Raw genomic sequence first — 55,763 nt, forward strand, 5'->3', positions numbered from 1 at the left:
CTTCGGCAGTGGTGCGCACGGGCACCCCGACCACCGGAGCATCCCCCGTGACATCCCCTGAGCAGTCCCCCTCCCGGAGCGACATCAAGCGCTGGCGCCAGTACCTCGCCGACGAGCGCGGCGAGGCTGCCACCTACCGCGACCTCGCCCGCCGCAGGACGGGTGAGGAGCGCGAGATCCTCCTCGGCCTGGCCGAGGCGGAAGGCCGCCACGAGGCGCACTGGCTCGCACTGCTCGGCAACGACGTCGGACGCCCCCTGAGGCCCTCCCTCCGCAACCGGATCCTCGGCGTGCTCGCCCGCCGCTTCGGGTCCGTCTTCGTCCTGGCCCTCGCGCAGCGCGCCGAAGGACGGTCCCCGTACGCGACCGACCCCTCCGCCACGAGCGCCATGGTGGCCGATGAGCAGATCCACGAGGAGGTGGTGCGCGGCCTCGCCACCCGCGGCCGCAACCGGCTGTCCGGGAACTTCCGGGCCGCGGTCTTCGGCGCGAACGACGGACTCGTCAGCAATCTCGCACTGGTCATGGGCATCGGTGCCACTGGCGTCTCTCCATCGTTCATCCTGTTCAGCGGGCTGGCAGGACTGCTGGCCGGCGCCCTGTCCATGGGCGCCGGTGAGTACGTGTCCGTCCGGTCCCAGCGCGAGCTGCTGTCGGCGACGCGCCCCACGCAGATCACCCTCACGGCGGCGAAGGAACTCGACATCGCGGCGAACGAGCTGGTGCTCGTCTACCGTGCGAGGGGAATGACGCCGGCCGCTGCCGAACATCGCGCCGCGGAGCGTCTCGGCCTGTACAGCTGCGACTGCGACCCGAGCTTCTCCCTCCAGCCCGAGGAGGACGACGCCGTCGACGAGCACGAGGCGGTCGGCACCGGCCTGGGCGCCGCGGCCTCGAGCTTCTGCTTCTTCGCCTCCGGCGCCATCATCCCCGTGCTCCCGTACCTGCTGGGGCTCAGCGGCGTGACGGCCGTCGTCGTCGCGTGCGTCCTGGTGGGACTGGCGCTGCTGGCCACGGGTGCGGTCGTCGCCCTGCTGTCGGGCGCCTCACCCCTGAGGCTGGCGCTCCGGCAGCTGGCGATCGGTCTCGGCGCGGCCGCCGTGACCTACCTGCTCGGCCTGCTCTTCGGCACCTCCGTGGCCTGAGCCGGCTCCCCCGGGCGACGCCGTGCGCCCTGCGCGAACGTCGTTACCCGGCGACCGCCGGAGTGCTGGAATGGTGCGCATGGACGAGCAGGAGGCGCTCGACGCGTACTCGGCGGCGATCGTGCGTATCGCCGAATCCACGCTGCCCTCGGTGGCGGCGGTGGCAGTGCACACCGCCCGCGGCTCCGGCAGCGCATCCGTGATCTCGACCGATGGGCACCTGCTGACGAGCGCACACGTCGTCGCCGGAGCGCAGCGTATCGAGGTCGCGTTCGGCGACGGATCGGTGCTGCCCGCCCATGTGGTGGGCAGCGACCCGCTCTCGGACCTCGCCGTCCTCGAGGCGGACGGCCGCACTCCCCCGCCGGTGCCGTGGGGGGACGCCTCGAGGCTCCGGGTCGGACAGCTCGTGGTGGCGCTCGGCAACCCGCTCGGCATGGCAGGCAGTGTCACCGCGGGAATCGTGTCCGCACTCGGCCGGTCCCGACGGTGTCCGGACGCGTGGTGGACGAAGTCATCCAGACCGACGCGACCCTGAATCCGGGCAGCAGCGGGGGCGTGCTCGCCGACAGTGCGGGACGCATGGTGGGCGTCAATACTGCCGTCGCCGGTATCGGACTCGGCCTGGCCGTCCCATCAACACGACGACGCGGGAGATCATCGACGCGCTCACCACCAGGGGGCGCGTGCGCCGTGCGTGGCTGGGCGTCGTCGGAGCCCGGATCCCGCTCATCCCCGAGATCGCGGCCCGCGTCGGTTCGCCCACGGGGATGCAGGTGGCATCCGTCGTCACCGGCAGCCCCGCCGCCGGCGCCGGAGCCCGCGCCGGGACGTGGTCATCTCGCTGGACCGACTACCTGTCCGTAGTGCCACGGGCATCCAGCGGCTGATGGTCGAGACCGCGATCGGCCGCCGGATGGAGATGACGGTGTGGCGCAACGGCGCCCTGGTGGACATCGTCGTGCAGCCCGAGGAACTGCGCGTCGCAGGACCGATGCCGCCGCCCTGAGCGACGGGCCGCAAGCACCTATGCGGCGTCCCGCTCCCGCAGCACGTGGTCCTCGAGCTTGCCGAGCGTCGCCTCGATGCTGGCCGGATGGCGGCGCGTGAAGCCGGTGAGCCGGAAGACGAACCTCCAGGGCACCGCCCGGCCGTCCCACTCCTCGCGCACCAGGGTGGCGTCGCCGCGGGGCTCGAGGGTGTAGCGCCAGACGTGCGCCGAGAAGTGCCGCCATGCGATGCGGCGGCCCTCCTCAAACTCGACCACGTGGTTGAGGATCCTGTACCGGCCACCCAGCTTCATCTCCATGCCGAACTTCGCGCCCGGCGACAGGCGCGACGGACCGTTGGGCTGCTCGCCCCGCACGGTCCCCGATCCGTCGATCACGCTGTGCAGGGCGGGCGTCGCGAGGACCTCGAAGATGCGGGCCGGCGGTGCGTCGATGAGCCGCTCGCGGGAGATGAGGTAGGCGGAGTCAGGACCGGGTGGAGTTGTCATGGCTTGAGCAGCACCTTGATGGCGCGCCGCTCATCCATTGCCCGGTACGCCTCGGCGACCTCCTCGAGGGGCATCTCGACGTCGAACACCCGGCCCGGGTTGATCGTCCCGTCCAGGACGTCCTCCAGCAGTTCGGGGATGTACGTGTGGGCGGGGGCCATGCCGCCGCCCACGGTGATGTTCTTCGCGAAGAGGAGGCTGACCGGCAGTTCGGGCCCGCCCGCGGGGACCCCGACGAAGCCGAGGTGCCCGCCCGGACGCGTGCTGCGCAGCGCCTGGTCCATGGACTCCTTGGTCCCCACGCACTCGAGGACCGAGTCCGCGAGGACTCCCCCGAGCAGTTCGCGCACCTTCGCCACGCCCTCGTCGCCGCGCTCCGCGACGATGTCGGTGGCCCCGAACTCGCGGGCGAGTGCCTGGCGGTCCTCGTGGCGGGACATCGCGATGATGCGTTCCGCGCCGAGGCGCTTCGCGGCGAGGACTCCGCACAGGCCCACCGCTCCGTCGCCCACGACGACGACGGTGCTGCCCGGTCCCACGTTCGCCGACACGGCGGCGTGGTGGCCGGTCGACATGACGTCGGAGAGGGTCAGGAGGCTGGCGGTGAGGGCCGCGTCGGGCTCGGTCACGCCCTCGACCCTGCGGAGCGTGCCGTCCGCCTGGGGGACGCGTACGGCCTCGCCCTGGCCGCCCTGCAGGAAATCGCCGTGCTCGTCGGTACTGCCCCAGCCCGCGAGGTGGTCGCAGGCGACGGTGACGCCGTTCAGGCACTGCGGGCACTTGCCGCAACTGTCGACGAAGGGGGCGATCACGAAGTCGCCGACCGCCAGGTCCCGGACGTCGTCGCCCACGGATTCCACGACGCCGACGAACTCGTGGCCGATCGCCTTGGGCTCCTTGGTGGGCCGGACGCCGCGGTAGGGCCACAGGTCGGATCCGCAGACGCACGAGGCCGTGACCCGTACGACGGCGTCCGTGGGACGGATGACCGTGGGATAGTCGCGGTCCTCGACGCGGATGTCGCCGGGTCCGTGGATGATGGTGGCGCGCATGAAAATCTCCTAGAAGCTTGCCTGACGCAATCGATGGTTCCCCTGTCGCCACCTTACAAGCAGCGAAGGTCCCGCCCTACCGCCCGGGGTCGTCCGCTGATTCCTTGCTCCGGCTCCGGGAGGGCCTTCCCGCCGGATGACGACCCACCCGACCGGGCCTCTGAACACGACAGCCTCCCCCGCACGGGCGCGGGGGAGGCTGTCGGGATGGGGCGTGGATCAGAGCGTCGCGTAGACCTCGCGGAGGAGCTTGGCGGTCTCGGAGGGCGTCTTGCCGACCTTGACACCGGCGGCCTCGAGGGCCTCCTTCTTGGCCTGCGCGGTTCCTGCCGAGCCGGAGACGATGGCACCGGCGTGGCCCATGGTCTTGCCTTCGGGAGCAGTGAAGCCGGCCACGTAGCCGACGACCGGCTTGGTGACGTTCGCCCTGATGAACTCGGCGGCACGCTCCTCGGCGTCGCCGCCGATCTCGCCGATCATCACGATCGCCTTGGTCTCGGGGTCTGCTTCGAAGGCTGCCAGGGCGTCGATGTGGGTGGTCCCGATGACCGGGTCGCCGCCGATGCCGATGGCCGTGGAGAAGCCGAGGTCGCGCAGTTCGAACATCATCTGGTAGGTCAGCGTGCCCGACTTCGAGACGAGGCCCACACCGCCCTTGCCGGTGATGTTCGCCGGGGTGATGCCCACGAGGGACTCGCCGGGGGTGATGATGCCCGGGCAGTTGGGGCCGATGATCCGGGTGACCTGCCGGCCGTCGGCGTCGACCTTCGACTGGGCGAGGGCCCAGAACTCGGCCGAGTCCTGCACGGGGACGCCCTCGGTGATGACGACCACGAGGCCGATCCCGGCCTCGATGGCCTCGACGACGGCGTCCTTGGTGAAGGCCGGCGGCACGAAGACGATCGACACGTCGGCGCCGGTCTCACGAATGGCTTCCTCGACGGTGCCGTAGACGGGGAGGGTGACGTCGTCGTGGGTGACGGTGGTGCCGGCCTTGCGGGCGTTGACGCCGCCGACGACCTGGGTTCCGGCCTTCAGCATGAGGGCGGTGTGCTTGGTGCCCTCGCCGCCCGTGATGCCCTGGACGATGACCTTCGAGTCCTTGTTGAGGTAGATAGACATGTGGGGAACCCTTTACTTTCCGTAGGCCAGCGCGGCGGCCTTGTCGGCGCCTTCGTCCATGGTGTCGGCGATGGTCACCAGCGGGTGGTTGGCCTCGGCGAGGATGCGGCGGCCCTCTTCGACGTTGTTGCCGTCCAGTCGCACCACGAGGGGCTTGTTGGCCTCGTCGCCGAGGATCTCGAGGGCGCTGACGATGCCGTTGGCCACGGCGTCGCACGCGGTGATGCCGCCGAAGACGTTCACGAACACGCTCTTGACCTGGCTGTCGTTGAGGATGACGTCCAGTCCGGCGGCCATGACCTCGGCGGACGCTCCACCTCCGATGTCCAGGAAGTTGGCGGGCTTCACGTTGCCGTGGGCCTCGCCGGCGTAGGCGACGACGTCGAGGGTCGACATGACCAGCCCGGCCCCGTTGCCGATGATGCCGACCTCACCGTCGAGCTTGACGTAGTTGAGGTCGTTCTCCTTGGCCTTGGCCTCGAGGGGGTCCGCGGCGTCCTTGTCCTCGAGGGCGGCGTGGTCCGCGTGGCGGAACCCGGCGTTCTCGTCGATGGTGACCTTGCCGTCGAGGGCGACGATGTCACCGGCGCCGGTCTTGACGAGCGGGTTGACCTCGACGAGCGTGGCGTCCTCCTTCACGAAGACGTCCCACAGCTTGAGGATGGTGGAGACGACGCCCTTCCGCAGCTCGGGGTCGAAGCCTGCGGCGTCGACGATCTCCTCGGCCTTGGCCTGGTCGATGCCGGTGCCGGCGTCCACCGAGATACGCGCCAGCGCCTCGGGACGCTCGACGGCGAGCTGCTCGATCTCCATGCCGCCCTCGACCGAGCACATGGCCAGGTAGTTGCGGTTGGACCGGTCGAGCAGGACGGAGAAGTAGTATTCCTCGGCGATGTCCGCGCCCTGTGCGATCATCACCGTGTGGACCGTGTGCCCCTTGATGTCCATCCCGAGGATGTCCGAAGCGTAGGAATAGGCCTCGTCGGGGGTCTTGGCGACCTTCACGCCGCCGGCCTTGCCGCGACCGCCCACCTTGACCTGTGCCTTGACGACGACGACGCCGCCGATCTTCTCGGCTGCTGCCTTTGCTTCTTCTGGGGTGTGCGCCACGATGCCGGCGAGCACGGGAACTCCGTGTGCCTCAAAGAGATCGCGCGCCTGATATTCAAACAGGTCCACGGGCTAGAGTCCTTCTACGTCGAAGTAGGTTTACAAGAGGGAACTTTAGCCCCTCGGCCCTGAGGCCTTCCCCAGAGTACCGGTTTAGTGAGTAAGGCCACACTTCTATCTTTTGTAGAAGAAATGCCCGGAATTGGCCGGTTTTCTGCCCCCGGGACCCGCGCCGGAGGCAGCTGCGGAACCGGTGTCAGGCGACCTTGGTCAGCGGTGCGTAGCGCAGCAGCAGCCGCTTCTCCCCGACGTCGAACCGCACCTTCGCCACGGTCTTGTCGCCGGCCCCCTCGACGGAAAGGACAGTGCCGTTCCCGAAACTGGCGTGGTTGACCCGGTCCCCGACGGCGACCGAGACGACCTCCTTCTGGGGCTGCACGCGTCCCACGCTCTTCGACGGGGCCGGGGCACCGCCGTTGAAGCCGCCACCACTGGCACCCCAGTAGGACCCGCTGAACCGCGGCCCGCTGATGCTCCCCCCGGAGGTCCAGGCCGGCTTCGCCGCGCCCTCGCGCTTCCAGGAGATGAGCTCCTCGGGGATCTCGCTGACGAACTGGCTGGCCGGGTTGTACTGGCTCTGGCCCCACATGCTGCGCACCTCGGACCGGGTGATGTAGAGGCGCTGGCGGGCCCGGGTCAGGCCCACGTATGCCAGGCGGCGTTCCTCCGCGAGCTCCTTCGGATCGGTCGCGGACCGCTGGTGCGGGAAGATCCCCTGCTCCATGCCCGTCAGGAACACCACGGGGAACTCCAGTCCCTTGGCGGTGTGCAGCGTCATGAGGGTCACGACCCCCTGCCTGCGGGCCTCCTCGACGGCGCGCTGCACGTCGGCTGCGGAACCGTCGGGGGCGTCGGGGATCGAGTCGGCGTCGGCCACGAGGGACACCTGCTCGAGGAAGTCGCCCAGCGTCCCCTCCGGGTTGTCCCGCTCGAATTCGCGCACGACGGCGACGAGCTCGGCCAGGTTCTCCACCCGGGATTCGTCCTGCGGATCGTTGCTGGTCCGCAGCTGTTCGAGGTAGCCGGTCTGCTCGAGGACGGCCTCGAGGGCGGCCGAGGCGCCCGATCCGCTGGCGACCTCCGCGAGGTCGTCGATCAGCTTCACGAAGCCGGTCACGGAGTTCACCGAGCGCGTGGCCATCCCGGGTGCCTGGTCCGCGCGCCGGAGGGCCTCCATGAAGCTGATCCGCTCGCGCTCGCCGAGCGCCGCGATGGCGTACTCGGCACGGTCGCCGATGCCGCGCTTGGGCTCGTTGAGGATACGGCGCAGGTTGACGACGTCGTCGGAGTTCACGAGGACCCGCAGGTAGGCGAGCGCGTCCTTGATCTCCTTGCGCTCGTAGAACCGGGTGCCGCCGACCACCTTGTAGGGCAGGCCGACGCGCAGCAGGATCTCCTCGATGGACCGCGACTGGGCGTTGGTCCGGTAGAACACGGCGACGTCCCCGGGGCGGAGGTTCTCCTCGTCCTGCAGCCGGTCGATTTCCTCGGCGATGAAGCGGGCCTCCTCGTGCTCGTTCTCGCCCACGTAGCCGACGATCTTCTCGCCGCTGCCCTCGGCGGTCCACAGCCGCTTCTCCGGCCGGTTCGGGTTGCGGGAGATGACCGCGTTGGCCGCGCTGAGGATGTTCTGGGTGGAACGGTAGTTCTGCTCGAGCAGGATGGTGCGGGCGCTCGGGTAGTCGTTCTCGAATTCGACGATGTTGCGGACGTCGGCGCCCCGGAAGGCGTAGATGGACTGGTCGGAGTCGCCGACGACGGTCAGCTCCGCCGGGTCCTCGGAGGACTCCCCCGGGACGCCGACGATCTCGCGGACCAGGGCGTACTGCGCGTGGTTGGTGTCCTGGTACTCGTCGACGAGGACGTGGCGGAACCGCCGCCGGTAGTAGTCGGCGACGCCGGGGAACGCCCGGAACATGAAGACCGTCTGCGCGATCAGGTCGTCGAAGTCCATGGCGTTGGCCTGGCGCATGCGCTGGGCGTAGCCGGTGTAGACCTCGGCCACGGCCATCTCGAAGGGATCGGACGGGTCGGCGTCGGACGCGAAGGTCTCCTCGTCGATCAGTTCGTTCTTCAGTGCGGAGATCTTGTGCTGGATCGCCTTGGGCGCGAACTTCTTCGGGTCGAGGTCCAGCCCCTTGGCGACCAGCGTGATGAGGCGCAGCGTGTCCGCGGAGTCGTAGATGGAGAAGTTCGAGTTCAGGCCGACGGATGCGGCCTCCCGGCGGAGGATGCGGACGCAGGAGGAGTGGAAGGTGGAGATCCACATGCGCTTGGCGACGTCGCCGATGAGGCCCTCGATGCGCTCGCGCATCTCCGCTGCGGCCTTGTTGGTGAAGGTGATGGCCAGGATCTGCCCGGGGTGGGAACGGCCGGTCGCCAGGAGGTAGGCGATCCGGTGGCTCAGCACGCGCGTCTTGCCGGAGCCCGCACCGGCGACGATCAGCAGCGGACTCCCGCCGTGCTTCACCGCCTCCTCCTGCTGGGGGTTCAGGCCCTGGAGGAGCTCGTGCGCACGGTGCTCGTCGACGCCGACCCGCGAGGGGAGGTGCCCGGCCGCGGGATCCGCGGACTCGGCCGATGCCGCCATCGCCGCCTCGCGTGCACGCTTCTTCTCGGCGGGCGTGGGCGGGGAGACGTAGGGATCGAAAAGCATGTCCATGGTCCTCCAATTCTAGGCGGTGCCCCCGACACTTCCTCCCGGCCCCGGAGACGCGACTGCCCCCGCCGGGCGTGTCGACGGGGGCAGCTGCAGGACGTGTAGGTGGAGGTGCCGCTACTTCTCGGTCCGGAGTTCGTCCTTCTCGATGCCTAGTTCGAGCAGCTTGCCGCTCTTGCGGTCAGCAAGGTAGTCCTTCATCTCCCGCTTGATGACCGGTAGCAGGAAGTAGACGCCGAGCAGGTTCACGAACGCGCAGACGAACAGGGCCGCGTCGGCGAAGCTGATGACCTGGGTGAAGGTCAACACGCACCCGGCGACGGTGAAGAACAGGAAGATGATCTTGTAGATCAGTTCTGCTGTCTTCCCGCGACCGAAGAGGAATTCCCAGGCTTTGAGCCCGTAGTAGGACCAGGTGATCAGCGTCGAGTACGCGAACAGGATCACTGCGATGGCGAGCACGATCGGGAACCACGGCAGGACTGTCGCGAACGCATCCGACGTCAGAGTCACGCCGTCAGGGGTGGGCCCGCCGCCCTGCACCTGGTCGATGCCTGCCTGCAGGCTCGGCGCACCTGCGATGATGATCGCCAGCGCCGTCATGGTGCAGATCAGCACGGTGTCGACGAGTGGTTCGTACAGGGCGACGAACCCCTCGCTGACCGGGCGCCGGGTCTTCACGGCGGAGTGGGCGATCGCAGCGGATCCGATGCCGGCTTCGTTCGAGAAGGACGCACGCTGGAATCCCACGATCATGACCCCGAGGATTCCTCCTGCGATCCCCTGCGGGTTGAATGCCCCTCCGATGATGGAAGCGAAGGCCGCGGGCACCTGCTCGATGTTCGCGATGATGACGAACAGGCACGCCAGGACGTAGATACCGCCCATGGCGGGCACGAGCCGGGAGGTGGTCGCCCCGATCGACTTGATGCCGCCCAGGATCACGATCGCTACCAGGAAGGCGAGGATGACGCCGAATATCAGTGCTGCGCCGGCACTGCCGAGGAAGCCGTCCTCGCCGCCGGTTACGTTCTGCACCTGGGCGAAGGTCTGGTTGGCCTGGAACATGTTGCCGCCGGCCAGGCCGAAGATGAGGATCGCGACGGCGAAGATCCCTGTCAGGATTTTCGCGGGGATGCGGCCCAGTTTCTTGAAGGCGATGGGGAGGTACTTGAAGGGACCGCCGCTGACCGTCCCGTCCGGGTGCACTTCGCGGTACTTCACGCCGAGCGTGCACTCCGCAAATTTCGACGCCATGCCGATGAGCCCCGCACAGATCATCCAGAAGGTGGCGCCGGGGCCGCCGAGCGCCATCGCGGCACCGACACCGGCGATGTTGCCGAGACCGACGGTACCGGAGAGCGCCGAGGTGAGGGCTTGGAAGTGGGGGACCTCGCCTGGATCGTCCTTGGACGAGTAGCGCCCACGGACCACTTCGTAGCCGACCTTCAGGCCGCGCAGCTGGGGCACCCCGAAATAGATCGTGAAGACCACGCCGGCAATGATGAGCCACGCGACGACAGCGGGGAAACTCACGTCGCCGATGGTGATGGGGAAGAACACGATGGTCGAGAAGATCTCGGTCGGTTTGGCGAATGCGGTGTTGATCGCCTCGTCGACGGCCGCCAGCCATCCGACGTCCTCCACGACTGCCATGGGTAGTGCTGAGGAAAGATTCATTTCACTAATGAACCCTGCTTTCGGTGTTGAGGCAATCACAAACCGGACCGACTGCGCAGATGACAGCGTCGGCAGCGCGATTCACGCACCGCCGGCACGGCAACGGGACAGGTCACCGGCGTCGCCCATACTGGGAGGGTGGCGAAGACGAGGGCGCAGATCAACCGCAAGCACGCAGCCGGCGCAACGGCGGCCGTACCCTCCACCCCGCCTCCCGAGGGCCGGGCGGAGCGGAAGGACAACGGCAGCCTGATCCTCATCGCGGCAGCCGTCGCGTCCCTGTTCCTCTTCTGGTACTTCCACCTGCTCACGCTGGGCCAGATGACGCAGCTCTCCGATGGCCTCGCCATGCCGGACATGAGGCTCGGCGGGTACGACGTCGGCTCCGTGGAGCGCCTGCGCGGGACGATGGACGACGACGCCCGCGGCCAGTTGAGCTATCTCCACAAGACGGCGGGCACGCTCTTCCCCCTGATCTTCGCGTTCGCCTGGCTCCTGCTCGTCCAGCTCCACGTGGGATGTCGCCGGCTGCGCTGGCTGCTGTGGTCCCCCGTGATCCTGTTCGTCGTCGTCGACCTGTGGGAGAACATTGCGATCGACGCCATGCTCGCGCAGGCACCCGATGCGGGCGCCGTGGCACTCGCCTCGACGCTGACCGTCCTGCGGTGGGTGCTGCTCGCCGGGAGCCTGGCAGCAGGCGCCCTGTCGGTCTTCCTGCCGCGGCGCGTGCGGCATCCGCGGACCGGCGCGGAAAGCAGGGCGAAGAACGGGTAAGCTGGGACCGCCGGATCGCATATCAGCGGATCCGCGCCTCTGTAGCTCAGTAGGATAGAGCGTCCCTCTCCTAAAGGGAAGGTCGTCGGTTCGATTCCGGCCAGGGGCACAGGTATCCCGGGACGACCGAGAACGACGTCGCCGGGACGAGGAGGATGGGCACCCGCGCCCATCCTCCTTCCCTTTAACCACCAGGAGCAACCGCCAGGAGGCCGGACCGATGACCGACGTCCCGACGATCACCGTCACCGCGCTGTGCCTGCTCGACGACCGCCGCCTGCTGCTCGTGCGCAAGCGCGGAACGACGATGTTCATGCAGCCGGGAGGGAAACCGGAGCGGGGCGAGACGCCGGCGGAGACCGGCGTGCGTGAACTGTTCGAGGAACTGGGCCTCGTCGTCACGCCCGGGGACCTCACCCTGGTCGGCTCGTGGGAAGGCCCGGCCGCCAACGAGGCCGACACCCGGCTGGTGGCCACCGTCTTCCTGTGCCCGCTGGCCGCGGAGCCCCTGCCGGCCGCCGAGATCGAGGAACTCGACTGGCTGGACGTGGACTCCGAGCAGCACCGGCAGGACCTCGCACCGCTGCTCACGGACTTCGTCCTCCCGGCGCTGCGCGGCGGAATCCTCCCCCGGGCATCCTCCTAGACGCCGCTGAGGGCTTCGGGCTCCTCGTCCATCGCCACGTTCTTCTGCACGGCGAACTGCGTGCGGTGCAGTTCCTCGTACCGCCCGCCGAGGGCCAGCAGCTCGTCGTGCGATCCCCGTTCGACGATGGTTCCACCCTCGACCACGAGGATCACGTCCGCACTGCGGATGGTCGAGAGGCGGTGCGCGATGACCATCGCGGTACGACCCTCGAGCGCCTCGCTGAGCGCCGCCTGCACGGCCGCTTCCGACGTCGAGTCCAGTGCCGCCGTCGCCTCGTCGAGGATGACGACGCGCGGCTGGGCGAGGAGGAGGCGCGCGATGGTCATCCGTTGGCGCTCACCGCCCGAGAGGCGGTAGCCGCGCTCGCCCACCATCGTGTCGAGCTGGTCCGGCAGCGACCGGACGAGGGACTCCAGCCGGGCACGGCGGACGGCGTCCCACACCTCGTCCTCGGTGGCGTCCGGCCGGGCGAGCCGGAGGTTCGAGAGGATCGTCTCGTGGAACAGGTGGCCGTCCTGGGTCACCATGCCGAGCGTGTGCCGCATGGACGCGAAGGTCAGGTCCCGGACGTCGGTGCCGGAGAGACGCACCGCGCCGCTGTCGACGTCGTACAGGCGTGCGAGGAGCTGGGCGATGGTCGACTTGCCCGCACCCGAGGTGCCCACCAGGGCCACGGTCTGCCCGGGCTCGATCCGGAAGGACACCCCGTGGAGCACCTCCTCGCCGCCGCGCGTGTCCAGCGTCGAGACCTCCTCGAGCGAGGCGAGCGAGACCTTGTCCGCGGACGGGTAGGCGAAGCGGACGTCGTCGAACTCGACCGAGACCGGTCCGGCAGGGACGACGACGGCGCCCGGCTTCTCCCGAATGAGCGGTTCGAGGTCCAGGATCTCGAAGACCCGCTCGAAGCTGACGATCGCGCTCATGATCTCCACGCGCGCGTTGGCCAGGCTCGTGAGGGGCGCGTAGAGGCGTGTGAGGAGGAGTGCGAGCGTGACGACCTCGCCGGTGTCGAGCTGTCCGGCGAGGGCCAGGAAACCGCCCAGCCCGTACACCAGGGCGAGCGCCAGCGCGGAGACGAGCATCAGGGCCGTGAAGAACACGAACTGCAGCATGGCCGTGCGGACGCCGATGTCGCGCACGCGTGCGGCGCGCACCCGGAACTCCTCGGCTTCCTCGTCGGGTCGGCCGAAGAGCTTCACCAGGGTGGCGCCCGGGGCGGAGAAGCGCTCGGTCATCTGCGTGCTCATCGCCGAGTTATGGTCGGCGGCCTCGCGGCGGAGGGCTGCGAGGCGGCTCCCCATCCGGCGGGCCGGTACCAGGAAGATGGGCAGCATGACGACGGCGAGCACCGTGACCAGCCACGAGGTGCTCAGCATGACGGCCAGGGTGAGGACGAGGGCCACGGTGTTGGTGACGACGCCGGAGAGCGTGCCGCTGAACGCCTGCTGGGCGCCGATCACGTCGTTGTTGAGGCGGCTCACCAGGGCGCCCGTGCGGGTACGCGTGAAGAAGGCGATCGGCATCTTCTGGACGTGGTTGAAGACGGCGGTGCGCAGGTCGAGGATGACGCCCTCGCCGATGCGCGCCGAGTACCACCGCGTCACCAGGGACACCGCGGCATCGGCCACTGCCACCAGCGCGATGACGAGGGCGAGCCACACCACCGTGCGGACCTCCCCGCGGGCGACGATCACGTCCACGACCTGACCGGCGAGCACCGGTGTCGCCACCGCGAGAAACGCGCCGACCACGGACAGCAGGATGAAGAGCACCAGCTTCGCCCGGTAGGGCACGGCGAACGTGAGGATCCTCCGCACGGACTCGCGGGAGAACCCGTGCGTGCCGTTCTTCGCCGTCGATATCTTGTACAGCGAGCTCCAGGCCGCGCCTTCCATGCTCATAGCAATTCCTCCCGTGCCAGTTCCGGCCCGGATCCCCGGTGTGTGGACCCGCACCGCAATACTTCGGAACAATTAGTGCATGCCCCGGTGTTCACCCCAGTAGTGTTCTACTCCGGTCCCGGCCGGGTGGAGTGGAGGTACCTAGGGTTCAAGCCATTGGCGCCCCCTTCTATTTCCCCCGCCCGGCGCGCCCGTCCGTCCGAAACCGAAGGAAGTCCCATGACCAACCGCCTGTCCATCCTTGGTGCCGCTGCCGCCCTGACCCTCGCGCTCGCCGGCTGCGGGTCGTCGACCCCCGCGAACGAGGGTGGCTCCTCAGCGCCGGCGGAGTCCGGGGTGTCCACCGCCCTGCAGGAGATCCAGGACTCCGGCGTCCTGACCGTGGGCACGGAGGGTACGTACAAGCCCTTCAGCTACCACGAGGAAGGCAGCGGAGAGCTCACCGGGTACGACGTCGAGGTCATCACCGCCGTCGCGGAGAAGATGGGCGTCGAGGCCGAGTTCCAGGAGACGCAGTGGGACGCCATCTTCGCGGGTCTGGAGGCCGGCCGGTTCGACGTGATCGCCAACCAGGTGTCCATCACGGACGAGCGCAAGGAGACGTACGACTTCTCCGACCCGTACACCGTCAGCTCGGGCGTGATCGTCACGGCCGCGGACAACGACGACATCTCCTCCTTCGAGGACCTCGACGGCAAGACCACGGCCCAGTCGCTGACCAGCAACTGGTACGAACTCGCGCAGGAAGCCGGCGCGAACGTCGAACCCGTCGAGGGCTGGGCGCAGTCCATCACCCTCCTCGAGCAGGGCCGCGTGGACGCGACCATCAACGACGAACTGACGTACCTCGACTACCAGAAGACGAACAACAACGAGGGCATCAAGATCGCGGCGACCACCGACGAGACCTCCGAGAGCGCCGTCGCCGTCGCCAAGGGCAGTACCGAGCTCGTGGACGCCATCAACACCGCCCTCGGCGAGCTGCGGGAGGACGGTACTCTCGCGGAGATCTCGGAGAAGTACTTCGGCTCCGACGTCAGCGAGTGATGCGGCTGCTGGGGGACGGACCGCGCCCCGGAACACGGGAGGACGCCCTGGCCGGAGGAGCTGAGTAATGGACTGGGAGCTGCTGCGCACCTCCTTCTGGCCCATGCTCCAGGGCGGCCTGGTCGGCACCATCCCGCTGTCGATCACCTCGTTCGTGCTCGGCCTCGCACTGGCCCTCGTCGTCGCGCTCATGCGGATCAGCGGGCAGCCGGTCCTCGCGGGCATCGCACGGTTCTACGTCTCGGTGATCCGCGGGACCCCGCTGCTCGTGCAGCTGTTCGTGATCTTCTACGGCCTGCCGTCCGTAGGACTGACCATCGATCCGTGGCCCAGCGCGATCATCGCCTTCTCGCTCAACGTGGCGGGGTACGCGGCCGAGATCCTGCGTGCCGCCATCCTGTCCGTCCCGAAGGGCCAGTGGGAGGCCGGACACACCATCGGGATGTCCCGCACCCTGACACTGCGCCGCGTCATCCTCCCCCAGGCGGCACGCGTCTCGGTGCCCCCGCTGTCCAACACCTTCATCAGCCTCGTCAAGGACACCTCCCTGGCATCGCTGATCCTGGTGACGGAGCTGTTCCGCGAGGCACAGCAGATCGCCGCGTTCTCGCAGCAGTTCATGCTGCTCTACCTCGAGGCCGCCGCGATCTACTGGGTGTTCTGCCTCGTCCTGTCCAGCGGCCAGTCCGCACTCGAGAAGAGGTTGGACCGCTATGTCGCCCACTGATCCGCTGCATCCTCCCGCCACCTCTGGCCCCCTGCTGACCGCCACGGCACTGCAGAAGTCCTTCGGCGACAACCAGGTGCTGAAGTCCATCGACCTGCACATCGACAGCGGGCAGGTCGTCGCGCTCGTGGGTCCGTCCGGGTCCGGCAAGACCACCGTGCTGCGCTGCCTCAACGGACTCGAGACGCCCGACGGCGGGATGGTCGACTTCCGCGGCGGCCCCTTGGTGGACTTTGGAGCGAAGGTGACGAAGAAGGAGGCCCTGTCCCTGCGCGACCGCAGCGCCATGGTCTTCCAGAACTACAACCTGTTCCCCCACAGGACGGTCCTCGAGAACATCATCGAGGGTCCGGTGCAGGTGCAGAAGCGGCCCCGGAAGGAGGCCGTCGCGGACGCGGAGCGGCTCCTGGCCCGCGTGGGGCTCGCGGAGAAACGGGACGACTACCCGTTCAACCTCTCGGGCGGCCAGCAGCAGCGCGTCGGGATCGTCCGCGCACTCGCGCTGCAGCCCGATCTGCTCCTCTTCGACGAGCCGACGTCGGCCCTCGATCCGGAGCTGGTCGGCGAGGTCCTCTCCGTCATCAAGGAGCTCGCCGAGGAGAAGTGGACCATGGTGATCGTCACCCATGAACTCGCCTTCGCGCGCGAGGTCGCCGACCAGGTGGTCTTCATGGACGGCGGCGTGGTCGTCGAGCGGGGCCACCCCGACCAGGTGCTGCGGAATCCGCGCGAGGAACGGACCCGCCGCTTCGTCCAGCGCCTGCTCAACCCGTTCTAGCGGGCGCTTTAGCCCCTGCGGCTTCGTGCACGGCTTTCGCAGCGACACCTCCCAGACGTCGGCGTGTCGCGCGACGACACGCCCTTGCGCGCCGGAACACGTGCTCGACGCCGCACTCGCCCTGCGCTGAGGCCCCGATGACCCGGGCCCAGCGCCCGACCCGGTCCGGCGGGCGGTCAGGCGGCGATGCGGTCCGGGTGCGAGTAGCAGTTCAGGGATGTCCCGCGGCTGAAGCCCACGAGCGTGAGCCCGGCGTCGTCCGCGAGGTCCGCAGCCAGTGACGATGGGGCACTGACGGCGGCGAGCACGGGGATGCCCGCGAGCTGCGCCTTCTGCACCAGCTCGAAGGACGCCCTGCCGGAGACCTGCAGCACCGTTCCCCTGAGGGGCAGCAGGCCTTCGCGCAGCGCCCAGCCCACCACCTTGTCCACGGCGTTGTGGCGCCCGACGTCCTCCCGGAGGCAGAGCAACTCCCCCTCGGCGGTGAAGAGGCCCGCGGCGTGGACTCCGCCCGTGCGGTCGAAGAGCTTCTGGCTCTCACGCAGCCGGTCGGGCAGGGACGCGAGCACGCCGAGGTCCACGGACGAGGTATCGGTACGCAGGTCGAAGCGCGAGGACTTCCGGACGGCGTCGATCGAGGCCGTCCCGCAGATGCCGCACGAGCTCGACGTATACACGTGGCGCTCCATCGCCGTCTCCGGCAGGACGGTCCCGGGCCGGAGCTGGGCCTCCACCACGTTGAAGGTCTGCTGCCCGTTCTCGTCGACGCCCGCGCAGTAGCGCAGGCTCGGCAACTGGCCCGGCTCCCAGACGACGCCCTCGGAGACGAGGAATCCCGCCACCAGGTCGAAATCGTCGCCGGGGGTCCGCATCGTCACGGTGAAGGCGCTGCCGCCGAGCCGGATCTCCAGCGGTTCCTCGCCCGCCAGGACATCCTCCCGGCGCCCGGTCTGCGCTCCGATGCGGAACTTCGTGATGCGGCGTCGCTGTGTAACCCGGTTCATCCGGCACTCCTTAACCTCGGCCCTAGGACGAGGTTAGTTGACTCCAGCCACCTCCCGGCACCGTCGTCCACCGGACGAGGAGGTGGACAGCACGGGAGGGACGGGCGCCGGGGCGGAATCCCTCCGGCGAAGGGAGCGCCCTGGCTCCCGCATCGCCGCCCGGGTCAGCCGACCCAGGGCAGCGGGAGCGACGGGACGTCGTCGCCCGGCTCGCAGCCTGCTGCAGGAACGACCATCACGCCGTCGGCCCCGGCCAGCCCGCGCAGCATGCCCGAGCGCTGGTGGGTGCTCGGGACGGCCCTCCCGGACTCGAGCCGGTAGGGCACCAGCCGGCTCCTGCCCTGCAGGGGCTCGAACGCGTCGGCGCTGGTGACGGCGACGGGTTCCTCGAGGGCGGTGCCCCTCAGGCCTGCGAGCAGCGGTGCGGTGACGGTGAGCATCGCCATCATGGCGGCCAGGGGGTTGCCGGGGAGTCCCACCAGGAAGCGGCCGTCGGGCAGCCGCGCGAGGAGGGTCGGGTGTCCCGGCCGCATGGCGATACCGTCGATGAGAAGCTCGGCCCCGAGTTCGGCGAGGGCGCGGCGGATGTGGTCGGCCGAGGAACTCCCCGTCCCGCCGGTCGTGATCAGGACGTCACCCGATGCCCGTGCGAGCGAGGACTCGTCGGTCGGCTCCGCGCTGATCGCCGCCACGACGTCGTCGAGGTCGTCCTTCGCCCGGCTGGCGACGTCGACGTGGCCGCCGAGCATCGCGACGAACCCCGGGAGCTGCGGCCCGAAGGTGTCACGGACCTGACCGGGATGCGGCAGGCCGTGATCGATGACCTCGTCGCCGGTCATGAGCAGGGACACGCGCGGTGCCCTCAGGACAGCGAGCGTGTCGTGCCCGCACACCGCGGCCAGCGCGATCTGCGCCGGGTTGAGGACGACGCCGGCGGGAATGGCCATGGAGCCTTCCTCTGCTTCCTCGCCTGCCGGCCGGATGTGCTCATGCAGCGACGGCTCGCCGGGCCGGGCGGCCTCGTTGCGGTCCAGCAGGTCCCCGCGGATCGATCCGTGCTCCGTGCGGAGGATGCCGAGGGTGTTCCGGGGAACCACGCCGCCCGTGAGGATGAACGTCGCCTCACCCGGGGCGAGCGAGATCCCGCCCGAGTCGGCGTGGGGTGCGGGCCTGCCCCGGGCATGGTCCTCCGCGGGGCGCACGAGCTTCCACGGGGGCTCCCCGTTGACGGCCCAGCCGTCCATCGCCGACGACGCATAGTGCGGAATGGCCTGCAGGGCATGGACCGGCTCGGCGAGCGTCTGACCGAGGGCATCCGCGAGGTTCACCGTCTGGAACGGCAGCGGGCGCCCGGCTCCGTGCGCCAGCGCGCGGGCGGTCCTCCAGTCGACGTCGCGGGCTCCGGTGTTCTCGCTCATTCCGGGCTCCCTTCCGCCGCGGCCTTCGCGCAGAGCGCGTCGGCCACAGCCATCGCCGACCGCATCGCCAGCTTCTCGTCGGCCTGTCCGCTGCCGACGGCGAGGCCGGCAGCGTAGCCGACGACGAAGGTGGTCAGGGGGGCCGCCGGGCGGACGACGCCGTGCGCCGCCTTCCCCGCCAGGCCCAGGACGGCGTCGATGTCCACGTCCGTCCCGTCGATCTCGAAGGCGGCGAGCAGTTGCTCGGTCCAGTCGTGCAGCAGCTTGTTCCGATCGTCCATGGGCCCTCCGGGCGTTACTAGGGGACGTCGATTCCCAGCGCTCGGGCATCGTTCCAGGTGTCGACGTCGTGCGTTGTGCCCGGCGCAACCGGGACTGGTCTTGTCTTCACACTAGCAAGGAGGCTGCGCATGGACAGGTTGTCGGCAGGTCCGTGCGCGAGGACGGCGTCGATGGCGGCCGCGAGGTCGGCGCTCCGGTACAGCGCGGCCAGCGGCTGTTCACGCCCGTCGTCGACCGCGACCAGGGACTCCGGTGCTCCCGCGGCAGCCTCCCGGAGCAGCACCTCGAGAAGGACGGCGATGCGGGGCATGTCGCAGGCGACGACGGCGCACCACGGCGCCCTTCGTCCTGGTCCCGCCCGGAATCCGGCGACGACCGCCGCTGCCGGTCCCGCGAAAGCGGGTTCCTCCCGCACGAACACTGCCGCAGGGGGAAGCCGTCCGGCGTCGTCGGGCTCCGGCCCCACGACCGTCAGGCGCCCGGCGCAGGCGAGGGCTGCGCAGGTGCGCTGGAGCAGGGTCGTGCCCTCCAGGACCAGTCCGGCCTTCGGCACGCCGCCGAGCCGGGAGGACCTGCCACCCGCGAGGACCACGGCGTCGAACTCCGGTACGTCGAGGATCACGCAGCGGTCTCGCTGAGGAACTCGTTCCATTGCGGCGCCGGCTTCTCGAGCTCGCGGATCTGCCACTGCGGTCCCCGCGGAGGCATCGGCACGATGCGCAGCTTCCAGCCGAGGCTGCCGAGGGTCTTGTCCCCCTTGGCGTTGTTGCACTTCAGGCAGCAGGCCACGAGGTTCTCCCAGGTGTCCCCTCCGCCCCTGGAGCGCGGCAGGACATGGTCGATGGTCGAGGCGGTCTTGCCGCAATAGGCGCACAGGTGGTTGTCGCGACGCAGCACCCCCCGCCGCGTGGCTGTCAGGTCGTGGCGGTACGGGATCTTCACGTAGCGGTTGAGGAGGATCACCGAGGGTCTCCCGAGGATCTCGGTGGGGCCGACGACCGGTTCGCCGTCCTCGGCGACGACGCTCGCCTTCCCCGTGAGCACAAGCACCAGCGCCCGGCGGAATGTGATGACCGCAAGTGGTTCATACCCAGCATTCAGAACAAGAGTGCGCATGCGTTGGCCTCATTGCTGACCTGTTCCCCGCAACCGGTTGCCATCCCGGGTACGGGAGAAGAGCTTCGGATTGACACTGCAAGGGTAAGCCGGAGACCCGCCTGCGGCGAACCCCGGCCGGGCGGGCTTGACGTACCGCACCCGGGCTCCTCCTGCGACCGCTTAAACGCAGGAAACCGGCACAGCGTGCCGGTTCCCTGATCCTGGTGCGTGCGGTGATCAGCCGCCGACGCGGATGTACACGCCACCCGAGCCGAGCTCGGCCGGTGCGATCACCGTGGTGTTGCCGTTGAATCCACCGTGGACGGCCTGGCCGCCACCGATGTAGACAGCGATGTGGGCTGCGCCCATGCCGCCGTCGGCGTAGTAGATGAGGTCGCCCGGGATGGCCTCGCCGGCGCTCACGGTGCGGCCCAGGGAGAGGTAGCCTGCCGGCCAGCCGTGGAAGTTGATGCCGGCAGCGGCGAGGGAGTTGCTGGCCAGGCGCGTGCAGTCCTGCATGACGCCGAGCTGGCCCTTGGCAGCGGCGGCGATCGTCGCGGCGACACCAGAGGAGACCGCAGGGGCGGGAGCAGGTGCGGGTGCGGGAGCAGGTGCGGGTGCGGGAGCAGGTGCAGGGGCGGGGGCAGGTGCAGGGGCAGCTGCGGGAGCCGGCGCGGGAGCAGCGACGGCCTGGACGGCAGCGGCAGCCTGGACGGCGGGAGCCGGAGCTGCGGGAGCCTTCACGACGGGAGCGGGAGCGGCGGGAGCCTCAGCAGCAGGAGCCTCGACGACGGGAGCCGGAGCGACGGGGGCTTCGACGACCGGGGCCTTCTTGGCGACGACCGGCTTGGCGTGGACCTTCACCGCGGTCCTGTTGAAGGACACGACGGTCTTGGACGACGCGACGACGGCCTGGCGGGCCGAGGGAAGGGTGATGCTGGAGGATGCGACGTCGCGCTGCGGCTGGAGATCGGCGGCGTTGGCTGCAACTCCGCTGGTCAGCACGAGGCCGGAAGCCGCGGCGATGACGGCGGCCTGGCGGCCGACCGATCCTGCGTTCGACGCTACTGCGGCGGAAAGAGCGGTCAGCGGGTTGGCGTTCTGGGGCGCGCGGTGGCGGCCCAGCAAAGAGCTGGTGGACACGTTGGATTACCTCTCCCAACGCCTGCGAGGTGAGCTGTCGGATTCGGATGGGAGTCACCCGGCCGCTGCGGTAACAGCGACTTCACCCCAAGGATTTCTCGAAAGAAACCCGAAACTTGGTTCCCCCGCCTCTGCCATGCGATGGTGCGGACGGACCTCGAGCAATGGCAGAGCTAGGCGATTTGCAGGAGGGTGCCGGATCTAGAGCGAATTTGGCACGAAATGAACCGTACAACACGAATGCCGGTTATGTCACATTCTGGTCACAGAATGGTGTGTTATTGGTGACGGCGGTTACGCCGCGATGGATACGAACACGTGGGACGCCACCTCGGGAGGTAGTTCCAGCGCTCCCTCGACGCCGGGCACGCGCACGGAGACGTACCCTCCGACGGACTCGAGGTTCAGCTGCGCGCCCGGGCGCAGTCCGCCCTCGTCGAGCTGCGTGAGGAGTTCCGGATCCACCTGGATCGGCTCGGCCAGCCGCACGAGCGTGACCTGCTTCTCGGGCGAGTACGTGCCCATCGCGGAGAGCAGCGTGACGACGCCGTCGGTGAACAGCTCGGACTGGACGCCGCCGATGGCCTCGAGCCCCGGGATCGGGTTGCCGTAGGGAGATTCGGAGGGCTTTCCGAGGAGTTCGTAGAGCCGGCGCTCCACGCGCTCGCTCATGACGTGCTCCCAGCGGCAGGCCTCGTCGTGGACGTAGGCCCAGTCGAGTCCGATGACGTCGCTCAGGAGCCGCTCCGCGAGGCGGTGCTTCCTCATGACCCCGGTGGCCCTGCGGCGCCCCAGTTCGGTCAGTTCGAGGTGCCGGTCGCCGGAGACGACCACGAGTCCGTCGCGTTCCATGCGGCCGATGGTCTGGGAGACGGTCGGACCCGAGTGGCGAAGCCGCTCGGCGATGCGGGCGCGGAGGGCAACGATGTTCTCTTCCTCGAGCTCAAGGATGGTCCGCAGGTACATCTCGGTGGTGTCGATGAGGTCCGTCATGCGGTTCAGCTCCTTGGTGCGGTGAGGTCGCGCGGCTGGAATGCCTCACGCCGGTGGGGGTGCCACGGCCGGCACAGCCAGCTCCGCCCCACGCCTCCCAAGGTTAACCCATGGCGCGACGCGCCCGGCAATCAGCCAGGAGCCGCCGCCGGCCGGCGCAGGGGTGTCCCGCTCCGGCGTTCACAAATGGAGGGCCGACCGCCGCTGGGGCAGAATGAGGGCGATACCCGCCACCGACACAGCTGGAGCGACCATGAGCGACCTGCCCCGCATCCCCGAACACCTGCTGCCCGCGGACGGGCGTTTCGGCGCAGGTCCGTCGAAGGTGCGAAGCGGGCAGATCGACGCACTGGTGGCCGCCGGGCCGTCGCTGCTGGGGACCTCCCACCGCCAGGCTCCCGTCCGCAACCTGGTGGGGCGGGTGCGTGAGGGGCTCAGCACCTTCTTCGGCGCCCCCGAGGGGTACGAGGTGGTCCTCGGCGTCGGCGGGTCGACCGCGTTCTGGGACGTGGCGGCGTTCGGCCTCGTCGAACGGAAGGCGCAGCACCTCTCCTTCGGCGAGTTCGGTTCGAAGTTCGCCTCCGCGACTGACAAGGCGCCGTTCCTCGACGCATCGAGCATCATCACCGCCGAGCCCGGCACCCGCCCCGACCCCGTCGCGGAGGACGGCGTCGACGCCTACGCGTGGCCGCAGAACGAGACCTCGACAGGGGTCGCGGCTCCCGTACGGAGGGTGGAGGGGGCGGACGACGGCGCCCTGGTCCTCGTCGACGCCACATCCGCGGCCGGCGGCCTCGACGTCGACGTCTCGCAGGCCGACGTCTACTACTTCGCCCCGCAGAAGAACTTCGCTTCCGACGGCGGCCTGTGGCTCGGGCTCTTCTCCCCCGCCGCGCTGGAGCGTGCCGCGCGGATCAACGCCGGCGACCGGTGGATCCCGGACTTTCTGAACCTCCAGACGGCGATCGACAACTCCCGCCTGAACCAGACCTACAACACCCCGTCGCTGTCCACGCTGGTCACGCTGGACGCGCAGGTCGAATGGCTGAACGCCCAGGGCGGCCTGCCCTTCGCTGCAGCCCGCACCGCGGACTCCGCCGGGCGCATCTACTCGTGGGCGGAGGCCTCACCGGTGGCGAGCCCCTACGTGGCCCGCACCGAGGACCGCTCCAACGTGATCGTGACGGTGGACTTCGACGACACCGTGGACGCGGCACGCATCGCCGCCATCCTGCGCGCGAACGGCATCGTCGACGTCGAGCCCTACCGCAAGCTCGGCCGCAACCAGCTGCGCATCGCCACCTTCGTGGCCATCGATCCCGAGGACGTCTCGGCGCTCATCGCCTGCATCGACCACGTGGTCGGAAACTTCCTCTAGGAGGTCCCGTCCGTCGCCTCGTGGTCCAGCCGGAGCCGGCGGGGCGCCGAACGGTCGTAGCGCAGCCGCACCTCGTGGTACCGCCAGGCCCAGAAGATGCCCGCCGCGGCCGCAATGAGCCCCGAGGCGGCGGCCACCCCGAGGCTCCACCTCGGGCCGAAGGCGTCGGACACCCAGCCCACGACGGGCGCGCCCAGCGGGGTCCCGCCGAGGAAGATGGCGAAGTAGAGGGCCATGACGCGACCGCGCATCACCGGGTCCGTGGTCGTCTGCACGTAGGCGTTGGCGCTGGTCATCAGCGTCAGCGCGAACAGCCCCACCGGCACGAGGGCCGCTCCGAACAGCCAGAGGTTCGGGGCCACGGCGGCGAGGATGCAGGCGACGCCGAACGCGGCCGATGCCCCGAAGATGAACCGCAGCCGTGGTCGGTCCCGTCGGGCGGACAGCAGGGCTCCGGCGACCGACCCTACGGCCATCACCGATGACAGGACGCCGAAGACCCCCGCATCCTGCCCGAACTCGGTGCGGGCCATGGCGGCGATGAAGACGGCGAAGTTGAGCCCAAAGGTGCCGACGATGAAGATCGCGAGCATCACGATCAGCAGGTCCGGCCGGTGGCGTACGTAGCGGAAGCCCTCACGGATCCGGCCCTTGCCCGGCGCCTGCCGCGGCTGCCGGTTCAGCTCCGACGCCCGCATGGCGAGGAGGACGTAGACCATCGCGCCGAAGGTCAGGGCATTGATGAGGAAGACCCAGCCCGGGCCCACGCCGGCCGTGAGCAGGCCTGCGACGGCGGGCCCGACGAGGCGGGCTCCGTTGAAGGACGCACTGTTGAGGGCCACGGCGTTGGGGAGGTAGTCGTCGCGCACCAGCTCGGAGACGAACGCCTGGCGGGCCGGTGCGTCGAAGGCCGACACGACCCCGAGCGCCAGGGCGAAGGCGTAGACATGCCACAGCACGGCGACATCGAGGAGGACCAGCAGGCCGAGACCCACTCCGAGCAGGGCCATGGCGACCTGCGTGGTGGCGAGGAGGCGTCGCCGGTCGACCGTGTCCGCGATCAGCCCGGCCCAGGGGGCGATGACGAGCTGCGGCCCGAGCTGGAGCGCCATCACGATCCCCAGGGCGGACGCGTTCTGCGGTGTGAGGATGTCGTAGACGAGCCAGTCCTGGGCAGTACGCTGCATCCAGGTACCGATGTTGGAGATCAGTGCTCCGATGAACCAGAGCCTGTAGTTGTGGATCCCGAGCGATCGGAAGGTGCTCAAGCCCCTCCTCTTCGGTTCCGGCGCCACTGCTGCATCACCCGGCGTCGGGCTGCCCTTCGGCGTCGCGGCTCGTCGCGTCATCGGTCCGGTCCGCGGACGTCCCAGCGGCACCGTCCAGGGGGCCGGCGTCGTCGCCGTCCCCTGCTTCCTCGCGCGACCCCGCGTCCCGCCCGGCGTCCTCTGCGGATGCGTCGTCCGGCGCCTGGTCCTGATCCGGAGCGGCAGGAACCTCGTCCGACGGCGTTCCATTCGAGGGCGTCTCGTCCGGCTCCGAGTCCTCGGGGCGGACCCGCTCCGACCACGGCAGCCACTCGGGTGCCAGCAGCGAAGCCGCAGAGGGCAGCAGTCCCACCTCGCAGACCGTCACGTCCTTGCTGCGGGCGACCCGGGCGACGCTGGCGTACCACTGCCAGCCGCCGTATCCGGGCACGAAGGCCTCGAACCGGTGGGTGACGAGGCGCTCGCCCTCGATCGTGGCGGACACATGACGGCCCACCTGCGCCTCGGGAGCGACCTCGAGCACTCCGCGGCGAGCCCTGTCAACGGCCGCTTCGAGCACGGCGTCGGACTTCGGGATGCGGCGCGACACCCGCGGTTTCCGCGCTGCTTCCGCGGGGGTGGCCTCAGTGGGTGCGGCTCCGGCGTCGGTCGGAGCGGCGCCGTCGGCGGTCTCCAGGTTGCTCGAGGTCATGGTGGAAGCCTACGCGTCGAGGTCGTCGGCAACCGCCCTCAGGACGGCGGCGACCTTCGAAGCGTGGGACTTCTCGGGGTAGCGCCCCTTGCGGAGCCCGTTGGACACTCCGTCGAGGAGTTTGATGAGGTCTTCCGTGATGACGGCCATGTCATCCGCACTCTTCCGCGTCGCCTTGACCACGGACGGTGCCTGCTCGAGGATGCGCGCCGACAATGCGGAGGGTCCGCGGCGGCCGTCCGCCACACCGAACTCCAGTTTGGTGCCGACCTTGACCTCGCTCACGCCGGCGGGGAGCGCGGAGGCGTGCAGGAACACCTCCTTGCCGTCATCCGTGGCGAGGAATCCGAATCCCTTGTCCGCGTCGAACCACTTCACTTTGCCGATGGGCACGTCGTTACCTCTTCTTAGCTGTACCGGGCGGGATGCGCCTGCGGTTCCGGTCCCGGGTGCGGGGACACCACCTGGTGCCCAGGCGCACCGCCACCGCCGGGGAAGTCTGTGTCTCCTAGGATATAGCTTTTCCGGCGGCTCCCCTGCCGGGGTTCTTGTAGTCTGGGACGGCTATGATCCCGAACGAACCGGCACCGCGCCCCTCCCCCGAGCACCCCCTGCAGGGCACCGGCGGTGGGTCCGGGCAGTCCTCCCGCCTCCGTCGGGCGCTGATGGTCCTCGCCGTCGCGTTCGCCGCTATCGGCCTGGTGTCGCTCGCCGCGATCCTCCTCACCGCCTTCCTCCAGGGGGCGGTATGGCCCGGTTTCGTGCTCGCCACCTACTTCTGCCTGCCGATCGCCTTCCTGCTGATGGCCGCGGCCGTCGTCTCGTCGGCCGCCTCCCGCCGGAGGTCCTGACCGCTTCGACGGCAGCAGCCCGGCCCCACCGGCAGTAACCCGGCTTCGTCGGCAGTAACCCGGCGGAGCAGGGATTCCTCGCCCTGTCGGAGGCGCCGGGTAACCTTGAGGGGATGTCCGCGATCCGAGCACTGGCCGAACAGCTGGCCCTCCGGAGCGATGACGAACTGCGGAGCCTGCTTGCCGTCCGGCCCGACCTCATCCTCCCCCCGGTGCCTGATTTCGCCGCGCTCGCGGCGAGGGCATCCACCAGGGTCAGCCTGCAGCGCGCCCTCGACAACGTGTCGCGCCCCCAACTCCAGGTCCTCGAGGCAATCGTGGTCCTCGGCGAGGACGACGGCACTGCCGTGACCCGGGAGCGCCTGGTGTCCGCCTTCACGACGGCGCAGGCCGAAGCGCTCGATACGATCCTCGCCGACCTCGGACGGAGGGCCCTCGTCGTCGGTTCTGCGGAGGATGGCTTCCTGCCGGTCGGAGCGCTGGCCGATGCCCTGGGACCCTACCCCGCAGGTCTCGGGCGGCCCTTCCGCACCCTTGCCCGGTCGGTCCCGCGCTATGGACCGGCGCTGGTCCATGCCGTGGCCCTCGTCGACAGCGGAACGCCCACCGACGCGATGACCGCTGCGTCCGCCGCGCAGGTGCTCGACGGCGTCGTGGCCGATCCGGCTGCATGGCGCCGCCTCCTGGCCGGCGCTCCCGAGGACGCGGAACCGCTGCTGTACCGGCTGCGCGATGCCCCGGTCGGCTCGACGGCGACGGGGGGCGGGGGCGGGGCCTCGCCCGCCGTGCGCTGGCTGCTGGACCGCTGCCTGCTGGCACCGCTGGACGCCCTCCACGTCGAACTCCCGCGGGGAGTGGGCATGGCGCTCCGCGGCCACGTGGTCTTCCCGGCCCTCGAGGCGACCCCGCCCGTCGGGGCGGAACGGATCACGCGCGCGAGCCTGCGGGACAACGCCGCCTTCGGCGCGATCGCGGAGACCCTCCGCGTCGTGACCGCCCTCCTCGGATCCGTCGCTGCCACCCCGGTCTCCACGCTCCGCTCCGGAGGAGTCGGCGTGCGGGAGCTGCGACGCGTCCGCGAGGCGCTGCGCAGCGACGACGGCGAGGCCGCCTGGCTGCTGGAACTCGCGGCCGCCGTCGGGCTCCTGACCCTCGACCCCGACGATTCGCGCTGGAAGACCTCGCGCCTCGACGCCTGGGAAGCGCTGGACCGCGAGGCCCAGTGGCTCCTCCTGGTCGAGGGATGGCTGGCCGTGGACCGCGCACCGGCCCTGGTCGGTTCCCGGCTGCCCGACGGGACGGCCGTCAACGCCCTCGCCGCCGAGGCGTCCCGTCCCGATGCACCGATGGTGCGCCAGCGGTTCCTGGCCGTGGCCACCGACCTCTCGGGTGCCGGCCCTGAAGAGGACGGCGGGCCTGCGGCCGGCCCGGCCGCGGTGCCGGTCCTCACCGAACAGTCCGTCATCTCGCTCGCCACCTGGCACCAGCCGCGGCTGCACCGGCGCTTCGCCCGCCTGATTCCGGGCATGCTGACCGAGGCGGCGTCACTGGGCCTGACGGGAAGCGGTGCGCTCACCGACGCGGGGCGCCTCGTGGCGGAGGGACGCTTCGAGGAGGCCGCCGACGGCATCCGCCGGGCCCTGCCGGCCCCGGTGTCCCACGTCGTCCTGCAGGCCGACCTCACCGCCGTCGCTCCCGGGTACCTGCAGCCCGAGGTGGCACGGGGGCTGCTGCGGATGTCCACACCGGAAGGACAGGGACCGGCCACCACCTACCGCTTCTCCGCCGACTCCATCCGCTCGGCGCTCGACGCGGGCGAGGACGCGGAGTCGATCCTCGCCTTCCTGCGCACCTCCTCCGCCACGGAGATCCCCCAGGCCCTGACCTACCTCGTCGAGGACACCGCCTCGCGGTACGGCAGCCTCCGGGTCGGGCGCGCCGGGAGCTACCTGCGCACGGACGACGACGCGGTCGCCGCGGCCGTCCTGGCGGACCCTCGTGCGACGGCGCTCGGGATCCTGCAGGTGGCGCCGACCGTCCTGGTGTCGGCCGCCTCTCCCCCGGAACTGACCGCGCTCCTGCGGGATCTCGGGTTCACACCGGCAGCGGACGCCGTGGCTGCCGTCGCGAAGGCGCCCTCCGATGCCGAGCCGGCGCCGGCCGCCCGGGTCTCGCCGGAACAGCTCCGGTCACGGCTCAACCCCTGGTCGGTCGCCGAGGAGGAGATCGCGGCACAGGTCAGCGTGCTGCGCTCGGCGCGGCCGGGGCCCGCCGACTCAGCGTCCGGTTCCGACAACGAGGTCCTCCTCGGACTGGAGACCCTGCGGGCGGCCATCCGGTCGCGCAGCCGCATCCGCCTCGGCACCGCCGACAGCGAAGGGAATCACGTGCGCCAGGTCCTTGTTCCACTCTCGGTATCGGGAGGGCGCCTGCGGGTGTTCGATCCCGAGAAGCAGGTGGAGAAAGTCGTGTCCGTGCACCGCGTCATGGACGTGGAAATCCTTGAAGGGAGCCCCGCAGATGGCTGACGGGCCGCTGATCGTCCAGAGCGACAAGACCATCCTGCTCGAGGTGGACCACGAGCAGGCCACCGAGGCGCGCCACGCGATCGCCGCGTTCGCCGAGCTCGAGCGAGCCCCCGAGCACGTGCACAGCTACCGGCTCACGCCGCTCGGGCTGTGGAACGCACGTGCCGCCGGACTGGATGCCGAGCGGGTCCTCGACACGCTCCTGAAGTACTCGCGCTTCCCCGTGCCGCACGCCCTCCTCATCGACATCGAGGACACGATGTCGCGCTACGGCAGGCTCCGCCTCGAGAAGGACCCCCAGCACGGCCTCGTGCTGCGGACCTCCGACTATCCGGTGCTCGAGGAGGTCCTGCACGCCAAGAAGATCCAGCCCCTGCTCGGGCCGAGGATCGACGGCGAGACCGTCGTCGTGCACTCGTCCCAGCGCGGACAGCTGAAGCAGCTGCTGCTCAAGCTCGGGTGGCCCGCCGAGGACTTCGCGGGCTACGTCGACGGGACGCCGCATCCCATCGCGCTGGCCGAGGACGGCTGGACGCTGCGCCCGTACCAGCAGCTCGCCGTCGAGAACTTCTGGTCCGGCGGCTCCGGCGTCGTCGTCCTGCCGTGCGGAGCGGGGAAGACCCTCGTGGGGGCCGCGGCCATGGCCACGAGCCAGACCACGACGCTCATCCTCGTCACCAACACGGTGTCGGCCCGGCAGTGGAAGGACGAGCTGCTCAAGCGCACCTCGCTGACCGAGGACGAGATCGGGGAGTACTCGGGGGCCGTGAAGGAGGTGCGGCCGGTGACGATCGCGACCTACCAGGTCCTCACGACGAAGCGCGGCGGGTTGTACCCGCACCTCGAGCTGCTCGACGCGAATGACTGGGGCCTGATCGTGTACGACGAGGTCCACCTCCTCCCGGCACCGATCTTCAAGATGACCGCCGACCTCCAGGCACGCCGCAGGCTCGGGCTCACGGCGACCCTCGTCCGCGAGGACGGCCGGGAGGGAGAGGTGTTCTCGCTCATCGGGCCGAAACGGTACGACGCGCCGTGGAAGGACATCGAGGCCCAGGGCTACATCGCACCCGCCGACTGCGTCGAGGTCCGGGTGGACCTGCCGCGGGACGAGCGCGTCGCGTATGCCATGGCCGACGACGCCGACAAGTACCGCCTGTGCGCGACGTCGGACACGAAGTCGGACGTGGTGGAGAAGCTCGTCGCTGCCCACCGGGGCGAGCAGCTGCTCGTGATCGGCCAGTACATCGACCAGCTGGACGACCTCGCCGCGCGACTCGCGGCCCCCGTCATCAAGGGCGAGACGACCGTGCGGGAACGCCAGCGGCTCTTCGACGCCTTCCGGGCGGGTGAGATCCACGTGCTCGTGGTCTCCAAGGTCGCCAACTTCTCGATCGACCTCCCCGAGGCATCGGTCGCGATCCAGGTCTCCGGGTCCTTCGGATCGCGGCAGGAGGAGGCACAGCGCCTCGGCCGGCTCCTCCGGCCGAAGAGCGACGGCCGGGCCGCACGCTTCTACACCGTCGTCGCCCGGGACACCCTCGACCAGGACTTCGCCGCCAAGCGCCAGCGGTTCCTCGCCGAACAGGGGTACGCCTACCGGATCCTCGACGCAGCGGCGATCGGCGACAAGGAGCCCAGGGACTCCTGAGCAAGTCTGCAGCGACGGCTCAGCCAATTCACAGACAACGTGCGGATACTGGTGCCGTGAAGAAAACAGTCCCCGAAGCGAAACTGCTGGTCGTCGACGACGAACCGAACATCCGCGAGCTCCTCTCGACCTCGCTGCGGTTCGCCGGCTTCGACGTCGTCGCCGCCGCGAACGGACGCGACGCCCTCGCGGCCGCCGAGGCGCACAACCCCGATCTCGCCGTGCTCGACGTCATGCTCCCCGACATGGACGGATTCACCGTCACCCGGCGCCTGCGGGCCGCCGGCCGCCACTTCCCCGTCGTCTTCCTGACGGCGCGGGACGACACCGAGGACAAGGTCACCGGCCTGACGGTCGGCGGGGACGACTACGTCACCAAGCCGTTCAGCCTCGACGAGGTGGTCGCCCGCATCCGTGCCGTCCTGCGGCGCACGCACCCGCTCGAGGACGACGACGCCGTGATCCGCGTCGCCGACCTCGAACTCGACGACGACGCACACGAGGTCCGGCGCGGAGGAGAGACGATCGACCTCTCCCCCACCGAGTTCAAGCTCCTGCGCTACCTCATGATGAATCCCAACCGCGTCCTCTCGAAGGCACAGATCCTCGACCACGTCTGGGAATACGACTTCAACGGGGACGCGTCCATCGTGGAGTCCTACATCTCGTACCTGCGCCGGAAGATCGACCGGAACTCCGACGCCGTCGCCCTGATCCAGACGAAGCGCGGCGTGGGATACCTGCTCCGCTCCGCCGACAAGCGGTAGCGCCCCTCCCTTGATCAAGCGTTGGAACGCGGCGTCCCTCCGCTCGCAGCTGGTCGCGATCATCATGCTCCTCATGATCGTGACCGTCGGCATCACGGGCCTGGCCACCGTGTCCCTGCTGCGGCAGGGACTCGTGGACAGGCTCGACGCCGACATCCTCACCAACGCGAAAGTGGTCTCGGAAACCATCTATTCCGAGGTCCCCGCTGATGACGGGACGGTCCTGCGCTACTACGCGGCGATCCTCGACCGGGGTGCCTCCATCGTCGCCGAGAACCAGTCCTCGGACGCCGCGGACGTTCCCGAGCTGGACGGACTCACCCCGGGCCGGATCACGGACCTCGAGAGTTCGGGCTTCGACGTCCCGGGGACCGCCCCCTCGAGCCAGGGCTGGCGGGTGCGCGTCTTCCCGTTCGCCAACGGCGAGGGGTACCTCGCCATCGCCTCCCGCCTGAACACCGTCAACGAGTCGGTGCAGGAGTCGACGGAGATCATCTTCACCTCGGGCCTGGTCACGACCGCGCTCGCCTCGATCATCGCCTTTCTCGCCGTGACGCGGCAGTTCGCCCCGCTCGCCCGGGTGGAGCGGACCGCCGCCGCCATCGCCACCGGGGACCTCTCCCGCCGCGTCGCCGTCGAGCGCCCCGCGACCGAGATCGGGCGGCTGTCGCGGTCCCTCAACGCGATGCTCGCGCACATCGAGCGGGCGTTCGCCGCCAGGACCGCCTCCGAGGCGAAGATGCGCCGCTTCGTCGCGGACGCCTCCCACGAGCTCAGGACGCCGCTCGTCACCATCCGGGGATACTCGGAGCTCTACCGGCACGGGGCCCTGCAGAAGGACGAGGACATCGCCACCGCGATGGGCAGGATCGAGAGCGAGGCGATCCGCATGGGCCAGCTCGTCGAGGACCTGCTCACGCTCGCCAGGATCGATGAACAGCGGCCCCCGGAGGTGAAGCCCGTGGACCTCATGGTGCTCGGCCACGACGCCGCCTTCGACGCTCGCGCCACGGCGCCGGACCGGTCCATCACCGTCATCGGCCTCGACGGCGGGAATCCGCGCTCCGCTCCCACACGCGGTGACGAGGCCCGTCTCCGCCAGGTGGTCGCCAACCTGATGACCAACGCGCTCCGCTACACCCCGGAGGGCTCTCCCATCGAGATCGCCGTCGGCGTCGCGCCGGTACTGCACGGCACCAGCGACTCCGTCCTCGAGGTACGGGACCACGGCCCGGGCATCTCCGAGGACGACGCTGCCAAGGTCTTCGAGCGGTTCTACCGGGCGGACACGTCCCGCCACCGCGAGACGGGCGGAACGGGGCTCGGACTCGCCATCGTGGCCGCACTCGTCGCGCAGCACGACGGCACGGTGCGGCTGGAGGAGACACCCCGGGGCGGTGCCACCCTGTCCATTCGGCTCCCCCACGTGCCGGCGGACGAGCCGGACGACGATGCTGGTGTGGAGGACAGTACGGGCCCCGCCTCCGAACCCGTGTACTCGAGCGGGATCACCCCGCCGCACGCTCCGTCGACGAAGCCGGTTATCCACAAAGGCCGCGACGACCGCTGACCCCTCGCCGCCGTGCCCTAGCGTCGGACGCGTCAAGGAAGCGCGAGCACACGGGAGCACAGCATGGCATTCTTCAACGTAGACACCGACAGCTTGGCGGCCAAGAGCAACCAGGTGCAGGGCACCATCACGAGGCTGCAGGCGGAGGTCAACTCCATGCAGGCCGGTCTTCGTGAACTGGAGGGGCTGTGGACCGGGCAGGCGGCCACCAATTTCCAGCAGCTGATCCTGCAGTGGCGGGCCACCCAGCAGCAGGTCGAGGAATCCCTCGCCGGCATCAATGCCGCCCTCAACGTCGCCAGCCAGCAGTACGCCGACGCCGAGCAGAGCAACGCGCGCATGTTCCTGAGCTGATTCACCGGGTGCGGGCGCGATCCTGTCGGTGTCGACATCGGAAAAGGGCGGCACCCCCTTTCGGGAGTGCCGCCCTTGTTCGTATTGTGCGCGGGTGGCGCGACCAGCGATGGGGACTAGAAGCCGCCCATACCGCCCATGCCGCCCATGTCGTCGCCGCCGCCGCCGGCAGGAGCTGCCTTCTCCGGCTTGTCGGCCACGACGGCCTCCGTGGTGAGGAACAGGCCCGCGATGGACGCCGCGTTCTGCAGCGCCGAACGGGTGACCTTCACGGGGTCGTTGACGCCGGCAGCCAGCAGGTCCTCGTAGACACCGGTAGCGGCGTTCAGGCCGTGACCGGCGGGGAGACCGCGGACCTTGTCGACGACGACGCCCGGCTCGAGCCCGGCGTTGAACGCGATCTGCTTGAGCGGTGCGTCGATGGCGACGCGGACGATGTTCGCACCCGTTGCCTCGTCACCCTCGAGCTGCAGGTTGGCGAAGGCCTTGGCACCGGCCTGGATGAGTGCGACGCCGCCACCGGCGACGATGCCCTCTTCGACGGCAGCCTTGGCGTTGCGGACTGCGTCCTCGATGCGGTGCTTGCGCTCCTTGAGTTCGACCTCGGTAGCGGCACCGGCCTTGATGACTGCAACGCCGCCGGCCAGCTTGGCCAGGCGTTCCTGCAGCTTCTCGCGGTCGTAGTCGGAGTCGGAGTTCTCGATCTCGGCGCGGATCTGGGCCACGCGACCGGCGATGGCGTCGGCGTCGCCGGCTCCCTCGACGATAGTGGTCTCATCCTTGGTCACGACGACCTTGCGGGCGGTGCCGAGCAGGTCGAGGGTGGCGGTCTCGAGCTTGAGGCCGACTTCCTCGGCGATGACCTGGCCACCGGTGAGGATCGCGATGTCCGCGAGCTGCGCCTTGCGGCGGTCACCGAAGCCCGGGGCCTTGACGGCGACGGACTTGAAGGTGCCGCGGATCTTGTTGACCACGAGGGTGGCGAGGGCTTCGCCTTCGATGTCCTCCGCGATGATCAGCAGCGGCTTGCCGGACTGCATGACCTTCTCGAGGACGGCGACAAGGTCCTTCACGTTGCTGATCTTCGAGTTGACGATCAGGATGTAGGGATCCTCGAGGACCGTCTCCTGGCGCTCGGCGTCGGTGACGAAGTAGCCCGAGATGTAGCCCTTGTCGAAGCGCATACCCTCGGTGAGTTCGAGCTCGAGGCCGAAGGTGTTCGACTCCTCGACGGTGATGACGCCTTCCTTGCCCACCTTGTCGAGGGCTTCGGCGATCAGGTCACCGATCTGCGTGTCACCCGCGGAGATGGAGGCCGTAGCCGCGATCTCCTCCTTGGTCTCGATCTCCTTCGCGGAGGCGAGCAGCTCGTCGGTGACGGCCTTGACGGCCTTCTCGATGCCACGCTTCAGGCTCAGGGGGTCAGCTCCGGCCGCGACGTTGCGCAGGCCTTCCTTGACGAGGGCCTGGGCAAGCACGGTGGCGGTGGTGGTTCCGTCGCCGGCGACGTCGTCCGTCTTCTTGGCAACTTCCTTGACGAGTTCTGCGCCGATCTTCTCGAACGGGTCGTCGAGCTCGATCTCCTTGGCGATGGACACGCCGTCGTTCGTGATCGTGGGGGCGCCCCACTTCTTCTCGAGTACGACGTTGCGACCACGGGGGCCGAGCGTTACCTTGACGGCGTCAGCGAGGATATTGAGGCCTCGCTCGAGGCCGCGTCGGGCCTCTTCATCAAAAGAAATGATCTTGGCCATAACGGCTTAGGTCCTTTCGGGACGGTTGCATTTCAGCACATTAATGCTTGCCTGCGTGTGGTGCCCGCGACGGCCGGGCGATGCCGGAACGATCTCTTTCACGTTCCTGCTCCACCCTCACCACAGAGGTTTGCCTGCTTCACCCGTCACGCGCTTCTTAGCAGTCTGCGCGCGCGAGTGCTAACTCAATAATTAGCACTCCCACCCCGTGAGTGCAAGCCGATTGGGCGCGTCGGAGAACCCTTGCCCCGCTGTCGCAGGGTGCACTCCGGGATGCCGTTCCGGCCACCTCTCGGACTGCAGGTTACTGGAACTCGGGTCCGAGCACGACGGAGATATCGGGCGAGACCTCGGCGCTGTCGACGAGGTTCGTGATACCCAGGTCCTCCGCCAGCGCCTCGGCGCCGGCCCGCTGTGCCTCGCCGTTGTAGAAGACCACGGAGGCGTCCACGGGAGCGCCGGCCCAGTTCCCGGGAAGCGCCGAGGTCCACCCGGCGGATGCCAACCGGCCGGCCGCCACGGAGGCCAGGCCGGGGGCGCCGGTGCCGTTGAGGACGTTCACGGTCTGTGCCCGGTCGGAACCGTCCTCGTCCGCGTCCTCGTCCGAGGCGGAGCTGTTCGAGGAGGGTTCCTCCGTCGCATCCGTGCTCGCGTCGTCGTTCCCCGCCGGCGACGCATCGGAGGCCGGGCCGGACGCGGTGGACTGCCCGGTTGCCGACACCGAGGTACTGCCACCTCCCGCGAGGCCCAGCCCGGGAAGGATGAAGTAGGCGCCCAGGCCGACCAGGAGCGCGAGGACTCCCACGGCGATCTTGAGGCCGAGACCGCTCGATCCGGCAGGGGTCAGCCGCTCCCGGTGGACGCCCTGGCGCGCTGAAGCCTCCGGGACCCTGTCGAACTCGTCCCGCGGGTGCTCGGTCATGGGTGAGGGCGGTCCTTCGCTCGTCGGGGTAGCGGGCAGTTCTAGATGTCCGCGCCGAGACGGCGTGCGGAGCGTGCCTTCTGGCGGGTGGACCTCAGCCGCCTCAGCCGCTTCACGAGCATGGGGTCGTGCGCGAGCGCCGCCTCGGTATCGATCAGCGCGTTGAGCACCTGGTAGTAGTGCGTGGCGGACATGTTGAAAAGGTCCCGGATGGCCTGCTCCTTCGCGCCGGAGTACTTCCACCACTCGCGTTCGAGTGCGAGCATGCGCTGCTCGCGGTCGCCCAGGGCCAGTTTCGCGTCCTGTCCGGAGGCCGCGTCGGCAGGCTGCCGCATCGGCTCAGCCATGTCCACTACCGCCTTCCTTCAGTTGGCACAACTACTACCCAATGGTAGTGGGGAATTACAGGCATGTCATTCGAGCGGACGGCGTCGCGGCGGCGCGGAAGAATGGTGCCATGACCCACGACGACGGCGCCCTCTTCGACCTCCCTGCCTCCTCCACCACGGGTACCGTGCGAAAGACCGGTGGCGGGAGGACACCGACCTCCAACCCGCCCTCGCCGAACGAATCCGTCTTCCCGTTCGCTGCTCCCGCAGGCATCGAGGAGCTGGTCCCCGAGGACTGGGCAGCCGCGCTCAAGCCCGTCGAACCGGTCCTGCACCAGCTCGCGGCATCACTCGCGGCAGATCTGGACAACGGGCTGCGGGTCCTTCCGGATGCGCCGCACATCCTGCGGGCGTTCACCACCCCGCTGGACAGGGTGCGCGTGGTCATCGTGGGGCAGGACCCGTACCCGACGGTCGGGCACGCCGTCGGGCTCAGCTTCGCCGTCGATCCCGCCACCCGGCCCCTTCCCCGCAGCCTCGCGAACATCTATCGGGAGCTGGCCGCGGACACGGGGGCGGCCCCACCCGCCACCGGCGACCTGTCCGGATGGACGGAGCAGGGCGTCCTGCTGCTCAATCGGGTGCTGACGGTCCGGGCCGGCGATCCCGCCTCGCATCGCGGCCTGGGCTGGGAGCTGGTGACGGACGCCGCCATCCGCGCGCTCGTGGCCCGGGGCGGTCCGCTCGTCGCCATCCTCTGGGGCAAGGACGCACTCCGCCTGAAACCGCTACTCGGGGGGACGCCGACCGTGGAGTCCGCGCACCCCAGTCCCCTCTCGGCCTCCCGCGGATTCTTCGGCTCCCGGCCCTTCAGCCGTGTCAACGACCTGCTGGCGCAGCAGGGCGCAGAGCCGATCGACTGGTCACGGACCACGGCCGGCGGCAGGGCAGGCTGACCAGGGCCGCAGCGGGCGGCGAGCACCGGCGCCACTGCAGGCTGCGCAGGCCAGCGCACGCAGCGCGACCCAGGGCGGCCCAGCGCATGCAGGGCGGCCCAGCGCACGCAGCGCGACGCAGCGCGGGCCAGGGCGGCCAAGCGCGACCCGGCGCGGGCAACGCCCGGCTATCGCCGCCGGTTTCGTTGCCGCTCGTTCGAGCTGAGCTTGCGCGTGAACGGTCTCGCCAGGTTGTCGCCGAGGACGACTCCGGCGGCGATGGCCAGCACCACGGTCAGGGCATTGAAGAGGCCGAGGGCGCCGTCGGACACCAGTTCCGAGTCGAGGGTGAGCATGTACATCGAACGGAAGATCGTCAGCCCGGGGTAGAGGAAGAGGACCGCGGGAACAGCCACGACGAGCTGGGGCGCACCGAGCCGGAGGGCGACGACGCGTGACAGCGCTCCGATCAGGATCGCGGCCAGAGCCGGTGCGAGGCGGTAGCCGACGCCTGCTGTCATCGCGCTGATCAGTAAGAGGTACCCGGCCACCGCGACGAGCGACGTGGGGATCACCAGTTTCACGTCGGTCTGCTCGGCGATGCAGATCATCGCGACGGAGATGAAGACCAGCACCGCCACCACGGGCCACGGGTACTGGCTGCCCGATGAGTCGAGGACCTCGAGTTCGGGTATCCCGAGCGCCGTCCCGGCGACGAGCGCGACGGCGATGCCGGCGACCAGCGCCGCGAAGATGAGGATCGCCGAGAGGAACCGCCCGGCGGCCGTGACCGGGAAGCCGTTGATGGCGTCCTGCGTCGCGGAGACCAGCCGGCCGGTCGGCAGGAGCAGGAGGATGCCGCCCACCACGACGAGGGCCGGGGCGATCGGCACCTGCAGCCACCAGAACAGCATGGCGATCAGGGTGACGAGCGCGGACGAGGTCGCGACCGAGAAGAACTCGGGTACGCGCCACTCTCCGAGCTTCCGGCTCACCAGATCCACGAGGATGCAGCTGACGAAGCCGATGAGGGATGCCAGCACCGTGCCGCCGGTGAAGGCGACGATCGCCGCCGCGAAGATGCCGAAGGCGGCCGTGACCATCCAGCGCGGGAAGGGCTTGGGCCGGTGGGTGATCTCGTCGAGCCGCTGGACCGCTTCGGTGCGGGAGACGCCGCCGTCCGCGATATCGGAGACGAGGCGGTGGATGGCGGTGAGGCCCGCGTAGTTGTTCGTCCACGACCGGACCACCCGCAGCACCGTCGTCGGTGTCTGGTCCTTGGCCGAGTAGTTGAGCACCACCGACTGGTTGGTGATGTCCACCTCGATGTTGTCCAGGCCGAAAGCCGCCGTCACGGCGATGATGCTCGTCTCGACCTCGAGTGCTCCCGCGCCGTACCGGAACATCGTCTCGGCCAGGTTGAGCGCGAAGTCCAGGGCCTTGCGGGCGCTGGCATCGGGCCCGGCGACCTGGACCATCGGATTCGCGTAGGGGCTTCCCGCCAGCCGCTCGACGATGCTCATGGCCTGGGTGGGCGGGGATTCCCCCTGCACCAGCCGGCGGAGCATACTGCGGGCAGCGGCATTGGGACGGCTCGACGACGGTACGCGCTCGGGCGTGGTGGGCAGGGCGTCCGCGGGCCGCGGAGCGGACTGGCGCTGGCGGCCCTGCCGAGGGGTCCTGGGCTCCGTCGCCGGGCGCTTCTTCGCTGGAGCGGCAGCCGCCCGCGCCTTCCGGCCGCTCACCCTGCCGGCGGCGAGCTTCTTCTTCTCGTTCTCACTCGGATCGAAGGGCCGCTGGATGACGGGGAGTGCCTCCGCCACAGGCGAAGGGTTGGTGGAAGGCGATCGGCCATCCTCCGGGGTGGAACCGTCTTTCACAGCGGCCTTTCATTCCTCACGCACCGCGGTGGTCCGCGGGCTCTTCCTCAGTAGAACGGCTGGTGCGTGCGTCGCCAGTACACCTGGCGCGCCACGCGCTCCGCAATCGTGTTCCACACACGATACTTCCAGCCGCTGACCACGAAGTCGTAGCAGCCGACGAAGTCCGTGACGGTCTTGGTGAAGCTCGTCTTGAAGAGCCCCAGGCCGTGGTGCGGGTGGTCGGTGTCCTTGAGCCGGTCGCTCGGCGGAGTCCCGCAGAAGTCGTACTCGACGATCCCGAACTCGTCCTTGAGGTCGTTGATCGCCCTCCACTGCACGAGGTGCGAATCACCGTACTGTGTCCGCCCGGGCCGGGAACCGCCGTCCTTGTAGGTCCCCTTCGACCCGTAGTTGATGACGAACGCCCCCACCGAGGGTTCGCCGTCCTCGAACACGAAGTAGAAACGGCCCTGGCCGGCGTCCACGAAATTCTGCCAGAAGCGGCTGTAGTACTCGAAGGAGCGCATGCGGGCCGCGGAACGGTCCTCGATGTGCGCCATCAGGGAGTACATCGCCCGGAAGGTCTCCTGCGTCGGCTCCATGCGCTGGACCTCGACGCCCTCACGTATGGCCCGACGGACGGCGTTACGGCCCCGCGAATGCAGGTTCCGCAGCAACTGGTTGGAGTCCGGAGTGGTGTCCAGGATGGCCGTGCTGTCGTTCGGCTGCAGGTTGAACGTCTTGACGAAGCCTGCTGCACGGAAGACCTCACGCACCTCGGGACCGTCCACGAGGTCGGGTTCCACCTTGATCGCGAAGACCCGGTGCCCCTCGCGCCGGGCGAGGTCGGCCACAGCCCGCACGGCCGCTGGGACGTGATTCGCCTCGGTGACCGCCGGACCCTTGATGAGGTACCAGAGGGCTCCGAGCAGGGGCACCCTCTTCTCGAGGACGAGGTTGTAACTCGTCGAGTCCGGTCCCTCGAGGACCAGGAACCGGGGCCGCCACCCGTGGTGCGCCTTGACCTCCGCGAACGCCGCGGACTGGAGCATGTTGCCGCCGCCCGGATTGGACGTCACCAGTGCGTCCCAGTCCTGCTGCTCCGTCGTGGTGGCGAAACGGGCGCTGAAGTCGGCCAAGATTCCTCATTTACTGGTGGGCGGCGAGCGAAGGACGCCCTCAAGTCTAGCGGCTGCGCACCTGCCTCCCGTGGAGCCGGCGTCAATGTTGCCTGGGGGAACCGTTCGTCCTGTACTCGCTTCCCAAGGGTGGTTAGCATCAGGACCATGGACTTCAGATACCTCGGCAACAGCGGCTTCAAGATCTCGGAAATTACGTACGGCAACTGGCTCACCCACGGCTCGCAGATCGAGAACGACGTCGCGACGCAGTGCGTGCGCGCCGCACTCGACGTAGGCATCACCACGTTCGACACCGCGGACGTGTACGCGAACACGGCGGCGGAGACCGTGCTCGGCGAGGCACTGAAGGGCGAGCGTCGCCAGTCGCTCGAGATCTTCACGAAGGTCTGGGGACCCACGGGCCCCAAGGGCCACAACGACGTGGGGCTCTCCCGCAAGCACATCATGGAGTCGATCGACGGCTCGCTGCAGCGCCTCCAGACCGACTACGTGGACCTCTACCAGGCGCACCGGTACGACCACGAGACGCCGCTCGAGGAGACGATGCAGGCCTTCGCCGACATCGTGCGCCAGGGCAAGGCCCTCTACATCGGCGTCAGCGAGTGGACCGCCCAGCAGATCCGCGACGGCGCCGCCCTCGCGAAGGACCTCGGCTTCCAGCTCATCTCCAACCAGCCCCAGTACTCGATGCTGTGGCGCGTCATCGAGGGCGAGGTCATCCCCACCTCCGAGGAACTCGGGCTGTCCCAGATCGTCTGGTCCCCCGTGGCCCAGGGCGTCCTGACCGGCAAGTACGCACCCGGGCAGCAGCCCGAGCAGGGCACACGCGCCTCGGACGACAAGGGCGGCGCGGACATGATCAAGCGCTGGATGAGCGACGATGTCCTGACCGGCGTCCAGAAGCTCGCCCCGATCGCGGACGGCGTGGGCCTCACCATGGCGCAGCTGGCCATCGCGTGGGTGCTGCAGAACAGCAACGTGGCCTCGGCGATCATCGGAGCATCACGCCCCGAGCAGGTCGAGTCCAATGCCGCCGCTGCCGGCGTGAAGCTCGAGGACGACGTCCTGAAGGCGATCGACGACGCGATCGGCGGCCTCGCCGAGACGGACGTCGCGAAGACGGTGTCCCCCGAGACGCGGCCGGTCTGATGGCGGGCCCTGCACCACTCGACGTCGCACCACTCAACGTCGCGGTCACCGGTTCCAACGGCAAGCTCGGGCGGAGCGTCGTCCGCGGCCTGCGCGAGGCCGGTCACACCGTCCTGGAGCTCGACCAGCACGGCGAGCGCAGCCCCGAGTTCCTGCGGATCGACCTGCGCGACTACGGCCAGGTCCTCGACGCCCTCCTCGGTGTGGACGACCGGCACAGCGGGCTGGACGCCGTCGTGCACCTCGGCGCGATTCCGGCTCCGGGACTGCAGGCCGACGCGGCGATCTTCCACAACAACATGACGGCCACGTACAACGTCTTCCAGGCATGCCGGCGGGCCGGGATCAAGCGGATCGTCTACGCGTCGAGCGAGACGGTGCTCGGCCTGCCCTTCGACACCCCTCCCCCGTACCTCCCTGTGGACGAGGAGTACCCCGCGCGGCCCGAGAGCACCTACTCCCTGGTCAAGCACCTCGAGGAGCAGCTTGCCATCGAGCTGGCGCGCTGGGATCCGGCCGTGAGCATCACCGCCCTGCGCTTCTCGAACGTCATGGACCCCGAGGACTACGCGGAGTTTCCTTCCTTCGACGCCGACGCGACCGCGCGCAAGTGGAACCTGTGGGGCTACATCGACGGCCGGGACGGCGCGCAGGCCGTGCAGAAGGCCCTGCAGAACGCAGGGCCCGGCTTCGACCGCTTCATCATCGCTGCCGCGGACACCGTGATGAGCCGTGCGAGTGCGGACCTCGCCGCGGAGGTGTACCCCGGCGTCGAGGTCACACGGGACATGGGTGAGCACGAGACACTCCTCTCCATCGACAAGGCCCGGCGTGTCCTGGACTACGAGCCCCGCCACAGCTGGCGCGACCACCCCTAGCAGGACCTGCGCCGATCGGGGTGGCAGGGAGGAACTGTCGCCCCGACCAATTCATCAGTAGGCTGATGATCGAAGGATGCACAGCACCGATGAAAGGCAGAGATGATGACCGAGAACCTTCCCGATGAGGAACTGACCATCGTGGGCGAAGAGCCCGACGTGCCGAATGACTCGCTTGCTCCCGAGGCCTTCGATCCGGTCCTCGAGGGCCAGCCCGACGACTACCCCGACGCCGCGGAGAACAATCCGGACCGGTGGCAGGATGATCCCCTCCTGCAGGACGAGCCCAGCGCGACCGGGAGCGGCGACGACGAGAACGGCGTCAGCGCGATCGGTGAGGAGGGCTACCTGAGCGACCAGACCCTCCGTGAGGAGACGGCCGAGGCCCGCTACCGGCACGGTGACGAGCAGTATCCGCCCGAGGAGCCGATGCTCGGCGAAGCCGCCGCGGACGTGGACTTCGGCATGATGGAGGACGACGAGGTCGACGCGAGCGACGACCCCGCGAACCGTGGCGGATCGCCGCTGAGCGCGATGGACGAGCAGGACATCAGGTAACGCCCCTCGAACGGAACGCCGCGAAGCCCCGGGAACTCCCCGGGGCTTCGTCATGTCCGGGGGTGCCCGCCCTGGCCGCCGCGCGCCTCGCGGAGGGCGCCGGGAGCCGCCGGGGTACCGCCGACGGCGCAGTGCCTCGGGTGGTCGGCCTCCGGCACCCCGGGGTTCCGGATGCTGACGGCGGCCAAGATCCCGCCCACCACGAGCACTCCGGCGCCGAGAAGGCATGCGGTATCGAATCCGGCCTCGAAGGTCCTCGGGTCGTCGTAGGCCTCTCCTGTCAGACCTGCAGCAGCCGGCAGGACGGCGATCGCGATGAGGCCCGCGGCCCGCGCGACCGCATTGTTGACACCGGAGGCGAGCCCCGCCTGGCGTTCCGGCACCGAGGACAGCGCCGTCGACGTCAGGGGCGCGACGAGCAGCGACAGCCCGAGGCCGAGCACGATCACCGGCGGAAGCACGTCCCGGAGATAGGACGCCTCCGTGCCGATCCGCAGCATGAGGACCAGCGACACGGCGCAGATGAGCGGCCCGACCGCCATCGGGATGCGGGGGCCGATCCTGGAACTGAGTGCACCTGCCCGAGGTGACAGGACGAGCATCAGCGCCGTGATCGGAAGCATGGCGGTGCCGGACGCCACCGGGCTGAAGCCCACCACGACCTGCAGATGGACGACGAGCAGGAAGAAGATGCCACCGAACACCGCGTAGATCAGGAACGTGACGGCGTTCGCCGCACGGAACTGTCGATTGCCGAAGATGTGCAGGGGCAGCATCGGATTCTCCGTGCGCCGCTCCACCGCGAGGAAGGCTACGGCCGCAGCGAGCCCCAGGAGCCCGGACGTGAGGACTCCGGCCGAACCCACGCCGTGGTCGGGCGCTTCGATCAGCGCGTAGGTCGTGCCGGCGAGCGCCAGCGCCCCCAGGGTCGCCCCGGCGATGTCGAGCCTGCCCGTCACGCCCGGGTCGCGGGTCTCAGGGACATGCCGCGCGGCGATCCAGACGACGGCGGCCGCGACAGGGACATTGATGAGGAAGACCCAGCGCCAGGAGACGCTTTCGACGAGCCAGCCGCCGAGGAAGGGCCCGATGGCGGTGGCCACGCCCCCCAGCCCGGACCACGCCCCGATGGCCCGCGCACGGTCCTCACCGGAGAATGCGGCCTGGAGGATCGCCAGGCTGCCCGGCGTGAGCAGGGCCCCTCCGACGCCCTGAAGGGCACGCGCCGCGATAAGCAGGCCGGCGTCCGGGGCCAGCCCGCACAGCAGGGAGGCAAGGGCGAACCAGATGACACCGACCACGAAGACGCGCCGCCGCCCGAACCTGTCCCCCAGTGCCCCGCCGAGCAGGATGAAGGAGGCGAGCGTCAGGGTGTAGCCGGTGACCATCCACTGCATGGCCGAGAAACCCGCGCCCAGGTCCCGCCCGATCGTCGGCAGGGCCACGTTGACGACGGTGGCATCGATACCGGCAATACCCGACCCCAGGACCGTCGCGACCAGGATCCATCGCCCGGAGGCCGTTCCCATCCGGATTCCACTCATGGCTCACCATCCGTCCACGGTCCGCGGTGCCGCGGGCGCACGCACAGTGTGGCACCGCTGTCGCCCATCCTCCAGTCCGCTCGGCTGCGTGCCCGGCGGGTGACACGGGACACATCCGGAATAGCACCCTGCCGGTGCCGGTTACCGCCCGGTAGGACACCGACCCGGAAAGTAGGAACGCATGAAGCTGTTCTCCCCCCTGACCCTCGGCACGCTCGAACTCCCCAACCGCGTGGTGATGGCGCCGCTCACGCGCGTCCGCTCGGGTGACGCGGGGATCCCCGGCGACATCGTCGTCGAGCACTACCGCCAGCGCGCCTCCCTCGGGCTCATCGTCAGCGAAGGAACCTACCCCAGCCATGCCGGGCAGGGCTTCCCCGGGCAGCCGGGCCTGGTCGAGGACGAGCAGCTCGCGGGCTGGAAGCGCGTCACGGACGCCGTGCACGCGGACGGCGGTCGCATCGTCGCCCAGGTCATGCACGCGGGCCGCGTGACGCACCCCGACACCAACGGCGGCTACGAGGTCGTGGCCCCCAGCGCCATCGCCATCGAGGGGACCACGCGGACCAGCACGGGCAAGCAGCCCTATCCGGTGCCGCATGCCCTCGCCACCGAGGAACTGCCGGGCATCATCGAGGAGTTCGTGACGGCCTCGCGCAAGGCGATCGACGTCGCCGGGTTCGACGGCGTCGAACTCCACGGAGCCAACGGGTACCTGCTGCACGAGTTCCTCTCCCCCGAGTCCAACCAGCGTGAGGACGCCTATGGCGGATCGCCCGAGAAGCGCGCTCAGTTCGTGATCGAGCTCGTCACCGCCGTGGCGGCGGAAGTCGGAGCCGAGAAGGTCGGCCTCCGCATCTCGCCCGCCCACAACATCCAGGACGCCCTGGAGACCGACGCCGCCGATGTCCTGGCGACGTACGGAACGCTCGTCGACGCCCTCGCGCCGCTGAAGCTCGCATACCTCAGCGTCCTGCACGCCGAACCGACCGGGGCCCTCATCCAGGACCTCCGGAAGCGCTTCGGCGGACCCTTCCTGATCAACAGTGGCTTCGGGCTCATCACCAACCGCGAGGAGGCTATCGCCATCCTCGAGGACGGCGTGGGAGACGCCGTCGTCGTCGGCCGCCCGGCCATCGCGAACCCCGACCTCGCCCGCCGCTGGCGCGAGAACCTGCCGGAGAACGAGCCGAACCCGGCCACGTTCTACTCCACCGGACCGGAGGGCTACACGGACTACCCGTTCTACGACAGCTCGGGCAGCAGCAACTAGGACACCACCTGGACAGGCCCGGACAGGGCCTGCCTGCATCGCAGGAAGGCGCTTCCGTCACGCGACGGGGGCGCCTTCTTCCGCCGGCACGCCGTGCCGGCGATGCCCCCGCCCGGCTGCCCATGTCGCGACGTGCGGGTATCGGGCCGCCGCCCACCCGACCAGGAGCGCTGCCGCCAGGTGTGTATGCAGCAGGAGCATCACCTCGGGTGAATGCCCTTTCGTAGTCCCGGTCCCCACCGGCACATCGCCGCCATGGTGGCCCCCCGTGCCGGGAACGCCCGACGACGGAGCATCCGCGAGGCCGCCGAGCAGCCAGTGCAGGACCTGCTGCGCCGCTCCGAGGAGGAGCAGGAGCGTCCAGGCGGGGAACCTGCCCTGAGCCACGATCGCCGCAGCCAGCACTGCGAGCGCGGCCAGCCCGCCGAGGATCGGCGCGCTCGGCAGGATGCCACCGGAGACCGCATGTGCAGTGAGTCCCAGAGCCAGCGACGCGAGACCAGTCGCAGCCGCCCCCACGATCCGCGTGCGGCGCAGCACATCCGCTCCGCCCGTCTCCTCCTGTGTCTGCATCCCACGATAGTAAGCATGCTGATGACGCCGCGTCACGCGGAGCATCCCGCTTATGTACTGGCCGGCGGATCCGTACACTGACGGTAAGGGAGCTTACTTTCCCCCGAACCGAGAGGACCAGTGCATGTCAGAGAAGCCGAGCGACGACGACCGCATCCACAACGAAGCACCTGCCGAGGGCGACCAGGAGGCCGCCACGGAGGACATCCGCGTGCACGCCGAGGATCCCGCCGAGGGCGCGGATCCCGACGCCCAGGATGGTGCTGGCAGCTAGTACCGCCTGCCCGAGGAGAACCTCGTGACAGAGGGAAGCGCCGGTCATCGACCGGCGCTTCCCTGCGTTACGATCCCGCCTCGCGCGGACTGTGTGGGAACACCTCGTACCTCACGGGGGGTGTCGGGTGGCGTGTCAGCGCGTCCCTTCGACGATCTCGCCGAACGGGACCTCCTTGGACGTCTCGGCGCCACGGTCGAGAGCCTGGTTGCTGATGAGGATGCCGTGCTTGCCCTCGGCGACCGACTGCTTCATGACCATCAGGACCGTCTCGGCGAAACCCTCGTCCTGGGCCTCGAGGTAACGGATGTACGCGGGCGGGAAATTCTCGGGAACTGTGAGCATGACCCCACGCTACCTGCCGCCACCCACGCCTGCCGAGTGATTTTCAAGCCCGATGGCGCACCCGCCGATCCTTCTGAGCCACCGGTCAACGGTGATAGACCATGAGGGTCCTCGGCATCCCTGGTGGATCGCGTTCACCGGAGGCGACCTCCCACTGACATGACAGGGGCTCTTCGTGACGCACCTACTCAAAGACCATGCCCTCCTGTTCGAACTGCCCGACCCCTAAAAACCACCATCTATGTCGAGGGCATCACCGGCACGGTGGACGGCCTGGCGAACGACGAGATCCTTCCGCGCAGCGTCGCCCAGTAGACGGTGTGGAAGATGACCTCCTGCAAAGTCACGTCCGAGATCGACCGCATCTCCGCGGAGCACGACGCACAGCTGATCGCCGTCGCCGGTGACGTCCGTGCCCGCCAGATGATCCACGACGAGGTGTCGCAGGAGTCGCGCGCGAAGCTGCTGCACGGCCAGCAGGACCACACGTGGCGGGAAGAGGTCGAGGAGCAGGTGTGCCGATGGGACCGGGTGTCCACCGAGCGCGCCATGACTCCGGCGGACCCCGTGAATCCCGAGCGCGTGGTGCATGAACTCAACGCCCTCCTGCCGCGGGATGCGCAGGTCGCCGTCGATGTCGGAAGCTCCGTGTACTGGTACGCGCGGCAACTCCGGCTGCCCCGGGGCGTTCCTGCCCACCTGTCGAGCACGCTCGGGTGCATGGGCGCGGGTGTCCCCTACGGCATCGCCGCGAAGCTCGCCGGCCCGAGCCGTCCCGTCGTCGTACTCGCGGGGGACGGAGCGATGCAGCTGGCGGGACTCGCAGAACTCGTGACGGTCGCCAAGCTGTGGCGCGACTGGGCCGATCCCCGCTTCGTGGTGTGCGTCTTCTCCAACCGGGACCTCGCGGAGGTCTCCTGGGAGCAGCGGGAGATGGAGGGCGAGCGCCGCTTCGAAGCCAGCCAGGCCTTGCCCGACGTCGACTGCGCCGCCCCTGCGCGGCTGCTCGGCCTCGATGGCGTCCGCGTGACGGACCCGGACGACCTCGCCGAGGCCTGGCGGCGGGCCTCGTGCAGCGCTATGCGGACATCGAGGAGGGTACGGGCAGGTCCTAGGACCTGCCCGTACCCTCCTCCGCCCCGCTCTTCCACCGATCGGCCACCGGATTCCTTCGATTGCTGTCCATCCGGCCCTTGGGTAGCGTCGGAATCGTGCGCGGGCCCCCGCGCCACTCGAGAAGACCAGAGCCTGTGAGGAGAACTGCATGACCGATGTCGCCAGCCAGCCGCCCGCCGAAGGTGATGACCGCGCCGTCCTGACCAACCGGCAGGGCCACCAGGTCTACGACAACCAGAACTCCCGGACCGTCGGCGCCCGCGGCCCCGCCACGCTGGAGAACTACCAGTTCCTCGAGAAGATCAGCCACTTCGACCGGGAGCGGATCCCGGAGCGTGTCGTCCACGCCCGCGGGTTCGTCGCCTACGGCGAGTTCGAGGCGACCGGGATGTGGGGCGAGGAGCCGGTCGCCGCCCACACCCGCGCGAAGTTGTTCTCCGAGCCCGGGAAGAAGACCGAGGTCGCCATCCGCTTCTCGACCGTCATCGGCGGACGCGACTCCTCCGAGGCTGCCCGTGACCCGCGCGGCTTCGCCGTGAAGTTCTACACGGAGGACGGCAACTGGGACCTGGTGGGCAACAACCTCGCGGTGTTCTTCATCCGCGACGCCATCAAGTTCCCCGACGTCATCCACTCCCTCAAGCCGGATCCGGTCACGTTCCGGCAGGACCCGGCCCGCATTTTCGACTTCATGTCGCAGACACCGGAGTCGATGCACATGCTGGTGAACCTCTTCAGCCCCCGCGGCATCCCGGCGGACTACCGCTCCATGCAGGGCTTCGGGGTGAACACCTACAAGTGGGTCAACGCGGACGGGGACTCGAAACTGGTCAAGTACACGTGGCAGCCGCACCAGGGCGTGAAGAGCCTGACCGAGGAGGACGCCGCCAACATCCAGGCGACCGACCTCGGGCATGCCTCCAGGGACCTCTACGAGGCCATCGAGCGCGGCGACTACCCGAAGTGGGACCTGTACGTGCAGCTGATGGACGACGGCGACCACCCCGAGCTGGACTTCGATCCGCTCGATGACACGAAGACCTGGCCGGAACAGGATTTCGAGCCGAAACTCGTCGGCACCATGACGCTCAACCGGAATGTCACGGACCACCACAACGAGAACGAGCAGATCTCTTTCGGTACGGGGGTCCTCGTCGACGGGCTGGACTTCTCGGACGACAAGATGCTCGTGGGCCGTACCTTCAGCTACAGCGACACCCAGCGCTACCGCGTGGGTCCGAACTACCTGCAGCTACCGGTGAACTCTGCGAAGAACGCCCCCGTGCACACCAACCAGCGCGGCGGGCAGATGTCCTTCGGGACGGACCTCGCGCCGGGGCAGAACCCGCACGTCAACTACGAGCCGTCCATCACGGGCGGGCTCCGCGAGGGGCAGTACCCGACGCACGACGAGCAGGGGCCGGAGATCTCCGGGCGCCTGACGCGCAAGCGCATCCCGCTGACCAACGACTACCTGCAGGCGGGCCAGCGGTACCAGTTGCTCGAGCAGTGGGAGGAGGACGACCTCGTCGCCAACTTCGTGACCCTGATCGGGCAGGCGGCCCGCGCCGTGCAGGAACGCATGGTGTGGCACTTCTACCTCGTCGACGACGAACTCGGAGCCCGCGTCGGGGAAGGACTCGGCATCGGCCTCACCGACGTCAAGGACCTGCCTCCGCTCGCCAGTCAGACCCTCTCCGAGGACGAACTGGCCCGTCTGAAGAACCTGGGCAACAACGGCCCCCGCAACGTCGAGGGCCTGACCATGACCCACTGCGTGCCCAACGAGCACGTCGTCGTGAGCCGCTAGGCGGGTCAGGTCCGGCGAAGCGCGGCGCGCGGGCGTGCCCGGACCGGGGCGGGGAGGCTCAGCATCCCGCCCCGGTCCGGGTTCGACCCCTAGGCGAAGGTGGCGGCGTCGATGACGAAGCGGTAGCGGACGTCCGAGGCGAGGACGCGCTCGTAGGCGTCGTTGATCTTCCCTGCAGGGATTACCTCGATCTCGGCACCGATGCCGTTCCTGGCGCAGAAGTCGAGCATCTCCTGCGTCTCGGCGATGCCCCCGATCATGGAGCCGGCGAACGAGCGGCGACCGCCGATGAGTGCCATCGCGTTCACCGGCAGCGGCTCGGCAGGCGCGCCGACGTTGACCAGGGCACCACCGACAGTCAGGAGTCCCAGGAAGGCACTGATGTCGATTCGGGCGCTCACCGTGTTGATGATGAGGTCGAACGACCCGGCCAGCTCGATGAACGTGCCTTCGTCGCTGGTGGCGTAGTAGGAGTCCGCTCCCAGGCGCAGGCCGTCCTCCTGCTTCTTGAGGGACTGCGAGAGGACGGTCACCTCGGCGCCCATCGCGTGGGCGATCTTGACAGCCATGTGGCCGAGGCCGCCGAGGCCGACGACGGCGACCTTCTTGCCGGGGCCGGCGCCCCAGCGGTGCAGCGGCGAAAAGGTGGTGATGCCGGCGCAGAGCAGGGGGGCGGCGACGTCGAGCTCGATGCCCTCGGGGATCCCCAGCACGAAGTCCTCGGTGACGACGACATGGGTGGAGTAGCCGCCCTGGGTGACGGTCCCGTCGCGGTCGGTGGCGCCGTAGGTGCCCACCATACCGTTGACGCAGTACTGCTCGTCGCCCGCCGTGCAGTTCTTGCACTCCCCGCAGGAGTTCACCATGCAGCCGACGCCGACCCGGTCACCGACGGCGTGCCTGGTCACCTCGGAACCGACTTCCGCGACGATGCCCGCGATCTCGTGGCCGGGCACCAGGGGGTAGGGCTGCGGCCCCCAGTCCCCGCGCACGGTGTGGATGTCGGAGTGGCAGATGCCAGCGTACTTGATCTCGATCAGGACGTCGTGGGGACCGACGTCGCGGCGTTCGATCGTGGTGGGGACGAGGTCCTTGTCGGCGGAGGGTGAGGCGTAGGCGTGGACGGTGGTGGTCATGTGTTTTCTCCTTCGAGGGGCGTTCAGGTGTTAGGTGCGGCCGGTCGGCCGTAGTCCCGGTCGGTGACGTGCTTGACGTGGAGCATCCGCCCCTGGGTGTGCCAGGCCGTGCGCGCCTGACCTGCGGACCATCCGGTCCGCAGGGGGCGCGTGGTGCCTATCGCTTCCTGGTCTTCTTGAGGTCGTCCACCAGGGAGCGCGCTTCGTCCGACAGCTGTGCGGCCCTGGGATCGTCGCCGGACTGGACGGCCCGCCAATAATCGATCTTCAGTGCGACGTAGCGCCTCCGCAGGGCGATCGACCTCGCTTCGAGTGCCAGCTGTTCCTGCTGGGCCTTCAGCAGTTCGATCTGCTCCGGGGCAGCGGCCGCCCCGAGCGCCCCGTTCCCGATGTAGCGGCGCATGTCGCTCACGGACATTCCCGTCGCGCTCAGGCAGGAGACCCAGGTCAACAGATCCAGGTCCTCCGGCGTGTAGACCCGATGCCTGCTGCTCGCACCGCGACCGATCGGTGTGATCACGCCGATCGATTCGTAGTAGCGCAACGTACTGGCCGGCAGTCCCGTCAGAGCTGCCGCTTCCTTGATCGTGTACGTTTTCCGGATGCTCGGTGCGCTCACACCATCAACGATAGGAACTTCAAGTACTTGAAGACAAACGGCCCCTACCGGCGGCTGGGATCGACGTCCTAGCGCCGGCGCCTTTCGGCTGTCTGCCGCCCCAGCTCGGCGACGGCAGCGGCCGCGATCACGAGGGAGAGCGCCACGATGGCGAGCATGACGTAGAGCAGCACGAGGATGGTCATCGGCGAGGCGGCGGTGTGCAGAATGCGCAGCCCGCTGAGCAGCCCCACGGCCCAGAAGATCCCCACTCCCGCGAGCGCGTACGCTGCCCGCTTCCGACCGCGGTCGAACCCCATACCCCGGGCGCACTGTGCCAGGAGGCCCTGCCATTGATCCATACCTCAACTATGGAGGGGCACCCGCAGTGCGGCGCCAGCGTGTTTTATCGTGTCGCTCACATTGACAGTGGCGGAAGTACATGCTTGAGGCAGAAGGTGCTGGTGTTCCTTTTAATGTGTCCCGTCACCGCCCGGGAGTGCGCCGCAGCCACGGGAGGATCCGCCAGCCACCGGTCACACCCGTGGCCTTCCGATCCGCCTCGAACAGGTTGCCGGGCGCGGGCGGCAAGAATCCTTTCTTCAGCGCCAGTGCGCGGTAGGCGACGGCCACCGCCGGTTCGTATGCGGCAGGCGCCAGTGCCCGCGCGTAGACGAACATCGACTGGACCCGGCCCACCTGTGTGAGGCGGCGGGGCCGGCGGGAGACCCGGACGATCGCCCGCGCCACCCGGACCGGATCCACGACCGGCGGCAGGGGACGGACGGGCCGCCCTGTGTAGTTCGCGGCGTGCTGATGGATGGGGGTGTCGATCGTCGCCGGGAGGACTGCGCAGACATGGATGTCCGGCGCATTCCGCGTCTCCATGCGGAGCACTTCGAGGAACCCGAGGAGCCCGAACTTGCTGGTGACATAGGGACTCACCAGGGGTGTAGTGATACGGGAGTACATGGATGCCACGGACACCAGCACTCCCCTGCCCTGCCGCCGGAAGACCCGCAGGGCGGCACGCGCTCCGTACACCTGGCCCAGCAGGTTGACCTCGATGATCCGGTCGAACACCTCCGACGGTGTCTGCTCGAACGTCCCGAAGCTGTACAGGGAGGCATTGCCCACCCAGACATCGATACCGCCGAAATGCTGGACGGCCGCGTCTGCGAGCCGGTCGACGTCGTCCTCGGACCCGACGTCCGTGGGCACGGCCAGTACCGCCGCACCCCTGTCCCGGCATTCCGCCGCGACGGCCTCGAGCGTGTCCGCATCCCGGCCGGCGAGGACGAGCCGCGCGCCGCCGTCCGCGAAGAGGCGTGCCGTCGCCCGCCCGATACCACTTGATGCACCCGTGATGACCACGGTCGCCGCACTCCGCATCCTGCCGCCTCTCCTCGATCTTCTCCCGCCCGTTGACGGGGTCTCCACGTGCAAAGGGAGTCCCAAGAGGAGGACTCCCTTCAGTGGTTCCGGACGGATGTCGTCACTGACCCCGGCGCGAATCCCTGTCCGGGGTGACATCGGGGTCCAACTCGTCCGCAGCCTGGACGTGGTGCGTCACCTTCTCGCGCATCTCGGCAGCACGATGCCGGTCCCGCTTCTGCGCCGAATCCGCCTAGCCGCCGAAGCCACCCAGGCCGGGGATCTTGCCCAGCAGGTCCTTCGGGGTGATGCCGAACTTGGCAAGGAGATCCGAGTGCTGCTCCGGATCCACCTGGTCGGGGAGCTCGGACTGCGCCTGGTCGGCGTCGCCGTCCTTGCCCTGGCTCTTCAGCAGGTCGATGATTTGGGACTTGTCAATCTGCATGCTGCCTTTTCGTGGAACCACGCCCATTAGTAAGCGTGCTTATGGAAGCATGGCATAGGGCCCCCGACTTGTCACGGGTGCCCGGGGACAGCGGACAATGGGCTCCATGCCCCTCACCCTGACGCTCCTGGCCGACACGCATCTGCCCAAGCGCGCGAAGGAGCTCCCCGCCGAGGTGTGGGCCGCGGTCGAGTCGTCCGACGTCGTCGTGCACGCCGGGGACTGGACCGACGTCTCCCTGCTGGACGAGCTGGAAGCCCGCGCCGACCGCCTTCTCGCGTGTTACGGGAACAACGACGGCGCCGATCTGCGAGCGCGCCTTCCCCTCGTCGCCCGGGCGGAGTTCGACGGCGTGCGTCTCGCCGTGGTGCACGAGACGGGGCAGAAGCAGGGCAGGGAAGCACGCATGGCCGCGCTCTATCCCGACGTCGACGTCCTGGTGTTCGGGCACAGCCACATACCGTGGGACACAGACACCGGCACGGGACTGCGCCTGCTGAACCCGGGTTCCCCCACGGACCGGCGCCGCCAGCCTTTCTGCACCTACATGACGGCGGTCATCGACGGAAGTGCGCTCCAGGTCGAGCTGCACCGGCTGCCTCCCCGGTAACTGCGGATCGTCTTCCTGTCCAGCAGCACCGGAGAACGAAATCACCGCCCTTCACATATGTTCGTCAGGTCAACAATTCGCCTAGGGTTTCAGGGTGAGTACCGCGAGGACAGCCGGCAGGACCGCCCGGCGATCGAGTATCAAGTACATCCTGATGCTCGGTGCGCTCGCTGCGCTGCCGGCCGTCACCACGGACATGTACCTGCCATCGCTGCCGACGGTCGCAGAAGACCTCGATGCGACGCAGGCGGCCGTGCAGTTCACCATGTCCGGGATGCTGCTCGGCGCGGGCGTCGGCCAGTTGGTCATCGGGCCGTTCTCCGACCGGTTCGGACGACGGCTGCCGCTCCTCATCGGCATCTCGCTCCACGTCGTGACCTCGATCCTCTGCTCCCTCACCCCGGACATCGGCACGCTGATCGGGCTCCGCATCTGCCAGGGCTTCTTCAACGCGGCCGCGTCGGTCGTGGCGATCGCCGTCATCCGGGACCGCTTCGTGGGGTCGGACGCCGCGAGACTGCTGTCCCGGCTGATGCTCGTCATCGGGGTGGCTCCGCTCTTCGCACCGACGGTCGGGCAGGCCATCGCCGGGGCCTGGCAGTGGAGGGCCGTGTTCTACGCTCTCGCGCTCATCGGCCTGGCTCTCGTCCTGATCGTCTGGCGCTTCATGCCGGAATCCCTTCCACCGGCACAGCGCCGCCCCGGCAACCCCCGGGAGGTCGCCCGCGGCTACCTGTCCCTGCTCCGCGACCGGCGCTTCATGGCGCTCGCGGTGGTACCGGGTCTCGGGCTCGCCGTCATCATGAGTTACGTCGTCGGTTCACCCTTCGTCTTCCAAAACGAGTACGGCCTGAGCCAGGGTCAGTTCGCGGTGGTGTTCGCGCTCAACGGTGTCGCCCTCGTCGGCTCGGCGCAACTGAACGCGGCCCTGGTGCGTCGTGCGGCACCCATCCGGGTGCTGCGGATCGCGGTCCTGGTGCAGATGGGCTGCGCGCTCGCCCTCCTCGCGATCGTGCTCACCGGGTTCGGGGGCATCGCGGGGCTCATGGTGGGGCTCTGGCTCGTCCTCGGGATGCAGGGGCTGACCGCCGCGAACGCCTCGGTGCTCGCGCTGCACAACTACGGGCACATGGCCGGGACTGCGGCGGCGGTCATCGGATCGCTGCAGTCCGGCGTGGCCGGACTCGTCAGCCCGTTCGTCGGCCTCCTCGGGGGCGGTTCGGTGGCCATGGTGTGCGTGATGCTTGCAGCGGTGTTCCTCACCCTGCTGGTGCTCGCCATGGGAACACCGACGTACCGCAAGGGTGGCTGGCGCGAACTCGACAGCATGGAACCCGGGGCGACGACGTCGGACGCGGACACCGAACAGCGCCAGGCCGAACAGGTGGAGGCGCAGGGCCCGGACCAGCGCAGCTGACGCGCAGGGACAGCGCAGGTCTGGCACATGATCAGCTCACCTGCCGCTTTTCCGCCGGCCTGCGGGGTTCCGGGCGGTACACTGGCCGACGCAGGCAGAGGGCCTGTCGAAGACCCGGGAGTCCCTTGAGCAAGCATCTGAACCGGACCGTGTCCGCCGTCGCCATCGCCATGCTCGGCGGCCTCACCTTCGGCGCGCTGCCCGCCCAGGCCGTGGACTGCACCATCGGCGACGGCGCGAAAAAGTGCCAGAACGAGGTTGTCGCTCCTCCTACGCCGAGTCCTCGGTCCACGACGCCGGCTGTCACCCCGACACCTGTGCCCACGGTGGCCCCGACCACGCCCCCCACTCCGACGCCCTCCCCGACACCTGCACCGACGGAGGAGCCCAGCCCTGCTCCCGTCCCGGTTCCACCGCCCGCTCCGGAGCCCTCCCCCACACCGGTGCAGAACCTCCCGGCCCCTGCTCCTGCCCCTGCCCCTGCTCCCGTGCCGGTACAGCCCGTGGAGCAGGCCGTGCCG

At 69.2% G+C, this 55,763-nt stretch carries 55 protein-coding genes, 1 tRNA gene, 1 pseudogene and 1 riboswitch (1 of these 58 running past the window's edge); of the genes and pseudogenes, 27 read left to right on the forward strand and 30 right to left on the reverse strand.

The window, feature by feature from the left end:
* The first annotated feature begins 47 nt into the window (after window positions 1-47).
* The 3 genes and pseudogenes from ACX80H_RS12920 (at window position 48) to ACX80H_RS12930 (ending at window position 2,035) form a co-directional block, all read left to right on the forward strand.
* Window positions 48-1,145, forward strand: coding sequence for a VIT1/CCC1 transporter family protein (locus ACX80H_RS12920; RefSeq protein WP_459313762.1), 1,098 nt, complete (start codon window positions 48-50; stop codon window positions 1,143-1,145).
* Window positions 1,146-1,224: 79 nt separating this feature from the next.
* Window positions 1,225-1,679 (forward strand): annotated as a pseudogene (locus tag ACX80H_RS12925) (trypsin-like peptidase domain-containing protein); the annotation flags it as partial.
* Between the two features lie 152 nt (window positions 1,680-1,831).
* Entirely contained in the window at window positions 1,832-2,035 is a 204-nt protein-coding gene (locus ACX80H_RS12930; RefSeq protein WP_459313841.1) for a hypothetical protein, read from the forward strand.
* Window positions 2,036-2,172: 137 nt separating this feature from the next.
* Here the strand turns inward: ACX80H_RS12930 and ACX80H_RS12935 are convergent, their stop codons facing one another.
* The 6 genes from ACX80H_RS12935 to ACX80H_RS12960 all read right to left on the reverse strand — a co-directional run bounded on the left by ACX80H_RS12935 (window position 2,173) and on the right by ACX80H_RS12960 (window position 10,302).
* Window positions 2,173-2,643: an SRPBCC family protein gene (locus tag ACX80H_RS12935; RefSeq protein WP_459313763.1), complete on the reverse strand. Its 471-nt coding sequence runs from the start codon at window positions 2,641-2,643 to the stop codon at window positions 2,173-2,175.
* Entirely contained in the window at window positions 2,640-3,695 is a 1,056-nt protein-coding gene (locus tag ACX80H_RS12940) for a zinc-dependent alcohol dehydrogenase family protein (protein ID WP_459313764.1), read from the reverse strand. Before ACX80H_RS12940 ends, ACX80H_RS12935 begins: the two co-directional genes overlap by 4 nt.
* Before the next feature lie 219 nt (window positions 3,696-3,914).
* Window positions 3,915-4,817, reverse strand: a complete 903-nt coding sequence (sucD, locus tag ACX80H_RS12945; protein WP_459313765.1) for a succinate--CoA ligase subunit alpha — start codon at window positions 4,815-4,817, stop codon at window positions 3,915-3,917.
* A gap of 12 nt (window positions 4,818-4,829) precedes the next feature.
* Window positions 4,830-5,996, reverse strand: coding sequence for an ADP-forming succinate--CoA ligase subunit beta (gene sucC, locus ACX80H_RS12950; RefSeq protein WP_459313766.1), 1,167 nt, complete (start codon window positions 5,994-5,996; stop codon window positions 4,830-4,832).
* A gap of 187 nt (window positions 5,997-6,183) precedes the next feature.
* The gene (gene pcrA, locus ACX80H_RS12955) at window positions 6,184-8,649 is read right to left on the reverse strand and encodes a DNA helicase PcrA (RefSeq protein ID WP_459313767.1); all 2,466 of its coding nucleotides are present in this window, start codon (window positions 8,647-8,649) and stop codon (window positions 6,184-6,186) included.
* A gap of 114 nt (window positions 8,650-8,763) precedes the next feature.
* Entirely contained in the window at window positions 8,764-10,302 is a 1,539-nt protein-coding gene (locus tag ACX80H_RS12960; RefSeq protein ID WP_459313768.1) for an alanine/glycine:cation symporter family protein, read from the reverse strand.
* A 162-nt stretch (window positions 10,303-10,464) separates the two neighbouring features.
* On the opposite strand from ACX80H_RS12960, the gene ACX80H_RS12965 reads away from it, so the two are divergent.
* From ACX80H_RS12965 to ACX80H_RS12975, 3 genes are all read left to right on the forward strand, one after another.
* Complete coding sequence (locus ACX80H_RS12965; RefSeq protein ID WP_459313769.1) at window positions 10,465-11,100, forward strand: hypothetical protein; 636 nt, start codon at window positions 10,465-10,467, stop codon at window positions 11,098-11,100.
* A gap of 35 nt (window positions 11,101-11,135) precedes the next feature.
* Window positions 11,136-11,209 (forward strand) — tRNA-Arg (locus ACX80H_RS12970).
* A gap of 111 nt (window positions 11,210-11,320) precedes the next feature.
* Window positions 11,321-11,746: an NUDIX hydrolase gene (locus ACX80H_RS12975; protein WP_459313770.1), complete on the forward strand. Its 426-nt coding sequence runs from the start codon at window positions 11,321-11,323 to the stop codon at window positions 11,744-11,746.
* On the opposite strand, the gene ACX80H_RS12980 is transcribed toward ACX80H_RS12975, so the two are convergent.
* Window positions 11,743-13,650 (reverse strand): ABC transporter ATP-binding protein, encoded by a 1,908-nt coding sequence (locus ACX80H_RS12980; RefSeq protein WP_459313771.1) that lies wholly within the window; start codon window positions 13,648-13,650, stop codon window positions 11,743-11,745. The two genes, ACX80H_RS12975 and ACX80H_RS12980, sit on opposite strands and share 4 nt — an antisense overlap.
* A 219-nt stretch (window positions 13,651-13,869) precedes the next feature.
* On the opposite strand from ACX80H_RS12980, the gene ACX80H_RS12985 reads away from it, so the two are divergent.
* The 3 genes from ACX80H_RS12985 (at window position 13,870) to ACX80H_RS12995 (ending at window position 16,202) form a co-directional block, all read left to right on the forward strand.
* Complete coding sequence (locus ACX80H_RS12985) at window positions 13,870-14,697, forward strand: amino acid ABC transporter substrate-binding protein (protein ID WP_459313772.1); 828 nt, start codon at window positions 13,870-13,872, stop codon at window positions 14,695-14,697.
* A gap of 67 nt (window positions 14,698-14,764) precedes the next feature.
* Complete coding sequence (locus tag ACX80H_RS12990; RefSeq protein WP_459313773.1) at window positions 14,765-15,424, forward strand: amino acid ABC transporter permease; 660 nt, start codon at window positions 14,765-14,767, stop codon at window positions 15,422-15,424.
* A complete protein-coding gene (locus ACX80H_RS12995; protein WP_459313774.1) occupies window positions 15,411-16,202 on the forward strand; it encodes an amino acid ABC transporter ATP-binding protein in 792 nt (263 codons plus the stop codon). The genes ACX80H_RS12990 and ACX80H_RS12995 overlap by 14 nt, the downstream gene beginning before the upstream one ends.
* A 176-nt stretch (window positions 16,203-16,378) precedes the next feature.
* Here ACX80H_RS12995 and fdhD read toward each other — a convergent pair whose 3' ends face one another.
* The 7 genes from fdhD to ACX80H_RS13030 all read right to left on the reverse strand — a co-directional run bounded on the left by fdhD (window position 16,379) and on the right by ACX80H_RS13030 (window position 22,140).
* Window positions 16,379-17,206, reverse strand: a complete 828-nt coding sequence (gene fdhD, locus ACX80H_RS13000; RefSeq protein ID WP_301228954.1) for a formate dehydrogenase accessory sulfurtransferase FdhD — start codon at window positions 17,204-17,206, stop codon at window positions 16,379-16,381.
* Window positions 17,207-17,370: 164 nt separating this feature from the next.
* The gene (locus ACX80H_RS13005; RefSeq protein ID WP_459313775.1) at window positions 17,371-18,624 is read right to left on the reverse strand and encodes a molybdopterin molybdotransferase MoeA; all 1,254 of its coding nucleotides are present in this window, start codon (window positions 18,622-18,624) and stop codon (window positions 17,371-17,373) included.
* Window positions 18,621-18,905, reverse strand: coding sequence for a DUF6457 domain-containing protein (locus ACX80H_RS13010; RefSeq protein ID WP_459313776.1), 285 nt, complete (start codon window positions 18,903-18,905; stop codon window positions 18,621-18,623). The genes ACX80H_RS13005 and ACX80H_RS13010 overlap by 4 nt, the downstream gene beginning before the upstream one ends.
* A 17-nt stretch (window positions 18,906-18,922) precedes the next feature.
* Window positions 18,923-19,528 (reverse strand): molybdenum cofactor guanylyltransferase, encoded by a 606-nt coding sequence (gene mobA / locus ACX80H_RS13015; RefSeq protein ID WP_459313777.1) that lies wholly within the window; start codon window positions 19,526-19,528, stop codon window positions 18,923-18,925.
* A complete protein-coding gene (locus ACX80H_RS13020) occupies window positions 19,525-20,022 on the reverse strand; it encodes an HNH endonuclease (protein WP_459313778.1) in 498 nt (165 codons plus the stop codon). Before ACX80H_RS13020 ends, mobA begins: the two co-directional genes overlap by 4 nt.
* Before the next feature lie 219 nt (window positions 20,023-20,241).
* Window positions 20,242-21,147 (reverse strand): NlpC/P60 family protein, encoded by a 906-nt coding sequence (locus ACX80H_RS13025; protein WP_459313779.1) that lies wholly within the window; start codon window positions 21,145-21,147, stop codon window positions 20,242-20,244.
* A gap of 5 nt (window positions 21,148-21,152) precedes the next feature.
* A riboswitch (cyclic di-AMP (ydaO/yuaA leader) is annotated at window positions 21,153-21,330 on the reverse strand.
* A gap of 111 nt (window positions 21,331-21,441) precedes the next feature.
* Window positions 21,442-22,140, reverse strand: a complete 699-nt coding sequence (locus tag ACX80H_RS13030) for an iron-dependent transcriptional repressor DtxR (RefSeq protein ID WP_459313780.1) — start codon at window positions 22,138-22,140, stop codon at window positions 21,442-21,444.
* 253 nt (window positions 22,141-22,393) lie between these two features.
* On the opposite strand from ACX80H_RS13030, the gene serC reads away from it, so the two are divergent.
* The gene (gene serC, locus ACX80H_RS13035; RefSeq protein ID WP_459313781.1) at window positions 22,394-23,518 is read left to right on the forward strand and encodes a phosphoserine transaminase; all 1,125 of its coding nucleotides are present in this window, start codon (window positions 22,394-22,396) and stop codon (window positions 23,516-23,518) included.
* Here the strand turns inward: serC and ACX80H_RS13040 are convergent.
* Genes ACX80H_RS13040 through ACX80H_RS13050 form a run of 3 tightly spaced genes read right to left on the reverse strand, consistent with a single transcriptional unit; the run spans window position 23,515 to window position 25,870 of the window.
* Window positions 23,515-24,786 (reverse strand): MFS transporter, encoded by a 1,272-nt coding sequence (locus ACX80H_RS13040; RefSeq protein ID WP_459313782.1) that lies wholly within the window; start codon window positions 24,784-24,786, stop codon window positions 23,515-23,517. The genes serC and ACX80H_RS13040 overlap by 4 nt on opposite strands.
* Before the next feature lie 34 nt (window positions 24,787-24,820).
* Window positions 24,821-25,477, reverse strand: a complete 657-nt coding sequence (locus tag ACX80H_RS13045) for a DUF3027 domain-containing protein (protein ID WP_459313783.1) — start codon at window positions 25,475-25,477, stop codon at window positions 24,821-24,823.
* A gap of 9 nt (window positions 25,478-25,486) precedes the next feature.
* Window positions 25,487-25,870: a cold-shock protein gene (locus ACX80H_RS13050; RefSeq protein ID WP_087075479.1), complete on the reverse strand. Its 384-nt coding sequence runs from the start codon at window positions 25,868-25,870 to the stop codon at window positions 25,487-25,489.
* A 173-nt stretch (window positions 25,871-26,043) separates the two neighbouring features.
* Between ACX80H_RS13050 and ACX80H_RS13055 the strand changes: the two genes are divergently transcribed.
* From ACX80H_RS13055 to ACX80H_RS13080, 6 genes are all read left to right on the forward strand, one after another.
* On the forward strand, window positions 26,044-26,328 hold the full coding sequence (locus ACX80H_RS13055; protein ID WP_459313784.1) for a hypothetical protein: 285 nt from the start codon (window positions 26,044-26,046) through the stop codon (window positions 26,326-26,328).
* Window positions 26,329-26,441: 113 nt separating this feature from the next.
* Window positions 26,442-28,856: a helicase-associated domain-containing protein gene (locus ACX80H_RS13060; protein WP_459313785.1), complete on the forward strand. Its 2,415-nt coding sequence runs from the start codon at window positions 26,442-26,444 to the stop codon at window positions 28,854-28,856.
* Complete coding sequence (locus ACX80H_RS13065) at window positions 28,849-30,507, forward strand: DNA repair helicase XPB (RefSeq protein ID WP_459313786.1); 1,659 nt, start codon at window positions 28,849-28,851, stop codon at window positions 30,505-30,507. The genes ACX80H_RS13060 and ACX80H_RS13065 overlap by 8 nt, the downstream gene beginning before the upstream one ends.
* 56 nt (window positions 30,508-30,563) lie before the next feature.
* Window positions 30,564-31,274 carry a response regulator transcription factor gene (locus ACX80H_RS13070; protein ID WP_459313787.1) on the forward strand — a complete coding sequence of 237 codons (711 nt, stop codon included), beginning with the start codon at window positions 30,564-30,566 and terminating at the stop codon, window positions 31,272-31,274.
* Window positions 31,275-31,284: 10 nt separating this feature from the next.
* Window positions 31,285-32,844 (forward strand): sensor histidine kinase, encoded by a 1,560-nt coding sequence (locus tag ACX80H_RS13075; RefSeq protein WP_459313788.1) that lies wholly within the window; start codon window positions 31,285-31,287, stop codon window positions 32,842-32,844.
* 63 nt (window positions 32,845-32,907) lie between these two features.
* Window positions 32,908-33,198, forward strand: a complete 291-nt coding sequence (locus ACX80H_RS13080) for a WXG100 family type VII secretion target (RefSeq protein WP_459313789.1) — start codon at window positions 32,908-32,910, stop codon at window positions 33,196-33,198.
* Window positions 33,199-33,314: 116 nt separating this feature from the next.
* Here ACX80H_RS13080 and groL read toward each other — a convergent pair whose 3' ends face one another.
* From groL to ACX80H_RS13095, 3 genes are all read right to left on the reverse strand, one after another.
* Complete coding sequence (groL, locus tag ACX80H_RS13085; protein ID WP_459313790.1) at window positions 33,315-34,952, reverse strand: chaperonin GroEL; 1,638 nt, start codon at window positions 34,950-34,952, stop codon at window positions 33,315-33,317.
* Window positions 34,953-35,256: 304 nt separating this feature from the next.
* Window positions 35,257-35,874: a LytR C-terminal domain-containing protein gene (locus ACX80H_RS13090; RefSeq protein WP_459313791.1), complete on the reverse strand. Its 618-nt coding sequence runs from the start codon at window positions 35,872-35,874 to the stop codon at window positions 35,257-35,259.
* Between the two features lie 41 nt (window positions 35,875-35,915).
* Window positions 35,916-36,221, reverse strand: a complete 306-nt coding sequence (locus tag ACX80H_RS13095; protein WP_459313792.1) for a DUF3263 domain-containing protein — start codon at window positions 36,219-36,221, stop codon at window positions 35,916-35,918.
* A gap of 110 nt (window positions 36,222-36,331) precedes the next feature.
* Here ACX80H_RS13095 and ACX80H_RS13100 point away from each other — a divergent pair, with 110 nt between their 5' ends.
* Complete coding sequence (locus ACX80H_RS13100) at window positions 36,332-37,159, forward strand: uracil-DNA glycosylase (protein WP_459313793.1); 828 nt, start codon at window positions 36,332-36,334, stop codon at window positions 37,157-37,159.
* A 167-nt stretch (window positions 37,160-37,326) separates the two neighbouring features.
* Here the strand turns inward: ACX80H_RS13100 and ACX80H_RS13105 are convergent, their stop codons facing one another.
* Together ACX80H_RS13105 and ACX80H_RS13110 are read right to left on the reverse strand one after the other, a co-directional pair.
* Entirely contained in the window at window positions 37,327-38,961 is a 1,635-nt protein-coding gene (locus ACX80H_RS13105; RefSeq protein ID WP_459313794.1) for a threonine/serine exporter family protein, read from the reverse strand.
* Window positions 38,962-39,065: 104 nt separating this feature from the next.
* Complete coding sequence (locus ACX80H_RS13110) at window positions 39,066-40,139, reverse strand: lipid II:glycine glycyltransferase FemX (protein WP_459313795.1); 1,074 nt, start codon at window positions 40,137-40,139, stop codon at window positions 39,066-39,068.
* 147 nt (window positions 40,140-40,286) lie between these two features.
* Here ACX80H_RS13110 and ACX80H_RS13115 point away from each other — a divergent pair, with 147 nt between their 5' ends.
* From ACX80H_RS13115 to ACX80H_RS13125, 3 genes are all read left to right on the forward strand, one after another.
* Complete coding sequence (locus ACX80H_RS13115; protein ID WP_459313796.1) at window positions 40,287-41,291, forward strand: aldo/keto reductase family protein; 1,005 nt, start codon at window positions 40,287-40,289, stop codon at window positions 41,289-41,291.
* Window positions 41,291-42,169 (forward strand): NAD-dependent epimerase/dehydratase family protein, encoded by an 879-nt coding sequence (locus ACX80H_RS13120; protein ID WP_459313797.1) that lies wholly within the window; start codon window positions 41,291-41,293, stop codon window positions 42,167-42,169. Before ACX80H_RS13115 ends, ACX80H_RS13120 begins: the two co-directional genes overlap by 1 nt.
* A gap of 105 nt (window positions 42,170-42,274) precedes the next feature.
* Window positions 42,275-42,727 carry a hypothetical protein gene (locus ACX80H_RS13125; RefSeq protein WP_459313798.1) on the forward strand — a complete coding sequence of 151 codons (453 nt, stop codon included), beginning with the start codon at window positions 42,275-42,277 and terminating at the stop codon, window positions 42,725-42,727.
* A 50-nt stretch (window positions 42,728-42,777) separates the two neighbouring features.
* Here the strand turns inward: ACX80H_RS13125 and ACX80H_RS13130 are convergent, their stop codons facing one another.
* Window positions 42,778-44,256: an MFS transporter gene (locus ACX80H_RS13130; RefSeq protein ID WP_459313799.1), complete on the reverse strand. Its 1,479-nt coding sequence runs from the start codon at window positions 44,254-44,256 to the stop codon at window positions 42,778-42,780.
* A 196-nt stretch (window positions 44,257-44,452) separates the two neighbouring features.
* Between ACX80H_RS13130 and ACX80H_RS13135 the strand changes: the two genes are divergently transcribed.
* Complete coding sequence (locus ACX80H_RS13135) at window positions 44,453-45,544, forward strand: alkene reductase (protein WP_459313800.1); 1,092 nt, start codon at window positions 44,453-44,455, stop codon at window positions 45,542-45,544.
* Between the two features lie 57 nt (window positions 45,545-45,601).
* Here ACX80H_RS13135 and ACX80H_RS13140 read toward each other — a convergent pair whose 3' ends face one another.
* A complete protein-coding gene (locus tag ACX80H_RS13140) occupies window positions 45,602-46,117 on the reverse strand; it encodes a hypothetical protein (RefSeq protein WP_459313801.1) in 516 nt (171 codons plus the stop codon).
* Between the two features lie 124 nt (window positions 46,118-46,241).
* On the opposite strand from ACX80H_RS13140, the gene ACX80H_RS13145 reads away from it, so the two are divergent.
* Entirely contained in the window at window positions 46,242-46,391 is a 150-nt protein-coding gene (locus tag ACX80H_RS13145; RefSeq protein WP_459313802.1) for a hypothetical protein, read from the forward strand.
* A 135-nt stretch (window positions 46,392-46,526) separates the two neighbouring features.
* On the opposite strand, the gene ACX80H_RS13150 is transcribed toward ACX80H_RS13145, so the two are convergent.
* Entirely contained in the window at window positions 46,527-46,736 is a 210-nt protein-coding gene (locus ACX80H_RS13150; RefSeq protein WP_459313803.1) for a hypothetical protein, read from the reverse strand.
* A 327-nt stretch (window positions 46,737-47,063) separates the two neighbouring features.
* Here ACX80H_RS13150 and ACX80H_RS13155 point away from each other — a divergent pair, with 327 nt between their 5' ends.
* Together ACX80H_RS13155 and ACX80H_RS13160 are read left to right on the forward strand one after the other, a co-directional pair.
* Complete coding sequence (locus ACX80H_RS13155) at window positions 47,064-47,990, forward strand: thiamine pyrophosphate-dependent enzyme (protein ID WP_459313804.1); 927 nt, start codon at window positions 47,064-47,066, stop codon at window positions 47,988-47,990.
* A gap of 10 nt (window positions 47,991-48,000) precedes the next feature.
* Complete coding sequence (locus ACX80H_RS13160) at window positions 48,001-49,662, forward strand: catalase (protein WP_459313805.1); 1,662 nt, start codon at window positions 48,001-48,003, stop codon at window positions 49,660-49,662.
* 89 nt (window positions 49,663-49,751) lie between these two features.
* Here the strand turns inward: ACX80H_RS13160 and ACX80H_RS13165 are convergent, their stop codons facing one another.
* The 5 genes from ACX80H_RS13165 to ACX80H_RS13185 all read right to left on the reverse strand — a co-directional run bounded on the left by ACX80H_RS13165 (window position 49,752) and on the right by ACX80H_RS13185 (window position 53,215).
* Window positions 49,752-50,798 (reverse strand): NAD(P)-dependent alcohol dehydrogenase, encoded by a 1,047-nt coding sequence (locus ACX80H_RS13165; protein ID WP_459313806.1) that lies wholly within the window; start codon window positions 50,796-50,798, stop codon window positions 49,752-49,754.
* Between the two features lie 157 nt (window positions 50,799-50,955).
* Complete coding sequence (locus ACX80H_RS13170; protein WP_459313807.1) at window positions 50,956-51,417, reverse strand: MerR family transcriptional regulator; 462 nt, start codon at window positions 51,415-51,417, stop codon at window positions 50,956-50,958.
* A gap of 68 nt (window positions 51,418-51,485) precedes the next feature.
* On the reverse strand, window positions 51,486-51,758 hold the full coding sequence (locus ACX80H_RS13175) for a hypothetical protein (RefSeq protein WP_459313808.1): 273 nt from the start codon (window positions 51,756-51,758) through the stop codon (window positions 51,486-51,488).
* Window positions 51,759-51,882: 124 nt separating this feature from the next.
* Window positions 51,883-52,788, reverse strand: a complete 906-nt coding sequence (locus ACX80H_RS13180; RefSeq protein WP_459313809.1) for an SDR family NAD(P)-dependent oxidoreductase — start codon at window positions 52,786-52,788, stop codon at window positions 51,883-51,885.
* A 235-nt stretch (window positions 52,789-53,023) separates the two neighbouring features.
* Window positions 53,024-53,215, reverse strand: a complete 192-nt coding sequence (locus tag ACX80H_RS13185) for a hypothetical protein (protein ID WP_459313810.1) — start codon at window positions 53,213-53,215, stop codon at window positions 53,024-53,026.
* 106 nt (window positions 53,216-53,321) lie between these two features.
* On the opposite strand from ACX80H_RS13185, the gene ACX80H_RS13190 reads away from it, so the two are divergent.
* The 3 genes from ACX80H_RS13190 to ACX80H_RS13200 all read left to right on the forward strand — a co-directional run.
* On the forward strand, window positions 53,322-53,825 hold the full coding sequence (locus ACX80H_RS13190) for a metallophosphoesterase family protein (RefSeq protein WP_459313811.1): 504 nt from the start codon (window positions 53,322-53,324) through the stop codon (window positions 53,823-53,825).
* A 94-nt stretch (window positions 53,826-53,919) separates the two neighbouring features.
* Complete coding sequence (locus ACX80H_RS13195; RefSeq protein ID WP_459313812.1) at window positions 53,920-55,242, forward strand: multidrug effflux MFS transporter; 1,323 nt, start codon at window positions 53,920-53,922, stop codon at window positions 55,240-55,242.
* A 125-nt stretch (window positions 55,243-55,367) separates the two neighbouring features.
* A protein-coding gene (locus ACX80H_RS13200; protein ID WP_459313813.1) for a hypothetical protein crosses the window boundary here: on the forward strand, window positions 55,368-55,763 show its 5' portion. 318 nt of this gene lie beyond the right edge of the window; the window shows 396 of its 714 coding nt (coding positions 1-396); the start codon lies at window positions 55,368-55,370; the stop codon falls past the right edge of the window.

Source organism: Arthrobacter pasteuri (assembly GCF_054510955.1).

Bases quoted from the DNA above. Each gene is read 5' to 3' on its own strand.
- ACX80H_RS12935 (WP_459313763.1), bottom strand. From the start codon at position 2,643: ATGACAACTCCACCCGGTCCTGACTCCGCCTACCTCATCTCCCGCGAG.
- ACX80H_RS12940 (WP_459313764.1), bottom strand. From the start codon at position 3,695: ATGCGCGCCACCATCATCCACGGACCCGGCGACATCCGCGTCGAGGAC.
- sucD (WP_459313765.1), bottom strand. From the start codon at position 4,817: ATGTCTATCTACCTCAACAAGGACTCGAAGGTCATCGTCCAGGGCATC.
- pcrA (WP_459313767.1), bottom strand. From the start codon at position 8,649: ATGGACATGCTTTTCGATCCCTACGTCTCCCCGCCCACGCCCGCCGAG.
- ACX80H_RS12960 (WP_459313768.1), bottom strand. From the start codon at position 10,302: ATGGCAGTCGTGGAGGACGTCGGATGGCTGGCGGCCGTCGACGAGGCG.
- ACX80H_RS12975 (WP_459313770.1), top strand. From the start codon at position 11,321: ATGACCGACGTCCCGACGATCACCGTCACCGCGCTGTGCCTGCTCGAC.
- ACX80H_RS12980 (WP_459313771.1), bottom strand. From the start codon at position 13,650: ATGAGCATGGAAGGCGCGGCCTGGAGCTCGCTGTACAAGATATCGACG.
- ACX80H_RS12985 (WP_459313772.1), top strand. From the start codon at position 13,870: ATGACCAACCGCCTGTCCATCCTTGGTGCCGCTGCCGCCCTGACCCTC.
- ACX80H_RS12990 (WP_459313773.1), top strand. From the start codon at position 14,765: ATGGACTGGGAGCTGCTGCGCACCTCCTTCTGGCCCATGCTCCAGGGC.
- ACX80H_RS12995 (WP_459313774.1), top strand. From the start codon at position 15,411: ATGTCGCCCACTGATCCGCTGCATCCTCCCGCCACCTCTGGCCCCCTG.
- fdhD (WP_301228954.1), bottom strand. From the start codon at position 17,206: ATGAACCGGGTTACACAGCGACGCCGCATCACGAAGTTCCGCATCGGA.
- ACX80H_RS13005 (WP_459313775.1), bottom strand. From the start codon at position 18,624: ATGAGCGAGAACACCGGAGCCCGCGACGTCGACTGGAGGACCGCCCGC.
- ACX80H_RS13010 (WP_459313776.1), bottom strand. From the start codon at position 18,905: ATGGACGATCGGAACAAGCTGCTGCACGACTGGACCGAGCAACTGCTC.
- ACX80H_RS13020 (WP_459313778.1), bottom strand. From the start codon at position 20,022: ATGCGCACTCTTGTTCTGAATGCTGGGTATGAACCACTTGCGGTCATC.
- ACX80H_RS13030 (WP_459313780.1), bottom strand. From the start codon at position 22,140: ATGACGGACCTCATCGACACCACCGAGATGTACCTGCGGACCATCCTT.
- serC (WP_459313781.1), top strand. From the start codon at position 22,394: ATGAGCGACCTGCCCCGCATCCCCGAACACCTGCTGCCCGCGGACGGG.
- ACX80H_RS13045 (WP_459313783.1), bottom strand. From the start codon at position 25,477: ATGACCTCGAGCAACCTGGAGACCGCCGACGGCGCCGCTCCGACCGAC.
- ACX80H_RS13055 (WP_459313784.1), top strand. From the start codon at position 26,044: ATGATCCCGAACGAACCGGCACCGCGCCCCTCCCCCGAGCACCCCCTG.
- ACX80H_RS13060 (WP_459313785.1), top strand. From the start codon at position 26,442: ATGTCCGCGATCCGAGCACTGGCCGAACAGCTGGCCCTCCGGAGCGAT.
- ACX80H_RS13065 (WP_459313786.1), top strand. From the start codon at position 28,849: ATGGCTGACGGGCCGCTGATCGTCCAGAGCGACAAGACCATCCTGCTC.
- ACX80H_RS13080 (WP_459313789.1), top strand. From the start codon at position 32,908: ATGGCATTCTTCAACGTAGACACCGACAGCTTGGCGGCCAAGAGCAAC.
- groL (WP_459313790.1), bottom strand. From the start codon at position 34,952: ATGGCCAAGATCATTTCTTTTGATGAAGAGGCCCGACGCGGCCTCGAG.
- ACX80H_RS13090 (WP_459313791.1), bottom strand. From the start codon at position 35,874: ATGACCGAGCACCCGCGGGACGAGTTCGACAGGGTCCCGGAGGCTTCA.
- ACX80H_RS13095 (WP_459313792.1), bottom strand. From the start codon at position 36,221: ATGGCTGAGCCGATGCGGCAGCCTGCCGACGCGGCCTCCGGACAGGAC.
- ACX80H_RS13100 (WP_459313793.1), top strand. From the start codon at position 36,332: ATGACCCACGACGACGGCGCCCTCTTCGACCTCCCTGCCTCCTCCACC.
- ACX80H_RS13115 (WP_459313796.1), top strand. From the start codon at position 40,287: ATGGACTTCAGATACCTCGGCAACAGCGGCTTCAAGATCTCGGAAATT.
- ACX80H_RS13120 (WP_459313797.1), top strand. From the start codon at position 41,291: ATGGCGGGCCCTGCACCACTCGACGTCGCACCACTCAACGTCGCGGTC.
- ACX80H_RS13125 (WP_459313798.1), top strand. From the start codon at position 42,275: ATGACCGAGAACCTTCCCGATGAGGAACTGACCATCGTGGGCGAAGAG.
- ACX80H_RS13130 (WP_459313799.1), bottom strand. From the start codon at position 44,256: ATGGGAACGGCCTCCGGGCGATGGATCCTGGTCGCGACGGTCCTGGGG.
- ACX80H_RS13135 (WP_459313800.1), top strand. From the start codon at position 44,453: ATGAAGCTGTTCTCCCCCCTGACCCTCGGCACGCTCGAACTCCCCAAC.
- ACX80H_RS13140 (WP_459313801.1), bottom strand. From the start codon at position 46,117: ATGCAGACACAGGAGGAGACGGGCGGAGCGGATGTGCTGCGCCGCACG.
- ACX80H_RS13145 (WP_459313802.1), top strand. From the start codon at position 46,242: ATGTCAGAGAAGCCGAGCGACGACGACCGCATCCACAACGAAGCACCT.
- ACX80H_RS13150 (WP_459313803.1), bottom strand. From the start codon at position 46,736: ATGCTCACAGTTCCCGAGAATTTCCCGCCCGCGTACATCCGTTACCTC.
- ACX80H_RS13155 (WP_459313804.1), top strand. From the start codon at position 47,064: ATGACCTCCTGCAAAGTCACGTCCGAGATCGACCGCATCTCCGCGGAG.
- ACX80H_RS13160 (WP_459313805.1), top strand. From the start codon at position 48,001: ATGACCGATGTCGCCAGCCAGCCGCCCGCCGAAGGTGATGACCGCGCC.
- ACX80H_RS13165 (WP_459313806.1), bottom strand. From the start codon at position 50,798: ATGACCACCACCGTCCACGCCTACGCCTCACCCTCCGCCGACAAGGAC.
- ACX80H_RS13175 (WP_459313808.1), bottom strand. From the start codon at position 51,758: ATGGATCAATGGCAGGGCCTCCTGGCACAGTGCGCCCGGGGTATGGGG.
- ACX80H_RS13180 (WP_459313809.1), bottom strand. From the start codon at position 52,788: ATGCGGAGTGCGGCGACCGTGGTCATCACGGGTGCATCAAGTGGTATC.
- ACX80H_RS13185 (WP_459313810.1), bottom strand. From the start codon at position 53,215: ATGCAGATTGACAAGTCCCAAATCATCGACCTGCTGAAGAGCCAGGGC.
- ACX80H_RS13190 (WP_459313811.1), top strand. From the start codon at position 53,322: ATGCCCCTCACCCTGACGCTCCTGGCCGACACGCATCTGCCCAAGCGC.